63 protein-coding genes, 2 tRNA genes and 1 riboswitch (1 of these 66 cut by a window edge) are annotated in these 53860 nt (G+C 63.4%); of the genes, 29 read left to right on the forward strand and 36 right to left on the reverse strand.

What is annotated here, in order from left to right:
- The coding region (locus tag Q0Y42_RS04230) for a hypothetical protein (protein WP_297800539.1) at positions 1–280 on the forward strand (280 nt) is incomplete at its 5' end.
- Here the strand turns inward: Q0Y42_RS04230 and Q0Y42_RS04235 are convergent.
- Together Q0Y42_RS04235 and Q0Y42_RS04240 are read right to left on the reverse strand one after the other, a co-directional pair.
- Positions 228–722, reverse strand: coding sequence for a DUF4334 domain-containing protein (locus tag Q0Y42_RS04235; protein ID WP_297800541.1), 495 nt, complete (start codon positions 720–722; stop codon positions 228–230). The genes Q0Y42_RS04230 and Q0Y42_RS04235 overlap by 53 nt on opposite strands.
- Positions 719–1828 carry an NAD(P)-dependent alcohol dehydrogenase gene (locus Q0Y42_RS04240; protein WP_297800543.1) on the reverse strand — a complete coding sequence of 370 codons (1110 nt, stop codon included), beginning with the start codon at positions 1826–1828 and terminating at the stop codon, positions 719–721. The genes Q0Y42_RS04235 and Q0Y42_RS04240 overlap by 4 nt, the downstream gene beginning before the upstream one ends.
- A 193-nt stretch (positions 1829–2021) precedes the next feature.
- Here Q0Y42_RS04240 and Q0Y42_RS04245 point away from each other — a divergent pair, with 193 nt between their 5' ends.
- On the forward strand, positions 2022–3329 hold the full coding sequence (locus Q0Y42_RS04245; protein ID WP_297800544.1) for a type VI secretion protein ImpB: 1308 nt from the start codon (positions 2022–2024) through the stop codon (positions 3327–3329).
- An 8-nt stretch (positions 3330–3337) separates the two neighbouring features.
- On the opposite strand, the gene pncA is transcribed toward Q0Y42_RS04245, so the two are convergent.
- Both pncA and Q0Y42_RS04255 read right to left on the reverse strand, forming a co-directional pair.
- Positions 3338–3964, reverse strand: a complete 627-nt coding sequence (pncA, locus tag Q0Y42_RS04250) for a bifunctional nicotinamidase/pyrazinamidase (protein WP_297800546.1) — start codon at positions 3962–3964, stop codon at positions 3338–3340.
- A 4-nt stretch (positions 3965–3968) separates the two neighbouring features.
- Positions 3969–4949, reverse strand: coding sequence for a class 1 fructose-bisphosphatase (locus Q0Y42_RS04255; protein WP_297800547.1), 981 nt, complete (start codon positions 4947–4949; stop codon positions 3969–3971).
- Between the two features lie 119 nt (positions 4950–5068).
- A riboswitch (glycine riboswitch) is annotated at positions 5069–5170 on the forward strand.
- 164 nt (positions 5171–5334) lie between these two features.
- Here Q0Y42_RS04255 and gcvT point away from each other — a divergent pair.
- The 7 genes from gcvT to Q0Y42_RS04290 all read left to right on the forward strand — a co-directional run bounded on the left by gcvT (position 5335) and on the right by Q0Y42_RS04290 (position 11267).
- Entirely contained in the window at positions 5335–6450 is a 1116-nt protein-coding gene (gcvT, locus tag Q0Y42_RS04260; RefSeq protein WP_297800549.1) for a glycine cleavage system aminomethyltransferase GcvT, read from the forward strand.
- 12 nt (positions 6451–6462) lie between these two features.
- Entirely contained in the window at positions 6463–6828 is a 366-nt protein-coding gene (gene gcvH, locus Q0Y42_RS04265) for a glycine cleavage system protein GcvH (protein WP_297800551.1), read from the forward strand.
- 4 nt (positions 6829–6832) lie between these two features.
- On the forward strand, positions 6833–7054 hold the full coding sequence (locus Q0Y42_RS04270; RefSeq protein ID WP_297800553.1) for a hypothetical protein: 222 nt from the start codon (positions 6833–6835) through the stop codon (positions 7052–7054).
- 8 nt (positions 7055–7062) lie between these two features.
- Positions 7063–8406, forward strand: coding sequence for an aminomethyl-transferring glycine dehydrogenase subunit GcvPA (gene gcvPA / locus Q0Y42_RS04275; protein WP_297800554.1), 1344 nt, complete (start codon positions 7063–7065; stop codon positions 8404–8406).
- Between the two features lie 15 nt (positions 8407–8421).
- Positions 8422–9990 carry an aminomethyl-transferring glycine dehydrogenase subunit GcvPB gene (gcvPB, locus tag Q0Y42_RS04280; protein WP_297800557.1) on the forward strand — a complete coding sequence of 523 codons (1569 nt, stop codon included), beginning with the start codon at positions 8422–8424 and terminating at the stop codon, positions 9988–9990.
- Positions 9991–10197: 207 nt separating this feature from the next.
- Positions 10198–10638: a hypothetical protein gene (locus Q0Y42_RS04285; protein WP_297800559.1), complete on the forward strand. Its 441-nt coding sequence runs from the start codon at positions 10198–10200 to the stop codon at positions 10636–10638.
- A gap of 158 nt (positions 10639–10796) precedes the next feature.
- Positions 10797–11267 carry a DUF6789 family protein gene (locus tag Q0Y42_RS04290; protein ID WP_297800561.1) on the forward strand — a complete coding sequence of 157 codons (471 nt, stop codon included), beginning with the start codon at positions 10797–10799 and terminating at the stop codon, positions 11265–11267.
- Between the two features lie 73 nt (positions 11268–11340).
- Here the strand turns inward: Q0Y42_RS04290 and Q0Y42_RS04295 are convergent, their stop codons facing one another.
- From Q0Y42_RS04295 to Q0Y42_RS04340, 10 genes are all read right to left on the reverse strand, one after another.
- Entirely contained in the window at positions 11341–11856 is a 516-nt protein-coding gene (locus Q0Y42_RS04295; RefSeq protein ID WP_297800564.1) for a F0F1 ATP synthase subunit B, read from the reverse strand.
- A 1-nt stretch (position 11857) separates the two neighbouring features.
- Positions 11858–12430 carry a hypothetical protein gene (locus Q0Y42_RS04300; protein ID WP_297800566.1) on the reverse strand — a complete coding sequence of 191 codons (573 nt, stop codon included), beginning with the start codon at positions 12428–12430 and terminating at the stop codon, positions 11858–11860.
- Between the two features lie 84 nt (positions 12431–12514).
- On the reverse strand, positions 12515–12739 hold the full coding sequence (locus Q0Y42_RS04305) for a F0F1 ATP synthase subunit C (protein ID WP_292051528.1): 225 nt from the start codon (positions 12737–12739) through the stop codon (positions 12515–12517).
- A gap of 62 nt (positions 12740–12801) precedes the next feature.
- On the reverse strand, positions 12802–13590 hold the full coding sequence (locus tag Q0Y42_RS04310) for a F0F1 ATP synthase subunit A (RefSeq protein ID WP_297800568.1): 789 nt from the start codon (positions 13588–13590) through the stop codon (positions 12802–12804).
- A gap of 5 nt (positions 13591–13595) precedes the next feature.
- Positions 13596–13964: an AtpZ/AtpI family protein gene (locus Q0Y42_RS04315; RefSeq protein ID WP_297800570.1), complete on the reverse strand. Its 369-nt coding sequence runs from the start codon at positions 13962–13964 to the stop codon at positions 13596–13598.
- 153 nt (positions 13965–14117) lie between these two features.
- Positions 14118–14798, reverse strand: coding sequence for an SMC-Scp complex subunit ScpB (gene scpB, locus Q0Y42_RS04320; protein ID WP_297800572.1), 681 nt, complete (start codon positions 14796–14798; stop codon positions 14118–14120).
- Complete coding sequence (locus Q0Y42_RS04325; protein WP_297800574.1) at positions 14795–15619, reverse strand: ScpA family protein; 825 nt, start codon at positions 15617–15619, stop codon at positions 14795–14797. Before Q0Y42_RS04325 ends, scpB begins: the two co-directional genes overlap by 4 nt.
- A gap of 20 nt (positions 15620–15639) precedes the next feature.
- Entirely contained in the window at positions 15640–16698 is a 1059-nt protein-coding gene (gene nagZ / locus Q0Y42_RS04330) for a beta-N-acetylhexosaminidase (RefSeq protein ID WP_297800576.1), read from the reverse strand.
- Between the two features lie 10 nt (positions 16699–16708).
- On the reverse strand, positions 16709–17533 hold the full coding sequence (locus Q0Y42_RS04335) for an SPOR domain-containing protein (RefSeq protein ID WP_297800577.1): 825 nt from the start codon (positions 17531–17533) through the stop codon (positions 16709–16711).
- An 83-nt stretch (positions 17534–17616) separates the two neighbouring features.
- Positions 17617–18813 carry a deoxyguanosinetriphosphate triphosphohydrolase gene (locus Q0Y42_RS04340; RefSeq protein ID WP_297800579.1) on the reverse strand — a complete coding sequence of 399 codons (1197 nt, stop codon included), beginning with the start codon at positions 18811–18813 and terminating at the stop codon, positions 17617–17619.
- A 93-nt stretch (positions 18814–18906) separates the two neighbouring features.
- On the opposite strand from Q0Y42_RS04340, the gene erpA reads away from it, so the two are divergent.
- A complete protein-coding gene (gene erpA, locus Q0Y42_RS04345) occupies positions 18907–19257 on the forward strand; it encodes an iron-sulfur cluster insertion protein ErpA (protein ID WP_297800581.1) in 351 nt (116 codons plus the stop codon).
- On the opposite strand, the gene Q0Y42_RS04350 is transcribed toward erpA, so the two are convergent.
- Together Q0Y42_RS04350 and Q0Y42_RS04355 are read right to left on the reverse strand one after the other, a co-directional pair.
- Positions 19254–19493: a hypothetical protein gene (locus tag Q0Y42_RS04350; protein WP_297800583.1), complete on the reverse strand. Its 240-nt coding sequence runs from the start codon at positions 19491–19493 to the stop codon at positions 19254–19256. The genes erpA and Q0Y42_RS04350 overlap by 4 nt on opposite strands.
- A gap of 79 nt (positions 19494–19572) precedes the next feature.
- The gene (locus Q0Y42_RS04355) at positions 19573–20331 is read right to left on the reverse strand and encodes a 3-oxoacyl-ACP reductase (protein WP_297800585.1); all 759 of its coding nucleotides are present in this window, start codon (positions 20329–20331) and stop codon (positions 19573–19575) included.
- Positions 20332–20436: 105 nt separating this feature from the next.
- Between Q0Y42_RS04355 and Q0Y42_RS04360 the strand changes: the two genes are divergently transcribed.
- From Q0Y42_RS04360 to Q0Y42_RS04375, 4 genes are all read left to right on the forward strand, one after another.
- Positions 20437–20751 carry an excalibur calcium-binding domain-containing protein gene (locus Q0Y42_RS04360; protein WP_297800587.1) on the forward strand — a complete coding sequence of 105 codons (315 nt, stop codon included), beginning with the start codon at positions 20437–20439 and terminating at the stop codon, positions 20749–20751.
- A gap of 64 nt (positions 20752–20815) precedes the next feature.
- The gene (locus Q0Y42_RS04365; protein WP_297800589.1) at positions 20816–21103 is read left to right on the forward strand and encodes a metalloregulator ArsR/SmtB family transcription factor; all 288 of its coding nucleotides are present in this window, start codon (positions 20816–20818) and stop codon (positions 21101–21103) included.
- Positions 21100–21774, forward strand: coding sequence for an SdpI family protein (locus Q0Y42_RS04370; RefSeq protein ID WP_297800591.1), 675 nt, complete (start codon positions 21100–21102; stop codon positions 21772–21774). The genes Q0Y42_RS04365 and Q0Y42_RS04370 overlap by 4 nt, the downstream gene beginning before the upstream one ends.
- 24 nt (positions 21775–21798) lie before the next feature.
- Positions 21799–22731, forward strand: coding sequence for an alpha/beta fold hydrolase (locus tag Q0Y42_RS04375; protein ID WP_297800593.1), 933 nt, complete (start codon positions 21799–21801; stop codon positions 22729–22731).
- On the opposite strand, the gene Q0Y42_RS04380 is transcribed toward Q0Y42_RS04375, so the two are convergent.
- The 3 genes from Q0Y42_RS04380 to Q0Y42_RS04390 all read right to left on the reverse strand — a co-directional run bounded on the left by Q0Y42_RS04380 (position 22728) and on the right by Q0Y42_RS04390 (position 25508).
- On the reverse strand, positions 22728–23465 hold the full coding sequence (locus Q0Y42_RS04380) for a prephenate dehydrogenase (RefSeq protein WP_297800595.1): 738 nt from the start codon (positions 23463–23465) through the stop codon (positions 22728–22730). The genes Q0Y42_RS04375 and Q0Y42_RS04380 overlap by 4 nt on opposite strands.
- Positions 23462–24808, reverse strand: coding sequence for a dihydroorotase (locus tag Q0Y42_RS04385; RefSeq protein WP_297800597.1), 1347 nt, complete (start codon positions 24806–24808; stop codon positions 23462–23464). Before Q0Y42_RS04385 ends, Q0Y42_RS04380 begins: the two co-directional genes overlap by 4 nt.
- Before the next feature lie 112 nt (positions 24809–24920).
- A complete protein-coding gene (locus Q0Y42_RS04390; RefSeq protein ID WP_297800600.1) occupies positions 24921–25508 on the reverse strand; it encodes a dual specificity protein phosphatase family protein in 588 nt (195 codons plus the stop codon).
- A 157-nt stretch (positions 25509–25665) separates the two neighbouring features.
- On the opposite strand from Q0Y42_RS04390, the gene Q0Y42_RS04395 reads away from it, so the two are divergent.
- Positions 25666–26838: a PDZ domain-containing protein gene (locus Q0Y42_RS04395; protein ID WP_297800602.1), complete on the forward strand. Its 1173-nt coding sequence runs from the start codon at positions 25666–25668 to the stop codon at positions 26836–26838.
- Between the two features lie 24 nt (positions 26839–26862).
- Here the strand turns inward: Q0Y42_RS04395 and Q0Y42_RS04400 are convergent, their stop codons facing one another.
- Positions 26863–27819, reverse strand: a complete 957-nt coding sequence (locus Q0Y42_RS04400; protein WP_297800604.1) for a glycosyltransferase family 9 protein — start codon at positions 27817–27819, stop codon at positions 26863–26865.
- Positions 27820–27987: 168 nt separating this feature from the next.
- Positions 27988–28530, reverse strand: a complete 543-nt coding sequence (locus Q0Y42_RS04405) for a hypothetical protein (RefSeq protein WP_297800605.1) — start codon at positions 28528–28530, stop codon at positions 27988–27990.
- Between the two features lie 45 nt (positions 28531–28575).
- Between Q0Y42_RS04405 and Q0Y42_RS04410 the strand changes: the two genes are divergently transcribed.
- The 3 genes from Q0Y42_RS04410 to Q0Y42_RS04420 all read left to right on the forward strand — a co-directional run bounded on the left by Q0Y42_RS04410 (position 28576) and on the right by Q0Y42_RS04420 (position 30756).
- The gene (locus Q0Y42_RS04410) at positions 28576–29121 is read left to right on the forward strand and encodes a hypothetical protein (protein ID WP_292051773.1); all 546 of its coding nucleotides are present in this window, start codon (positions 28576–28578) and stop codon (positions 29119–29121) included.
- 40 nt (positions 29122–29161) lie between these two features.
- Positions 29162–29956: a folate-binding protein gene (locus Q0Y42_RS04415; RefSeq protein WP_297800608.1), complete on the forward strand. Its 795-nt coding sequence runs from the start codon at positions 29162–29164 to the stop codon at positions 29954–29956.
- A gap of 212 nt (positions 29957–30168) precedes the next feature.
- Positions 30169–30756, forward strand: a complete 588-nt coding sequence (locus Q0Y42_RS04420) for a DNA-3-methyladenine glycosylase I (protein ID WP_297800610.1) — start codon at positions 30169–30171, stop codon at positions 30754–30756.
- Here the strand turns inward: Q0Y42_RS04420 and Q0Y42_RS04425 are convergent, their stop codons facing one another.
- Positions 30757–31542 (reverse strand): hypothetical protein, encoded by a 786-nt coding sequence (locus Q0Y42_RS04425; protein WP_297800612.1) that lies wholly within the window; start codon positions 31540–31542, stop codon positions 30757–30759.
- A 70-nt stretch (positions 31543–31612) separates the two neighbouring features.
- Positions 31613–32266 (reverse strand): YoaK family protein, encoded by a 654-nt coding sequence (locus tag Q0Y42_RS04430; RefSeq protein ID WP_297800614.1) that lies wholly within the window; start codon positions 32264–32266, stop codon positions 31613–31615.
- Positions 32267–32428: 162 nt separating this feature from the next.
- Here Q0Y42_RS04430 and Q0Y42_RS04435 point away from each other — a divergent pair, with 162 nt between their 5' ends.
- A complete protein-coding gene (locus Q0Y42_RS04435; RefSeq protein ID WP_297800681.1) occupies positions 32429–33031 on the forward strand; it encodes a ribonuclease HII in 603 nt (200 codons plus the stop codon).
- Here Q0Y42_RS04435 and Q0Y42_RS04440 read toward each other — a convergent pair.
- The 11 genes from Q0Y42_RS04440 to Q0Y42_RS04490 form a co-directional block, all read right to left on the reverse strand.
- Entirely contained in the window at positions 33028–33321 is a 294-nt protein-coding gene (locus Q0Y42_RS04440) for a hypothetical protein (RefSeq protein ID WP_297800616.1), read from the reverse strand. The two genes, Q0Y42_RS04435 and Q0Y42_RS04440, sit on opposite strands and share 4 nt — an antisense overlap.
- Before the next feature lie 119 nt (positions 33322–33440).
- The gene (locus Q0Y42_RS04445; RefSeq protein WP_297800618.1) at positions 33441–34475 is read right to left on the reverse strand and encodes a DNA adenine methylase; all 1035 of its coding nucleotides are present in this window, start codon (positions 34473–34475) and stop codon (positions 33441–33443) included.
- Between the two features lie 82 nt (positions 34476–34557).
- Complete coding sequence (pyk, locus tag Q0Y42_RS04450; RefSeq protein ID WP_297800621.1) at positions 34558–35976, reverse strand: pyruvate kinase; 1419 nt, start codon at positions 35974–35976, stop codon at positions 34558–34560.
- A gap of 131 nt (positions 35977–36107) precedes the next feature.
- Positions 36108–37724, reverse strand: coding sequence for an alkaline phosphatase family protein (locus Q0Y42_RS04455; protein WP_297800623.1), 1617 nt, complete (start codon positions 37722–37724; stop codon positions 36108–36110).
- Between the two features lie 192 nt (positions 37725–37916).
- Positions 37917–38001: transfer RNA gene (locus Q0Y42_RS04460), tRNA-Leu, on the reverse strand.
- 18 nt (positions 38002–38019) lie between these two features.
- Entirely contained in the window at positions 38020–39450 is a 1431-nt protein-coding gene (locus Q0Y42_RS04465; protein WP_297800625.1) for a M28 family peptidase, read from the reverse strand.
- A gap of 85 nt (positions 39451–39535) precedes the next feature.
- Positions 39536–39775, reverse strand: a complete 240-nt coding sequence (locus Q0Y42_RS04470; RefSeq protein WP_292051791.1) for a DUF3297 family protein — start codon at positions 39773–39775, stop codon at positions 39536–39538.
- A gap of 75 nt (positions 39776–39850) precedes the next feature.
- Positions 39851–40561 (reverse strand): hypothetical protein, encoded by a 711-nt coding sequence (locus tag Q0Y42_RS04475; protein ID WP_297800628.1) that lies wholly within the window; start codon positions 40559–40561, stop codon positions 39851–39853.
- A 121-nt stretch (positions 40562–40682) separates the two neighbouring features.
- The gene (locus Q0Y42_RS04480; protein WP_297800630.1) at positions 40683–41258 is read right to left on the reverse strand and encodes a DUF6468 domain-containing protein; all 576 of its coding nucleotides are present in this window, start codon (positions 41256–41258) and stop codon (positions 40683–40685) included.
- The gene (gene fliM / locus Q0Y42_RS04485; RefSeq protein ID WP_297800683.1) at positions 41255–42292 is read right to left on the reverse strand and encodes a flagellar motor switch protein FliM; all 1038 of its coding nucleotides are present in this window, start codon (positions 42290–42292) and stop codon (positions 41255–41257) included. The genes Q0Y42_RS04480 and fliM overlap by 4 nt, the downstream gene beginning before the upstream one ends.
- Positions 42293–42317: 25 nt before the next feature.
- On the reverse strand, positions 42318–42959 hold the full coding sequence (locus tag Q0Y42_RS04490; protein WP_297800632.1) for a flagellar basal body-associated FliL family protein: 642 nt from the start codon (positions 42957–42959) through the stop codon (positions 42318–42320).
- Positions 42960–43136: 177 nt separating this feature from the next.
- Here Q0Y42_RS04490 and flgF point away from each other — a divergent pair, with 177 nt between their 5' ends.
- From flgF to Q0Y42_RS04520, 6 genes are all read left to right on the forward strand, one after another.
- Positions 43137–43871 carry a flagellar basal-body rod protein FlgF gene (gene flgF / locus Q0Y42_RS04495; RefSeq protein WP_297800633.1) on the forward strand — a complete coding sequence of 245 codons (735 nt, stop codon included), beginning with the start codon at positions 43137–43139 and terminating at the stop codon, positions 43869–43871.
- Positions 43872–43886: 15 nt separating this feature from the next.
- Positions 43887–44675, forward strand: a complete 789-nt coding sequence (flgG, locus tag Q0Y42_RS04500; protein ID WP_297800635.1) for a flagellar basal-body rod protein FlgG — start codon at positions 43887–43889, stop codon at positions 44673–44675.
- 13 nt (positions 44676–44688) lie between these two features.
- Positions 44689–45480, forward strand: a complete 792-nt coding sequence (gene flgA, locus Q0Y42_RS04505; RefSeq protein WP_297800637.1) for a flagellar basal body P-ring formation chaperone FlgA — start codon at positions 44689–44691, stop codon at positions 45478–45480.
- Positions 45481–45497: 17 nt separating this feature from the next.
- Positions 45498–46214 (forward strand): flagellar basal body L-ring protein FlgH, encoded by a 717-nt coding sequence (gene flgH / locus Q0Y42_RS04510; RefSeq protein ID WP_297800639.1) that lies wholly within the window; start codon positions 45498–45500, stop codon positions 46212–46214.
- A 177-nt stretch (positions 46215–46391) separates the two neighbouring features.
- A complete protein-coding gene (locus tag Q0Y42_RS04515) occupies positions 46392–46838 on the forward strand; it encodes a hypothetical protein (protein WP_297800641.1) in 447 nt (148 codons plus the stop codon).
- Positions 46839–46870: 32 nt separating this feature from the next.
- The gene (locus Q0Y42_RS04520; protein ID WP_297800643.1) at positions 46871–47404 is read left to right on the forward strand and encodes a hypothetical protein; all 534 of its coding nucleotides are present in this window, start codon (positions 46871–46873) and stop codon (positions 47402–47404) included.
- A gap of 37 nt (positions 47405–47441) precedes the next feature.
- Here the strand turns inward: Q0Y42_RS04520 and Q0Y42_RS04525 are convergent, their stop codons facing one another.
- Together Q0Y42_RS04525 and msrA are read right to left on the reverse strand one after the other, a co-directional pair.
- Entirely contained in the window at positions 47442–47783 is a 342-nt protein-coding gene (locus Q0Y42_RS04525) for an MmcQ/YjbR family DNA-binding protein (RefSeq protein ID WP_297800645.1), read from the reverse strand.
- Positions 47784–47801: 18 nt separating this feature from the next.
- Positions 47802–48452: a peptide-methionine (S)-S-oxide reductase MsrA gene (gene msrA, locus Q0Y42_RS04530; RefSeq protein WP_297800647.1), complete on the reverse strand. Its 651-nt coding sequence runs from the start codon at positions 48450–48452 to the stop codon at positions 47802–47804.
- Between the two features lie 146 nt (positions 48453–48598).
- Between msrA and Q0Y42_RS04535 the strand changes: the two genes are divergently transcribed.
- The 4 genes from Q0Y42_RS04535 to Q0Y42_RS04550 form a co-directional block, all read left to right on the forward strand.
- A tRNA-Ser gene (locus Q0Y42_RS04535) sits at positions 48599–48688 on the forward strand.
- A 388-nt stretch (positions 48689–49076) separates the two neighbouring features.
- Entirely contained in the window at positions 49077–52667 is a 3591-nt protein-coding gene (locus tag Q0Y42_RS04540) for an AAA domain-containing protein (RefSeq protein WP_297800649.1), read from the forward strand.
- Between the two features lie 282 nt (positions 52668–52949).
- Positions 52950–53648, forward strand: a complete 699-nt coding sequence (locus Q0Y42_RS04545) for a hypothetical protein (RefSeq protein ID WP_297800685.1) — start codon at positions 52950–52952, stop codon at positions 53646–53648.
- Between the two features lie 13 nt (positions 53649–53661).
- Positions 53662–53860: the 5' end (the start) of a DNA polymerase Y family protein gene (locus Q0Y42_RS04550; protein ID WP_366108036.1), read on the forward strand. Its footprint extends 1235 nt past the window's final position; only the first 199 of its 1434 coding nucleotides appear in the window; the start codon lies at positions 53662–53664; the stop codon falls past the right edge of the window.

Raw genomic sequence — 53860 nt, forward strand, 5'->3', positions numbered from 1 at the left:
TATAAGACACAATTTACTCGAATTGCTCTCAATATCTAAATTACATGGATTAAGTCAATACATCAATAAAACATCAGATTTAGAACATTTTGAATCATTATATAACTTTTTGGCAGAAATTAATACAAGTTACTTAAAGCATAATTACAGATACATGACATTGAACAATACACCAGTCATTCAGGATGAAGAAAATTTCAACATCATTTTGCATGCCATAAAACTCATTAACGACGCAGCACAAAAAAGTAGGGCAGCGGCAAACCGCGCATGTCCATGACGCCGAGCACGGTTTTGACATCCACCTTTTTGAACAGGTCGATGATAGGCAGGTCGTCATAGACCATGGCGGTTGTGACGACGCCACGATGCTGGACCATCCGCAAGCGGGCGGCTGGGGCGTCGGTCTCCAGTTCCGCGCGGCGCTCGAACGCCTTGCCCTGTGCAGGTTTGCCCATGAACTTGCCAGGTTGGACGATGAAGGTGCCGCCCTGCCCGTCGTCGAAGATCAGCGGATAGACCTCATCCTCGCTGTCGAACCGCTTGCCCTTCCAGCCTGTGGCCTCCAGCGCGCCATCCAGCGGGTGGTCGGTCGGAAAGGGCGATCCTTCCCAGTATCCGCGCATGAAATCCGGCGTGGTCGGCGCCAGCGCATCAAAGATCGCCAGAGCGTCCTCGGTTGAAACCTTGCCCTTGGCCAAGGCGGCGTGGAAATCGGTCATGGCGTTGTCTCCGGCATCAGAAGGACGGGTTTGACGGTGCGGCCCGCCTCCATATCCGCGACGGCCTCATTGATGGCCTCGAACGGATAGAAGCGCAGCAGGCGCTCGAACGGGAAAAGCCCGCGACGGTGAAGATCGATCAGGCGCGGGATAAAGACCTGCGGATCGGCATCGCCCTCGATGGAGCCGACCAGTCGCCGCCCGCCCAGCAGGCTGCCCATATCCACCGCCACCTTAGCCTCGCGCGGCGGCAGGCCCAGCATCACCGCTGTTCCGCCCGCGCCCAGCACGTCAAAGGCCGACTGCAGCACATCGGACGAACCGACACATTCCACCGCCGCATCCACGCCGCCGCCGCTCGCCTTGCGAATGGCGCGGACCAGATCGGCCTGATCGGCGCGATAGGTGGCGTCGGCCCCCAGTGCGCGGGCCAGTTCCAGCCGCTCATCCGAAAGGTCGATCGCTATGATTTGGCCCGCGCTTGCGGCCTTGGCGGCCATGACGGCGCTCAGCCCCACAGCCCCCGCGCCGAAGACGGCCAGTGATTGCCCCGCCTTCAGGTCCAGCGTGTTCATCACCGCCCCCGCCCCTGTCTGTATCCCGCACCCCAGCGGCGCGAGCGTTGACAGAGGCAGGTCATGCCCAACCCGCACGGCCCCCTTGGCCGCGACGATGGCGTGATGGGCAAAGGACGACTGGCCAAAGAAGGCGCTGGCGATCTCCTTGCCGTCCAGCCTTAGGGTGCGGCTGCCATCGGGGCGGGCTCCGGCAAAGTTTCCGGCAAAGCTCTGGCGGCAATAGGCGGGGCGGTGTTCGCGACAACTGGTACAGGTGCGACAGGCGAAATAGCTGAGCACCACCGCATCCCCAACAGCCAGATCGGACACCGCGTCACCCACCGCCTCGATCACCCCTGCGCCCTCGTGGCCCAGTACGGCGGGCAGGTCGAAATGCGCCGCCCCGTCGCGGTGGGCGATGTCGGTGTGACAGATGCCAACGGCGCGGATACGCACCAGAACCTCGTCCGGCCGCAAGGCATCCAGTTCGACCTCGCGGTGAATGAAATCTTCCCCTAGGGCCGGTGTCACCGCCGCCACTGTCCGCATCGGTCCCTCATTGATTGGCCGTCCCCAAGCTGCCCCGTGCGGCGGGGCTTAGACAGCTATCGAAACTGACAGGGTGGCGGGCCGATTGTCCCCAGATTAACCCACAGACTTATCCTCAGAACTGTCCACATGGCCACCAAAGGTCGGGCGGTTTACGGGACTCCACACCGCAAGATGTTCCTGATATGTTCACATGATGGTGAAGCCGTCAGAACCCGAGTCAGATCCCGCGCAACTGCGCTGGCTGTTCATCGACCTGAACGCCTTTTTCGCCAGCGCCGAACAGCAGATGAACCCTGAATGGCGCGGCAGGCCCGTGATCGTGCGCCCTGCCCCCAGCGAGTTTTCGGGGGCCATCGCCGCCAGTTATGAGAGCCGCCCCTATGGCATCCGCACCGGCACCAGCGTGCGCGAGGCGCGTCGCCTGTGCCCCGATGTGGTGATCGCCGAGGCGCGGCCCGACGTCTATGTGAAGCTGCACAAACAGATCATGGCCGAGATCGAGCGGCACATCCCGATCTACAAGATCGGCTCCATCGACGAATGCTCGTGCGAACTGATGGGGCCTGAGCGGATCGAGGCCAATGCCGTGGCGCTGGCCCGCCGCATCCAGCAGGGGATCAAGGACAATATCGGGGAATGCCTGCGCTCCTCGGTCGGGCTGGCCCCCAGCCGGTTTCTGGCCAAGACCGCGTGCGGCATGAAGAAGCCGGACGGCCTGACCGTGCTGCGCCAGCATGAACTGCCACAGGCCATCGAGCACCTGCCGATCTCGGCCTTTCCTGGGATTGGCAAGCGGATGGAGGGGCGTCTGGCGCAGGCGGGCATCCACACCACCGCCCAGCTATGGACCATGGGGGCCAAGGAGGCGCGGCACCTGTGGGGCAGTGTTGAGGGCGAGCGCGTCTGGCGCGGTCTGCACGGCCTTCATGTGGAACCGCCCGCCGAACAGCCGACCGCCAGCATCGGCCACAGCCACGTCCTGCAAATGGCAATGCGCACGCCGGACAAGTCACGCGCCGTGGCCCGCCGTCTGTTGGTCAAATGCGGCTCGCGCCTGCGCCGGATGGATGTGACGGGTTCTGTTCTGGGCCTCAGCATCGAGCTGGAAACCACCGACCGCAGTGTCAGCAAGCGCGGACAGAAGCTGTCCTATCAATGTCAGGTCCCACCGACACAGGATACCTTTGCCCTGCTGGCGGCGCTGGATGGACTGTGGGCACAGGCCGCCCCTGCCCTGCGTCGCCACCGCCCGCACACGGTGGGTGTCCATATCCAAGAGCTGACCCCGCGCGGTGCCCACGCGCCCGACCTGTTCGGTCAGGCCCCTGATCAGAACGGCAATGCCCGCTCGCTGAAGCTGTCCAAGGCAATGGATGCCCTGAACAAACGTTTCGGCAAGGACACCGTCAGCATCGGCCCCGCAAACGACCTGCCTCAATACATGGGGGCCAAGATCGCCTTCAACCGCATCCCCGAGGAACACGACTTCTGGGAGTGAGGAATGCCTTAAAGCCGCGTTACGCCCAGGGCCGCGAAGCTGTCGCGGGCGGCCTGTGCCGTGTCCTCGGCGATGGCGCGAGTGGCCTGTTCGATCACCACGGCCTCAAAGCCTTCGCGCACGGCATCCTCGGCGGTAAAGCGCACGCAATAGTCATAGGCCAGGCCGCACACGAACACGCGCTCCACCCCCAAGCCGCGCAACAGGCCCGACAGACCCGTCGAGGTCGTGTGGTCGTTCTCGAAGAAGGCCGAATAGCTGTCCACCGCAGGGTTGGCCCCCTTGCGGATGATGGCCGCCGCACGCTGCACGGCAGGGGCCACATCGGGGTGGAAGTCCGCACCCTGCGATCCCTGAACGCAGTGGTCGGGCCACAGCATCTGCGGGCCGTATTCCACCTCGATCTGGGTGAACGGAGCCGCGCCTTCGTGGTTGGAGGCAAAGCTGATCTGGTCCGGCGCATGCCAGTCCTGCGACACCACCACGGTCTTGAACCGCGCCGCGATGTCATTGATCAGCGGCATGATCGACGCCCCGCCATCAACCGCCAAGGCCCCGCCCTCGCAGAAGTCATTCTGCGGATCGACCACGATCAGGGCGTCGCGGTCGGTCACGTCGAAGGCAGGGATGGTCATCGGATTACACTCCGCAGGTGTCGGCGATGATGTCGATTTCGTTGGCGGAACCGAGGATCACCGGCACGCGCTGGTGCAGCTGGGTCGGGGTGACGTCGAGGATGGCGTTGCGGCCGTCGGTGGTGGATTTGCCGCCCGCCTGTTCGACGAGGAAGCTCATCGGATTGCCTTCGTACATCAGGCGCAGCTTGCCCGGCTTGTTCGGCTCGCGCTTGTCCCACGGATAGAGGAAGACGCCGCCGCGCATCATGATGCGGTGAACGTCCGCCACCATGGCGGCGACCCAACGCATGTTGAAATTCTTGCCGCGACCGCCCTCGGCGCCCTGAAGGCAGCCCTCGACGTATTTCTGAACACCCTCGGCCCAGTGGCGCTGGTTCGACATGTTGATGGCGAACTCTTTGGTGTCGGGCGTGATCTTGATCTCGGGATGGGTCAGCAGCCACTGGCCGTCCAGCGACAGGGTAAAGCCCGCAACGCCCTTGCCCGTCGTCAGCACCAGCATGGTCTGGCCGCCGTATAGCACATAGCCTGCGGCCAGCTGTTTGCGGCCATCCTGCATGAAGGCGGCGTCGGTGATCTCGCCTTCCGGCGCGGCCAGAACCGAGAAGATGGTGCCGACAGGGGCGTTGATGTCGATGTTGCTGGAGCCGTCCAGCGGGTCGAACAGCACAAGGAATTTACCGCCCGAATGTTTGGCGGGCTGGCTGTTGTCCATTTCCTCGGACGCCACACCGGCCACCAGCGGCGAGGCCAGCAGGGCATCGGTCAGGATGTCGTTGGAGATGACGTCCAGCTTCTTCTGCTCTTCGTCCTGAACATTGACCGCGCCCGATGCACCCAGCGCGCCGGCCAGAGCGCCGCCCGACACGACCTTGCGGATATCCACGCACGACGCCGCGATCTTGAGCAGCAGCTCGGCCAGCCCCTCGGTCAGGGCACTGTTGCCAAGGAAGGTGGCAAGATCGGTACGGGCGTCAGTCATAGCGGACTCAATCCAAATCTGGTCGCTGTTGGGGATAGGTGCCCTAAATGACGCCCCTTTACCGATACGACAAGTCCGCGAACGCTTGACTTAGAACAGGAGTCGATGGCTTAGGTCCGTTAGCTCATGCGGGAGAGATCGGGAGGGATGGGGCCATCCTAACCGGAGCCGAAGGCGCAACCGCCCCGGAAACGCTCAGGCAAAAGGACCGCGCGGGCCACTAAACGCTGGAAAGTCGCCAAGGGGCATGCCCCGACGCGCGCCGAAGGAGCAAGGTCGTCCTGTCCCCCTCACCGTGGGACGATCGGAATCTCTCAGGCATCAGGGACAGCGGGGGCGCGTACGGCAAGCCTTTGCCGTGAGAACGCGACTCCGGAGTGCGCCCATGAGCGATGAAGTCCTGAAAACCACCCCGCTGAACGCGGCTCACCGTGCGCTCGGTGCGCGCATGGTCGGCTTTGGCGGCTATGACATGCCGGTCCAGTACGAAGGCGTGCTGGCCGAGCACAAATGGACCCGCGAGCACGCCGGTCTATTCGACGTCTCCCACATGGGTCAGGCCAAGATCACCGGCAAGGACGCCATCGAACAGTTCGAGCGCTTCGTCCCCGGCGACTACAAGATCCTCAAGGATCACAAACAGAAATACTCCCTGCTGCTGAACGACGACGGCGGCATCATGGACGACCTGATGGCGGGCAAGCCCGACCACAATGGTCTCTATGTCGTGGTCAACGCCGGCAACAAGGACGCCGACTTCGCCCACCTGCGCGCGAACCTTCAGGGCGATGCCAAGCTGGAAATCCTCGACGACCGCGCCCTTCTGGCCATCCAGGGCCCTGAAGCCATCGACGTTATGGTCCAGCATGAACCGGCTCTGGCCGAGCTGTCCTTCATGGACATCACTTGGCTTAACGTCTTTGGCGTGAACTGCTTCATCTCCCGCTCGGGCTATACGGGCGAGGACGGCTTTGAAATCTCGGTCCCCGCATCGGAAGCCGAGCGCATCTGGAACCTGCTGCTGCAAGACGAGCGCGTGAAGCCGATCGGTCTGGGCGCGCGCGACTCCTTGCGCCTCGAAGCGGGCCTGCCGCTGCACGGCCATGACCTCGATGCCACCGTTTCTCCGGTCGAAGCCGACCTGACCTTCGCGCTTTCCAAGTCGCGCAAGGAAGCCGCCGACTTCCCGGGTGCCGAGCGTATCCTGAAGGAACTTGCCGAAGGTCCCGCCCGCAAACGCGTGAACCTGATCGTCAAGGAAGGCGCACCGGCCCGCGAGGGTGCAGAGATCGCCGACAAGGACGGAAACGTCATCGGCGTGGTCACCTCGGGTGGCCCCTCGCCCTCGACCGGCAACAAGATCGCCATCGGCTTCGTGCCGCCGGCCTACACCGACATCGGTACCGAGCTGAAGGTCATCGTCCGCGGCAAACCCGCCGCGGCCGAGGTCGTCGCCAGCCCGTTCGTACCGACCCGTTACTACCGCAAACCCAAGGCTTGAGAGGGATCAGCCATGAAATTCACCAAGGATCACGAATGGGTCTCGCTGGACGGCGACATCGCCACCGTCGGCATTTCGGCCCACGCGGCTGAAGCCCTCGGCGACGTCGTCTTCGTCGAAACGCCGGAAGTCGGCAAGACCGTGACCAAGGGCGACAGCTTCGCCGTGGTTGAATCGGTCAAGGCCGCGTCCGACGTCTACGCCCCCGTTTCGGGCGAGGTGGTCGAAGCCAACGGTGCACTCGCCGATGCGCCGGAAACCGTGAACGCCTCGCCGGAAGGCGAAGGCTGGTTCGCAAAGATCAAGGTTTCGGACGCCTCGGAACTGGACGGCTTGATGGACAAGGCGGCTTACGACGCCTTCCTCGCGACCCTGTAAAATCATGACCTCGGAACAGCTGGCTTCGGCCTTGAAAGATGCAGTCGAGCGCGCACCCCACGGCAAACGTGTGGTGTTCGTTCACCTCTTTGGCATTGCGTATTCCGAGTTCTTAAAAGGCCGTAACACCAAAGAGATCGCTGCTTTGGCGGGCATCCCTGAATCGTACGGCGTTGAAATTTCGAAGGGAGCCAACTTGGCTCCCTTCGTCACAATTAACGGTTAGATCCAACCATGCGTTACCTCCCTCTGACAGCCGATGATCGCGAGGCCATGCTGGCCGCGATCGGGGCCAAGTCGATCGATGACCTTTTCGTGGACGTGCCGGAAGCCGCACGCCTGAGCGGCCCAGTGGACCTGCCGCGCGTGGCGGGCGAACTGGAAGTCGAGCGCGCCCTGTCGGCCATGGCGGCCAAGAACACGACCGCCGGTTCGGTTCCGTTCTTCTGCGGTGCGGGCGCTTACAAGCACCACGTTCCGGCGACCGTTGACCACATCATCCAGCGTTCGGAGTTCCTGACCTCCTACACGCCCTACCAGCCGGAAATCGCGCAAGGGACCCTGCAATACCTGTACGAGTTCCAGACGCAGGTCGCGAACCTGACGGGTATGCCGGTCGCCAACGCTTCGCTGTATGACGGCTCGACCGCCATGGCCGAGGGCGTGCTGATGGCCACCCGCGTGACCCGCCGCAACAAGGCTGTCATCTCGGGCGGTGTTCACCCGCACTATGTCAAGGCTACCGAGACCGTGGTTCACGCCATGGGCGTCGAAACGCAGGTTCTGGCTCCGGCAGTCGATGCCGAGGCCGACGTCATCGCCCAGATCGGCCCTGACACCGCCTGCGTCGTCGTCCAGACCCCGAACGTGTTCGGCACCGCCACCGACGTCACAAAGATCGCCGAGGCCGCACAGGCCAACGGTGCCCTGCTTATCGTCGTCGTGACCGAAGCTGTGTCGATGGGCCTGCTGAAGTCGCCGGGCGAAATGGGCGCGGACATCGTCGCTGGCGAAGGCCAGTCGATCGGTAACGCCCTGAACTATGGCGGTCCGTACATCGGCCTGTTCGCCACCCGCGAAAAGCTGCTGCGCCAGACCCCGGGCCGCTATTGCGGCGAGACCGTCGATGCCGAGGGCCGTCGTGGCTTCGTGCTGACGCTCTCGACCCGCGAGCAGCACATCCGCCGCGACAAGGCGACGTCGAACATCTGCACCAACTCGGGTCTCTGCACCCTCGCCTTCACCATCCACATGAGCCTGCTGGGCGAGACGGGCCTGCGCCAGCTGGCCCTGCTGAACCACGAGAAGGCACTGGCCACCCGTGACGCTCTGGCCGCCATTGATGGCGTCGAGGTCCTGACCCCGCGCTTCTTCAACGAGTTCGCCGTCAAACTGCCGAAAAACGCCGCCGAGGTCGTCGAGACGTTGGCCGCACAAGGCATCCTCGCTGGCGTGCCCTACAGCCGCCTCGCACCGAAAGCGGGCATGGACGACGTCTTGCTGGTCGCCGCCACCGAGACGACGCTGGACGCGGACATACAGATCCTCGCCACCGCACTCAAAGCCGCAGTCGCGTAAGGAAGGGCACAAGACATGAGCACCATGAACAACGTCGGCCGCCCGACCACTCCTAACGCAGTCGCTGAAAAGCCCGCTACCCTGACCGGTGGCCGTGGCTTGTTGCAAGACGAGCCGCTGATCTTCGAAGGCGAAGGCTGGGGCAAGACGGGTGTGGACCTTGCCACGCCGAAAACCGATGGCACCGACCTCGGTGATCTGGTCCGCCGCGACCCGATTGGCCTGCCGGGCCTGTCGGAGCCGGAAGCCATGCGCCACTATGTGCGCCTGAGCCAGAAGAACCACGCCATCGATCTGGCTATCTATCCGCTGGGTTCGTGCACGATGAAGCACAACCCGCGCCTGAACGAGAAGATGGCCCGTCTGGCTGGCTTCTCGGACATCCACCCGCTGCAACCGCAATCGACGGTGCAGGGCGCGCTAGAGCTGATGGACAGCCTGTCGCACTGGCTGACCACCCTGACCGGCATGCCCGCCGTCGCCCTGTCGCCCAAGGCGGGTGCCCACGGCGAGCTGTGCGGCCTGATGGCCATCCGCGCCGCTCACGAAGCCAAGGGCGAGCATGAGCAGCGTCGCAAGGTTCTGGTTCCCACCTCGGCCCACGGCACCAACCCCGCCACCGCCGCCTTCGTCGGCTATACGGTTGTAGAGGTCGCCCAGACCGAAGACGGCCGCGTGGATGTGGCTGATCTGGCCTCCAAGCTGGGTCCGGACGTGGCGGCCATCATGGTCACCAACCCGAACACCTGCGGCCTGTTCGAGCGCGACATCATGGAAATCAGCCGCCTGACCCACGAGGCAGGGGCCTATTTCTATTGCGACGGTGCGAACTTCAACGCGATCGTTGGTCGCGTGCGTCCGGGCGATCTGGGCGTCGATGCCATGCACATCAACCTGCACAAGACCTTCTCGACGCCGCACGGCGGCGGCGGTCCGGGCGCAGGTCCGGTTGTGCTGTCGGAAGCCTTGGCTCCGTTCGCACCCGCGCCTTGGGTCGTGAACACCGGTGACGGCTTCAAACTGGTTGAGCGTGAAGAGGACGAGGCCGCCCAAGCCTTTGGCCGTCTGTGCGCCTTCCAGGGCCAGATGGGCATGTATGTGCGCGCCCTCTCCTACATGATGTCCCACGGCTCTGACGGCCTGCGTCAGGTCGCCGAGGACGCCGTTCTGAACGCCAACTACATCAAGGCCCGCCTGTCGGACCTGATGAGCGCCGCCTTCCCGGACGGCCCGTGCATGCACGAAGCCCTGTTCGACGATGAATGGCTCAAGGGTACGGACATCACCACGCTCGACTTCGCCAAGGCGATGATCGACGAGGGCTTCCACCCGATGACCATGTATTTCCCGCTGGTCGTCCACGGGGCCATGCTGATCGAGCCGACCGAGACGGAATCGAAAGCCGAGCTGGACCGCTTCATCGAGGCCATGCGCCTGCTGGCCCAAGCGGCCAAGGCCGGTGACGTCGACCGCTTCAAGGGCGCACCGTTCCACGCCCCGATGCGCCGTCTGGATGAAACCAAGGCCGCCCGCCAGCCCAAGCTGCGCTGGGTGGCACCGGAAGGCTCCAATCAGGCCGCCTGAAGGCCCGAAATAAACCGCTGACTAACCAAACGCCGTGTCCTGCCGGACACGGCGTTTTCTTTTCTCCTATTCATACTGATCGTTCACTTACCAGTCATCGTTCGGCCACCAATCTATCGGCTAGTAGTCCGCATACGATTCATTCCTTCAGTAGATTCTCACTCCCTGACCCAGCCTGCCTCCACCCCTCCCGAGACTTCCTCAGCCGTGACTCTCGCCCTTACGCCTCTGCCGACCGTCGCACCGCGTCGCCGCCCCAACCGTCGGCTGCGTCGCCTTGTCATGTTGTCTCTGGGTGTGGTGATCGTGATTGCGGGCGCGCTGATCGGCGCTCTGCCGGGTCCGGGTGGTATTCCGGTGACGACGCTGGGTCTGGTTCTGATCCTGCGGAACTCCTACTGGGCCAAGCGCCAGTTCATCAAAGCCCAGCGTGCCAAGCCGAAGTGGGTCTATCCGTTCCGCCGCCTGATGCGAAAGAATCCGGAAGTCGCCCCTGTGTTCTGGCAACAGGCCCTGCGCGTCGAGAAGTTGGTCGTGCGTTCGCGCCGCCACCGCCCGCTGCCGCGCCTTCGCCGCCGCATCCGCTGCATGGTCCGACAGGCCCGTCGCCGCTCCTCCGCCCGCCGCGCCCAGCGCCGCGCCGCCTGACCCTCTTTCCGCCTGTCGGATAACGGCTCCCCTGTGTTCATAGGGGTTTTGCCGCCGCGCACGTTAATGTGAACAACGTTCTTCGACATTAACGCAAAAAGGGCATAACCTCTCCCAGGCGTAGTCTTGCAGTTTTAGCGTTGGGAGGCGCTATTCCGATGACGTCACGCGTAAAAAACGGCCTGTTGGCCGGACTGTCTGCAACAGTAGTCGTCGCGGCCGTCGAGGCCGTAAATATGTTCGTCCTTAAAATGTTTCCGGCGTTTCCATTGATGGTCGCCAAGATGTTCGGAATGCCCGGCAATGTCGCGGCAGGCTGGGCTATCCACATCTTTATGGGCGTTGTGGTCCTCGGGCTGGCCTTTGCCTTCCTGTACGACCGCCTGCCAACCAAGGTCCCGACCGCTAAGGGCATTGCCTTTGCCGTGGGCACCTGGGTGCTGCTGATGGGTTACGCCATTATGGTCGTGCCGGATCAAAAGCTGCTGCCCTCGGGCGGGCTTGAAATCATCGGCTGGATGCTGGCCACCCACGCCATCTTCGGCGCGGTGCTGGGCTCCACCTACGGACGCCTCCTGCGTCAGGATAAGATGCATGTCCATCCGGTAGGTGCGGCTCCGGCTCACTGATCCGGACAGTCCATCGAAACGAAAAAAGGCCCCGCGATGCGGGGCCTTTTGACGTTCAGGGGTTCCTGAAATCTTAGTTCAGCTTGCCAGCCAGTTGGCTGATGGCTGCGTCCAGAGCCGGATCCGACTTGGCACCGGCGATGCGGGCCGCGAGGATTTCGTTGGCGGCCTTGGCGGCGAGATCGGCAGCGGCCGACTTCACTTCGCGGGTGGCTTCGGCTTCGGCCTGGGCGATGCGGCGCTCGGCCAGTTCCTGACGGCGAGCGGTCGATTCCTCGATACGGGCCTTAGCTTCGGCTTCGAGGCGCTTGGCTTCGGCTTCGGCGGTCGAGAGCAGCTCGGCGGCTTGGGCTTCGGCTTCGGCCTTTTCCTTGCGGATCTGGGCCAGCATGGCTTCGGCTTCGGCGCGCAGACGGGCGGCTTCGTCCAGATCAGCCTGGATCTTGGCAGCCTTGGCGTCGAGGCCAGCAGCGACCAGCTTCGGCACGCCAGCGAGGATCACGATGGCGAAGAAGATGACCAGGCCGACGCCGACCCAGAATTCCGGGTTCGAGATGTCCCAGAAGTGGGCGGTCAGAAAAGCGGGCATATTAGGCAGCTCCCTTGATGGCAGCTTCCAGCTCGGCCGCGGTCGGGGCCTTGCCGGTCAGGCGCTCCAGCATGGCGCTGGTGGCGTCCGAAGCGATGGCAGTGACGTTACCCATGGCAGCGTCGCGGGTCGCGGCGATCTTGGCCTCGGCCTCGGCGATGCGGGCGCTGACGACAGCTTCGTCGGCAGCCAGACGGGCGTTGAATTCTTCGGTGACGCGGGCCTTCGCAGCGGCTGCGGTGGCGCGGGCGTCGGCGCGGGCCTTTTCGACCTCGGCGCGGGCAGCTTCGGCTTGGGCTTCAGCTTCGGCCTGAACCGAACGGGCGGTGGCGATGGCACCGTCGATGGTTTCGGCACGTTCGTCGATGACGCGACGCATGCGCGGCGCGAACACCTTGGCGATCAGCACATAGGTGATGGCGAACAGGATCAGCAGATAGCCGATCTGACCGACCCAGTGCTGGAATTCGAACTGGGGCAGCCCGCCCGAGGCGTGCTCGGTGGAGGCGTGGGTATCGGCGTGAACGTCGCCGGTTACCGTGTTCGGAGTTTCAAGAGTGGGTTCTGCGGCCATGGTCCGTCTATCTTTAGATCAGGACAACGGCGCGTAGGCGGACCTACGCGCCGTCGGGTACTGTTTGGTCTTAAGGCTAAAGAATTAGCCGAAGATCATCAGGACGCCCAGCACGAAGGCCAGGATGCCCAGGGCTTCTGCCAGAGCGGCGCCCACGAACAGGTTGCCGACTTGAGCAGCAGCAGCAGCCGGGTTGCGCAGAGCGCCAGCCAGGAAGTTGCCGAAGATGTTGCCGACGGCCAGGGCCGAACCGATCATGCCGAGGGTGGCCAGACCAGCACCGATGTACTTAGCGGCTTCTGCTTCCATGATGATGTTTCCTAAATCGAGAGAGCGTTGGAAGGTAGGGTTTAGCGGACTGGGATATAGCCTTAGTGGCCGTGGCCCAGGTTGACCACATCATTGAGGTAGATGCAGGTCAGAACGGTGAAAACGAAGGCCTGGAGGAAAGCCACCAGGAACTCCAGAGCGGTCATGGCCACGACCATGCCCATCGACAGGGCGGCGACACCGAAGAAGGCGTATGCAACGCCGCCGGTGACGATCGCCAGAGCGCCAAGTTGTACCACGAACTGGGCGAAGATCTTCAGGGCGACGTGGCCGCCCAGCATGTTACCGAACAGACGCAGGGCCAGGGTGGCCGGACGCAGCAGGAACGAAACGAACTCGATCAGACCCACAACCGGACGCAGCGCCAGCGGAGCGCCCGACGGCCAGAACAGCTTGAAGAAGCCGAAGCCGTTCTTGACGAAGCCGACGACGACGACGGTCAGGAACGAGATCAGGCCCAGCGTCAGGGTGACGGCCAGCTGCGAGGTTGCGGTGAAGGTCAGCAGCATGCCCAGCAGGTTCATCGCCAGAACCAGCATGAACATGGTGAAGGCAAACGGGAAATACTTCTTGCCGTCGTGGCCGATGATCGACGAGGTCAGGTTATCGACCATGCCGAACAGGGTTTCACCGGCGGCCTGCATACGGCCCGGAACCACAGCATTCTTGCTGGTGGCCAGCGACAGGAAGCCAACGACCAGCACAAAGGCGATGGTCATGGCGACGTGCGAGTTGGTGATCGCGATCAGTTGCTCACCGAGAACGGGAACTTTGACCGTGCCGAACTCTACGAGCGGCTTGACCTCAAATTGTTCAATCGGACCGGCCATGAAGCCTATCGTTCCTCGTCTTCGTTAACCTCGACAATCGGCTCGCCCGCAGGGGTTTCACCGAGTGCCTTGGCCTCCGCCATCAGCCGTTTGGCTGTATTGCGGGCCATAAAAAATGACAAAGCGAAGCCCACCAGGACCCCGCCGATTACGCCTACGGGACGGATGTCGAACAGGAAGTCCGCAGCCACCCCAAGTCCCAGACCGATGAAGACGCCACCGACCAGTTCGGCGACAATGCGCCAAGCCTGAGCGACGACCTTCTGAGCTTCGGCGGTTGCTACCACCTCACTTCTGGTCCGCGCCTCCAGGCGGGATGCGCTGTCGGCGAGGCGTTTCATCGCCTCTTCGCGCGATTCCTTCGTAGAGGACATGGGCCAATTCGCTCATCGCCGACGGGGTGTCGGCAGGGGTCTGAATTTCGCGCGGAACCTATAGGCGCAAGGCCTTCAGGTCAAGGCGAGAGCTTTAAGACCTAAGTGTATGGATTTCCGCGATTTATTTTCGCACTCGGCGAGCCGCGACAATCAGCCGTTCGACTCGCCGTCCTCATTGATGAAATCTTGTGCAAACTCAGGGGCCTCTGCATCCATGCCGGGAAGCATCTCGTCGGCATCCTCCTCACGCACAAGCGAGGGGTCGGGCACCTCAAAGCCCACAGGCATGGACAGATCCAGCAATCCGGCGGCCTTCATCTCCTGAACACCGGGCAGATCATAAAGACCCGCAAGGCCGAAATGCTCAAGGAAACGGTCGGTCGTGCCATAGGTGACGGGACGACCCGGCGTCCGGCGACGCCCGCGCAGGCGCACGAATCCCATTTCCAGCAGCACATCCAGCGTGCCCTTGGACAGGGACACACCGCGCACGCTTTCGATCTCGGCGCGGGTGCAGGGCTGGTGGTAGGCGATGATGGCAAGGGTTTCCAGCGCGGCCTTGGACAGACGGCGCGGCTCTTCGCGTTCCTCGGTCATCAGGAAGCCGAGGTCGTCGGCCGTGCGGAATCGATAGCGCCCTGCGACAATATCAAGCACCACGCCCCTGCCCTGATAGCGTTCCTGAAGCGCGGTCAGGGCACCGGACACATCGGCCCCGTCGGGCAGGCGGCGGGCCAGTTCCTCATGCGACAGCGGCGCGGCGGCGGCGAACAGCAGGGCCTCGACGCGGCGCTCGATTTCCAGATGGTCGGGGGCGAAATTCAGGCTCACGGTTCCAACTCCAGCGCGGGGGCCGGTCCACGGCGGCGCAGCCATATCTCGTCAAACGGCTTTTCCTGACGGATGTCCATGCCGCCTTCCTTCACCAGTTCCAGCGAGGCCGACAATGTAGAGGCGGTATAGCTGGCCTGTGACGGGCCGTCGTGGTCGTCGGGGCGTTGCGGGGCGACGCGCTCCAGCGGGGTCCATTCCGACAGGCGCGGCATAATCTCGCGCAGCCAGTCGCGGGCAGCTTCGAGCTGGAAGGCCTCGACGCGGGCAGTCGGGGCGTAGTTGCGGCGCTCCTGCTTCACCCGCTGGGTGACATAGGCGGTCATCAGCTCATAGAGGCTGGCGTCGATCTGGTCGGACGGGACGATGACGGTCTGTTCGGGGTCGCCCCGCATAAAGACATCGCGGTTCAGTTGCGGGCGCTTGGTCAGATTGGCCACGGCGGTCCGCATGGCTTCCAGCTTTTGGATGCGAAAGGCCAGGGCGGCGGCCATCTGCTCGGCGGGCGGCTCCTCGCCCTTGTCTTTTTCGTTGCGCGGGATCAGCAGGCGCGACTTCAGATAGGCCAGCCACGACGCCATCACCAGATAGTCAGCAGCCAGCGAGAAGTTGCGGCGCCGCGCCTCGTGAACGAAGGCCAGATATTGCTCGGCCAGACGGGTGATGGACAGTTTGAGCAGGTCCACCTTCTGGCCACGGGCCAGTTCCAGCAGGACGTGCAGGGGACCTTCATAGCCTTCCAGATCGACGACGAAAGTCTCCTTCTCCTCGGCCTGCTGGACCGCGGTGAAGTCGAGGTTCGGCTGGAAGGCGTCTGTCATGTCCCCTGCCCCCTATGGTGTCAGGCCGGAGCCTGTGCCTCGCCGACGTCGGGGCCGCGTGCGGCCTCAAACCGTCCCTCAAGGGCGGCGGTGAAGCGGGCGCGGGCCGCGTCGATATCCAGCGGCTCGGGCGAGCGAACCAGACGCTGCAGCGCAACCTCGGCGCGGCGGGCAGCGATGCCCCCCAGCGTCTTGGTGGCCGAGGCGACCTCGATCATCTCGTCCATCTTGCCGTTGCAGTGCAGGACCACATCATTGCCCGCCTTGAACGAGGCTTCGGCGCGGTCTTTCAGCGTGCCGGACAGGGCCTGCATCGACAGGTCGTCGGTCATGATCAGGCCGTTGAAGCCCAGACGCTCGCGCATCAGGCGGATACCGGCCTTGGATGTGGTGGCAGGCGCATCGCCATCCACGGCGGTAAAGACAACGTGGGCCGTCATCGCCAGCGGCATGTCGGAGTTGGCGCGGAAGGGCACAAAGTCCCATGCGTCCAGCTCGGCCAGCGGCGTTTCCACGACGGGCAGGTCGTGGTGGCTGTCGGCAAAGGCGCGGCCATGACCGGGGATGTGTTTGATGATCGGCAGGACACCGCCCGCCAGCAGGCCCTCGCAGGCGGCACGGCCCAGCTGGGCCACCGTCTGCGGATCGCGGGCATAGGCGCGGTCGCCGATGATGTCGTGGGCACCGGGGACCGGAACGTCCAGAACCGGAACGCAGTCCACATTGATCCCCAGATCATAAAGGTCTTGGGCGATCAGACGCGCCCCGAGGCGCACCAGTTCGCGGGCCTTGAACACATCGCCCTGCGCGGCCTGAAGATAGGCGGCACCGGGCGGATATTTCGGCCAGAAGGGCGGGCCGAGACGCTGGACGCGGCCACCTTCCTGATCGATCAGGACAGGGGCATCATCGCGACCCACGGCGCCGCGCAGGTCTTGCACCAGAGCGCGCACCTGATCGGGGCTTTCGACGTTACGGCGGAAAAGAATGAAGCCCCACGGGTCGGCGTCGGCAAAGAAGGCGCGCTCCTCTGCCGACAACCGGTAACCCGCACAGCCAAAAATGGCAGCTGTGGTCAAACGCCTAACCTCAGCCGACGAAGCAGGAGCCGCCCGACGCCTTGATGGCGTTGCACAGCGAGGTCGCGCGTTCGCGGCTCAGACCGCCGAACGAGGTGCGGTACAGGGTCTTGCCGTCACGCTCGATGGCTTCGATCTGGCGACGGGCACCGGACGTCAGGCCACCGTGGCGCGAGGCCGCAGCCGAATACTGGGCCTCGGCCTGTTCACGCGAGGAGAAGGCACCGATCTGGACGCGCGAGTTACCGGTCGCCGCCGCAGGGGCCGGAGCCGGTTGCGGGGCCGGCGTGGCCTTCGGAGCCGGAGCGGGCGCAGGCGTCGGGGCCGGCGTCGTCGCCTTGGGCGCAGCAGCGGGTGCCGGAGCCGGTGCGGGCGTCGGGTTCGGCGTGGCCAGCGGTTCCGACGACGGGGTCGGACGCGGCAGAACTTCTTCCGGACCTTCGGTTAGGGTCGGGGTGGCGGTGTCCGTCTCTGCGGTGTCGCGATAAACGCGGATGCCGTCTTCCGGATTGACCGGCTGGGCGTCGAGCGGCGCTTCCACCTTCATCATGTCGGCGCTGGTGCCGACGGCAGGCGGCATCTGGCCGTCCTTGCGCGAACCACCCATGGTGTAGGCCACGATAATGCCGATGATGATGGCCAGCAGAACGACAACGCTGATGATCAGGGTCAGCGGCGGCGACTTGGATGCCGGAGCGCGGCGCGGGTCGTAACCGCTGCGGCTGAACGGCAGGTCGTCGTCGGTGGGCGGGGTATAGGCACCGCGTTCCGGACCAGGACCACGCGGATCACGGCCTTGCTGGGGGTAGCCTCGGTTATCGTCGTCGTAGGACATGTTCGCGCCTTTAGATCGGGTGTGATGCCGCGAATCGATGCGACACCACAGTCACTTTACCGTCCCGCCCCCACCCTTTCGAATCATAGATCGAGGGCAAGGTCGAGGCTGAACAGCTTTCTATGCACTTCAATGGCATAGCGGTCGGTCATACCGGCGATGTAATCGCACACCGCCCGCGCCCGCTGGGTGCGGTCGTCGGTCAGGGCCACGCGCTGCCATTCCGGTGGCAGAACCTCCGGCTCGGCCATGGCCAGATTGAACAGCTGGGCCAGTACGCGGCGCGCCTGACTGCGGGTGCGGTTGACGCGATAGTGGCGGTACATGCGCTCGAACAGGAAGCGGCGCAGAACGGCCAGTTCCTCCATCATGCCTTGCGAGAACTGCACAAGGGTTTCGGGCGCGTTGCGGACATCCTCGACCGTTTCGATGCGGTGCGACTTCAGACGATGCTCGGTCTCGGCCAGCACATCGTCCACCATCACCCCGATCATCCGGCGCACCGCCTCGAGGCGCAGCATCCGGTCATCGATATTCGGCCACTGGGTGCGAGCCGCCGCGATGGCCGGACCGATCAGCGGGATTTCCGCCAGATCATCAAGCGTGAACAGGCCCGCCTGCACGCCGTCGTCAACGTCGTGGTTGTTATAGGCAATATCGTCGGCAATCGCCGCGCACTGGGCCTCCAGCGAGGCAAAGGTCCCCAGACGCAGGTCCCAGTTCATGGCCCCGTGCTCGTGGTACTCGGCCACCTTGGCCCAAGCCGGATCGCCCAGATGGTGCAGGACCGGACCATTGTGCTTGACCACGCCCTCGACCGTTTCCCACGTCAGGTTCAGACCCGGAAACGCCGGATAGCGCATCTCCAGCTCGGTCACGACGCGGAAGCTTTGGACGTTGTGGTCAAAGCCGCCATAGTCCTTCATCAGCGCGGCCAACTCGTCCTCGCCCGCATGGGAGAACGGCGGGTGGCCCAGATCGTGGGCCAACGCGATGGTCTCGGCCAGATCGTCGTCCAGTCTCAGGGCGTGCGCCAGCGAGCGCGCGATCTGCGCCACCTCCAGCGAATGGGTCAGACGCGTGCGATAGGTGTCGCCTTCGTGCGCGACAAAGACCTGCGTCTTTTCCTTCAGGCGACGGAAATAGGTCGAATGGATGATCCGGTCGCGGTCACGCGCAAAGGGCGTGCGGGTACGGCTGGGCGGCTCGGGAATACGGCGGCCACGGCTGTTTTCATGCTTTTCGGCGTACGGGGCGCGTTCGTTCTGGATCACGTTCATCAACTTTGATCGGGCCGGACCTTTTTAAATGTCCTTCAGCGCCTCATATAGAAGCGTGAAGGCACCGTCCAATCCACAGAAATATCCACAGCCGTGTTCTCTATCGCCAGCCGATCCCCCGAAGGCATCACCCTTTCCCCCCAAGCCGCCCGCCGTCTTGAGGCCCTGTCCCAAGCCGAGGGCAAGCCGCTGATGCTGCGCGTCGCGGTCGAGGGCGGTGGCTGTTCTGGCTTCCAGTACCAACTGGATCTGGTCGAAGAGGCGCAGGCCGACGACATCCGCATCGAATGCGATGGTCAGGCCGCGCTGGTGGATGCGGTGTCGGTCCCCTTCCTGAAGGGGTCGGAGATCACCTTCGTCGACGAACTGGCCGGCGCGCAGTTCGTGATCAAGAACCCCAACGCCGCCTCCAGCTGTGGCTGCGGCGTCAGCTTCTCGATTTAAGCTTTATCTGCGTCTTGGGCGGCGGCTTTGGCCGCGCTTCTGCGTTTGTCGCGCAGCATCATGATCAGGCCCAGCACCATGCCGCCCATGCCGACAAAGACGGCCCAGCCGATCTGTGCCCATCGGGACAGGCTTTCGACATGCGCGATCAAGGCCCTGCCAGGGGCGCTGAAACCGAACGCGATCGCCCCGATAAACAGGGCACCATAGATGATGCTGCCGACAATCGACTTCACAGCGGGCCTCGAAGGTTAGAACCGGCCCTCAGTATCGAATGTTAGCTTGGCCGTATATGGCCTTGGGCGACAGAGCGATTTAGTCGCGGACCAGGCCGCCATCGACCACCAGGTTCTGGCCCGTCACCGCCCGCGCCCATGGCGAGGCAAAGAACAGCATGGCGTCGGCAAACTCCTGCGGGGTGGTGACGCTGCGCAGCGGCGTCATGCCCGCGATCAGGTCGAATACCGCATCGGGCGTTGCGGCGCTGGCATCGGTCGTCCGCAGCAGGCCGCCGGACACCATATTCACCGTAATGCCGTGCGGCCCCAGATCACCTGCCGCCGTGCGGGTCAGGCTCATCAGCGCTGCCTTGGCTGCCGTATAGTCGTGATAGGGAACGACAGGATTTTGCACCAGATTGGTGCCGACATTGATGATCCGGCCAAAGCCCTTGGACTTCATCCCCGGCGTGACGGCCTGAATGACGTTCAGCGCGCCCTGCACCACGGTAGAGAACTGGGCCGCGAACTCGTCCCAGCCGATGGTTTCCATCTGGGATCGGGCATCGCCGTTGAAGCTGTAATCCAGCGCATTGTTGACCACGGTCGTCACCGGCGCACCGAAATGCTGCTCGATGCGGGCGACCATGGCGGCCACGGCGTCACGGTCGGTCACATCGGCCTGAACATCGATGGCGCGCTCGCCGATCTCTTGGGCCAGAGCGCGGGCGGCTTCGGCACTGCCGCGCCAGTTGATCGCCACGCGAGCGCCCTCACGCGCAAAGGCCCGCACAGCCTCGGCCCCGACACCGCGCGCGCCGCCGGTAACCAGCACCACCTGACCCGAAAAATCCATGATATGCCCTCTCCTGCTGGCCAGGCTCTTAGGCCTCAACCCACCCGCTCGCAATGGCGAAGAACGGCGAGTTGTCACAAACCAAGGTTGTGTTAGCTTGGCTGTATGCACTGGCGCAGTCGACCATACCGCCGCAGATCGAAGCCCCAGCCGTTCTGGTTGCTGGTGCTGCTGGTCGCGGGCGGCTGTTTCCTGATTGCCCTCGCATGGCCTGCCAAGGGGACCGCGCCGCTGTCGCAACTGCCCCGCGCCCTTATGGGCCAACCCGCGAGCGAGCCCCTGCCCGACCGCTATTACACCAACTGTCGCCACGCCCATTCCAATGGCCGCTACAACATCCGTCGCGGCGAGCCGGGGTATCGCCCCGAGCTGGATCGGGATGGCGATGGGTTGGCCTGCGAACCCTATAGAGGCCGCTAGGGCCACACGGCCAACCGCCGATATTTCGCTTTACTTAGGATTTTTCCTAATTAGGGTGTTGGCTATGAACACGCTGTTCAAAGCCCTGTCGCATCCCGTGCGCCGCCAGATCATTGCCATGCTGCGGAACGGTCCCTTGGCATCGGGTGACATTGCAGCGGCCTTTGACATGAGCTGGCCGACGGTGACGGGGCATCTGAATGCCCTGCGCGATGCCGAACTGGTCAGCACGGAAAAGCACGGCCAGTCGGTGCGCTATCGGCTGGAAATCTCCGCCGTCGAGGAAGGCCTAGCCTTTCTGATGGACCTCGCGGGGACCGGAAAACAGGCGCAGAGGGAGGATGACACATGAAATCGATGAGCCTGTATGACCGGCTGGCCTTTGCGGTATCGCTGATGATCCTTGCCGGTGCCGCATGGGTCGCGCTCAAGGGGCCGACCACGCCCATCCCCATGCATTTCGATTTCTCGGGCAATGTCGACCGCTATGGATCGCGCACCGAACTGGCTACGGTTCTGGGCGGGCTGGGTGTGCTGAATATCTTTGTCGCCCTGCTGACGGGCCATCAGGCCCGCTCGGCCACCGATCCCATCCGCAAGAAGGCGCTGGCCAACGGCCAGTTGATGTCGGTGCTGATCATGGCCGCTGTGGCCGTGATGGTCAGTTGGTCCAGCCTTGGCCCCACGGCGGCGGGCGGCACGATCAACCCGTCGATCACCTCGGCCTTCATCTCGGGCGTCAGCCTGTTGTGCGGAGCCATGATGGGCAAGGTCGGCCCCAACCCGTTCATCGGGGTAAAGACGCCGTGGGCCTATCGCTCGCGTCTGGCCTGGGACAAGGCCAATCGGCTGGCAGCACGCCTGCTGTTCTGGTTCGGTCTGGCCGGACTGATCGCCACGCCCTTTGCCCCCCAGCCGCAGCTGCTGTCGATTGTGGTGGGTGCCATGCTGATTTCCGCAGCGTGGGCCACGTTCGAGAGTTGGCGCGTGTGGCGCAACGATCCCGAAGCCCAGCCCTTCTAACTCCGACACCCAAGGACACAGACCATGATCAGCCTCGCCCTTGCCGCCGCGTTGATGGCCGGACCGTCCGAAACCGCCGTGAGCCTGCCTGCCGAGCCTGCGCCGCTGCACGGCACCCTGTTGCGGCCCGAAGGTGTGATCGCGGCCACCGCCGTCATCATCCCCGGCAGCGGCCCGACGGACCGTGACGGCAACAATCCGCTGGGCGTCCGCAATGCCTCGCTGAAACAGCTGGCCGAGGGACTGGCCGAACAGGGCATCGCCACCGTTCGTATCGACAAGCGCGGCATCGCCCAAAGCCGCGCCGCGGGACCCGATGAGGCCAGCCTGTCCTTCACCAATATGGCCGAGGATGCCCGCAACTGGGCCAAGCTGGCCATCGAACAAACGGGGGCCCGCTGTGCATGGCTGATCGGCCATTCCGAAGGCGCGCTGGTCGCACAATCCGCCGCCAGCCAAGCCGATACGCCGGTATGCGGCCTGATCCTGCTGTCCGGTTCGGGGCGTCCCGCCGGTGTAGTGCTGCGCGAGCAACTGGCCCCCCAACTGCCCCCCGCCCTGATGGCCGAGGCCGACGCCGCTCTGACGGAACTGGAAGCGGGCCGGACCTTGGATAATCCGCCGCCTGCGCTGGCCGCCCTGTTCCGCCCCTCGGTCCAGCCCTACATGATTTCATGGCTGGCGCTGGATCCGGCGGCGCTGGCATCGAACTATGATGGGCCGATCTTCATCGGTCAGGGCACCACTGACATCCAGACGTCGGTCACCGACGCCCGCGCCCTGTCGGCAGCCCAGCCGCGCGCGATGCTGAAACTGTGGGACGGCATCAACCACGTCCTGACCGAAGCGCCAGAGGATCGCGCCGCAAACATCGCCACCTATGGCAATCCCGAAGCCAAGATCGCCCCGCAGGTGGTCGAGGACGTTGCCAGCTTTATCAAGGCCAATACGCGCTAGGCCTTGTGGTCCAACTCGCTGCGGGCTTCGTCGAACAGGCTGAAAAAGCGTTCGCGAACGCCCGCCGCGAAAGGATTGTCGCGCTCGATAGCCTGATAGACGGCGGGGCTGTCGTGGCGAACCATGTCCACGCCCTGCATGACGCGCTCGAAGCTGGCGGTCGTCATGCGGGTGGGCAGCGGCTCCATGTTCAGCAGCACCTTGGCGATCAGGTGGGTCAGGCCCTGAACCGTCGCGGCCTCGCGGTCGTGATCCTCAGGGCTGACGTTGAACACCTTGAGGCCCAGTTCCTTGCGGCACCATGCAGCAAGGCGGTGGGCGTCCTTGGCTCCCCTCACCTCGCACACGGCGATGCGCAGGCCGCTCAAACCTTCCTTGGCCGATTGCGGGCCGAACAACGGGTGGGTGCCGACGATGCGGACGTGTTCGGGCAGCAGGCGCTGCATCGCCTCGGCGGGTTTCACCTTCACCGAGCCGACATCGATCACCAGTGCGCCATCTGTCAGCAGGGGTGCGATCTCGACAAGCGTTTGCTCCAGCACACCGACAGGAACGGCGAGGATCACCACCGGACAGCCTGCCGCCTCGGCCAGATCGACCTTGGCGGCATGGTCGTCGCCCTGCGCCATGGCGGGATCAAACGCCCGCACATCGAAATGCGCCGACAGATGCTGCGCGGTGAGTTTGCCGAACGCGCCGTAACCGATCAGACCTAAACGCGGACGCTCTCTCACTTGGCGTCGTTGCCCAGCGTTTCCTGGAAGCGGACCGGCTGGCCGTGGGCGGTGCCGATCAGTTCGCCGTCCTTCATGACCACGCGGCCACGGATGATGGTAGCAACGGGCCAGCCCTGAACCTCGCGGCCTTCGAACGGGGTCCAGCCGCAACGGGTGGCCTGTTGGTCGGCGGTGATGGTCTTCTTGGCCTTCATGTCCACGATGGTCAGGTCGGCGTCATAGCTGACGGCCATACGGCCCTTGTTAGCGGTACCGAAAACGCGCTGTGCCCCACCCGAGGTCAGGTCGATGAAGCGTTCCAGCGTCAGGCGGCCCTTGTTCACGTGGTCCAGCATCAGCGGCACCAGCGTCTGCACGCCCGGCATCCCCGACGGCGAGGCCGGATAGGGCTTGGACTTTTCTTCCTTGGTATGCGGCGCGTGGTCCGAACCCAGCACATCGGCCACGCCCTGCTGGATGCCCCACAACCACAGGGCATCGACGTGCTCCTGCGAGCGGATCGGCGGGTTCATCTGAGCATAGGCCCCCAGACGCTCATAGGCTTCGGGGCCGACCAGCGTCAGATGCTGCGGGGTGATTTCAACCGTGGCGCAATCCTTGTGGAAGCGCAGGAACTCCATCTCTTCCTTGGTGGTGACGTGCAGCACGTGGATGCGCGCGCCGGTTTCCTTGGCAAGGTTCACCAGACGGCGGGTCGAGCGGATGGCGCTCTCAGAGTCGCGCACCTCGGGGTGGCTGGTCCAGTCGCCGGTGCGGGCAAGGCCGCGACGCTCGACCAGACGGTATTCGTCTTCAGAGTGGAAGGTCGCGCGGCGCTTGGTGTTGGTCAGAACCTTGCGAACGCCCTCGTCGTCGGCGATCAGCAGGTCGCCGGTCGAGGCACCCATGAACACCTTGATACCGCACACACCCGGCAGGCGTTCCAGCTCGCCCAGATAGTCGGCATTCTCGTGAGTGCCGCCGACGTAAAAGGCGTGGTCGGTCCACATACGGTTATTGGCGCGGGCCAGTTTGTCTTCCAGCGTCGGCTGGTTGATGGTGTTGGGGTTGGTGTTCGGCATTTCGAACACGGCCACCACACCGCCCAGAGCCGCAGCGCGGCTGCCGGTCTCAAGGTCTTCCTTCCATTCCAGACCCGGCTCGCGGAAGTGGACCTGGGTGTCGATCACGCCCGGCAGGACCGTCAGCCCCGTGGCGTCGAACACTTCACCCGCGGAGGCTTGGGACAGGTCACCGATAAAGGCGATCTTGCCGTCGATCACACCGACATCCGCCTTGCCGCGCCCCGCATGGTTCGCCACCTCACCCCCGCGAACGATCAGGTCATAAGTCTGGGTCATGGAAGGCGCTCCGACGGGAAGGATTACAGTCGGACGGTCTTCTACGCTTTATGGGTGGTGAGTGAAAGCTGCAGTCCGGATTACGTGGCGTGCGACTATCTTGAGCTGTTCATCAAGAGTCGTGATAGCCCAGCCACGGCTCCAGAAACTCGAAGGTGCGGTCCATGGCGAAGGTCGAGCTGAGCGGCAGGGATATGTGACCGTATTTAATGGATATCTGGCGCTCGGCGGCCTCTTCACCGCCGCGTTCGACAGCGGCGACATAGAGGGCGGAGGCCAGTCCGCTACGGTCCGATCCGGCCTTGCAATGGATAAGAACCGGCTGTTCCGCGCCCTCCAGCACTTTGACCAGAGCCTTGGCTTCTTCCGAAGATAACTCGCGGTTCGCAGACATGCGGAAATCGATATGGGTCAGGCCCAGACGTTCCGATGTTTTGATCTCTTCGTCATACCACTTCGCGCCTTCGTTCGGGCCGCGCAAATTGATGACCGTCTTGATGCCATAGGCCTTTTGATAGCGGTCCAGATCATCGCCCATAGGCTGTGCCGACCGATAGGCCTTGCCCTCCACAACCGGATGGAAGTTTCCGCTGATCTGCAGACCTTGCAGATATCCCAAGGTAAACACCACTCCGGCCACGGCCACACCGACAATCGATCGGACGGCAACCTTGCGTCCAGAGGCCTTGGGCATTGTCATGGCGGGGGTCCATCATCTCGATCGCACAGCGCGCCCAAGAACAGTTAGACCTCGCAACGGCCACGTCAATCGCGTTGGGCGCACGCCGACCTCGCCGCCGCCCCGAGGTGGACGAATATTCATTTGCCCTCGCCGCCACTGTGAAAGACGATCCGCTATGGCCCGTTTTCTGGTTTGCACCGCGTTTGCGGCATCGCTCGTCTTCATCCCTGCGGCAGTCCTTGCCCAAAGCGTGGAACAGTTTCGGGACGACGCCCTGTCGATCGACCGACTGATCGACGAGAACTATGCCTATCTGGACCGCTTTACGGGTGGCAAAGCCCCGAGCAGCGAGCGACTGAGTTCCGAAGCGGCGCGCGTGACGGATGGCGGCACCCTGCTTCGGTATGCAGAACGTCGGCTGGCCTCGCTGGCGGACCACCACGCCATTACGGGCAGTTCCTTCAGCAACAGTTGGGCGCTGGTGCCCAGCTATTCGGACCTGTGGATCGAACATGACGGCGAACGCTTCGTCGTCACCGCCGTGCGGGACGACAGCCCCGCCTCACAGGCCGGTATCAAGGTGGGTGATGCCGTGCTGGAAATCGGTGGCCGGTCCACAACCCTCGCGGTTCAGGACTTCTGGAACGATCTGGGGATGGACATTCCACCGGACGGCCTCGGCTTCGCGGCGCGCGTACTTGCGGCGGGCCGACGGGACAGCGCCAGAACCTTGACCCTTACCAGTGGTCATGACAATCCGCGCACGGTGACGCTGGCGTCGCTCTATGCCGAAAACCGTCCCGCCCGCGATGCGCTTTCCGTATCGCGCGGAGCAGACGGACTGACTATCCGCATCAACGACTCCCTTGGCGATCAGGCGACGATTGCGGCCTTTGACGCAGCGATGGCGCAGGCGGATCAAGGCGAAACCGTCATCCTTGACCTGCGCGACACGCCCAGCGGCGGCAATACGGTTATCGCCCGAGCCCTGATGGGATGGTTCGTCACCGAAGCCCGCCCCTACCAGATGCACCGAAACGTAGCCGAGGAGCGCCGCACCTCCATCCCGCGCCAATGGATCGAACAGGTTCTGCCCCGCGAGGGAAAACACCATGACGGCCCCGTCAAAGTCCTCGTTGGCCGTTGGACCGGAAGCATGGGCGAAGGTCTGGCCGTCGGCTTCGATGCGCTGGGCGCGCAGGTGCGGGGGTGCCCGATGGCAGGCCTTCTAGGCGCAATCTATGACTATCGGCTGGAACATTCCGGCCTCGTCATCAAACTGCCCGCCGAACGCCTTTCGTCCGTATCAGGCACACCGCGCGAACACTTCACCTGCGCTCCGCTGTGAGACGTTCAGGCACAGCCCGAAGTCCTACTCCGCCATTTCCGCCAGCATCTTCAGCGTCTTTTTCAGGACGCGGTCGGCGGGGAGGTCCATCATGTGCTGGATATGCTGGTTCAGGCGGGGGTCCAGCTCTTTGTATTCTTCAAGGGTGCGCGGGCCGCGGACGGCGATGCCGGTCCACGGACGGCGGCGCTTGTCGTCGGACGGGCCGAACACGCCCACCGTCGGGACGCCTGCGGCCACGGCCAGCTGGGTCCAGACCGAGTCCGCACCGATGAACAGATTGGCATGGCGAAGAGCCGCCGCCGTCTGCAGGCGGGTCAGCTTGCCCTGAAGCTCGATCACGCGGTCACGGCTGACGGCGAAACGGATGGTGTGGGCGGCGTCACGGTCGGCTTCCTCGCCCACGATCATCAGACGGCCACCGGCCAGCGGACCATCGGGGGCCAGCAGCGGCGCGGCCACCTTGGCATAGCGTTCGGCCGGCCAGCGCTTGCCGATCCAGTCCACGCCCGGACCGATGGCCAGAATGGGCTCGTCCCCACGCGGGATAAAGCTGTCGGCGATGGCTTGGGTCGCCTCGCTGATGAACAATTTGGGTGCGGGGATTTCGTCCAACTGCAGCAGACGTGCGGCCTCTTCGACCGCGTGGACACCGGGGATGGTACCCTGTTTCACCGCGCGGCGCTGGCGGCGCAGCTTGCCCGAGATGGTCGAGCCACGCTGGTCCACCACAAGGCCCCAGTTGGTGTCGCGCACCTGGTTCCACAGCGAGATCCAGTCCCAGCGCCCGTCCTTGTCCAGAACCAGCAGGCGGCGCAGGCGTGGCATGTCCGCAAACAGCGGCGCAGACGCGGCAGATCCCACCACGGTAAAGTCCGCATGGGGCACCATTTCCACCAGATGCGCCAGCACGCCCGAAGAGAGGATGGCCTCTTCAGGATCGGCTTCGGCGATATACAGGATCGGAAAACGCCCGCTCATAATGCCTGTCTAACGGGATTCTCTCGGCGTTTCAGCGTTCAGGCGCTGAAATGTGCGTTATTCCGCGACTATTCACGCAAATAGCAGGGCCGATTATCGCAGGTGGCTGTCGCGGGCTGGGTTGCTCGGGCATCATCGCGATGATGGCTATGGAAAGGTGAAGATGGTCTAGGGCGCTTGCTTGTAAGCGCTCACCGCAGTTGTCCAAGCTTCTAAAACTGGAACAAGAGCGTACAAACTCAACTCTTCCCCCTTGAGGATTACGCTCAAGAGGTTAGCGCACGTATAGTCGTCACAATCCGTATAGAGTTCAAGTTTGTCTCTTGTGGCCTCCGCGTTCCTTTTCAAGTCGCGACCGCGGGAGACGTCGTGATACCACTCGTCCTCATGTTTCCAGTAATTGGCTCCTTGCCAAATCGCATGCACATGAGTGCCGCAATCAGTGACATTTTCTCCTAACTTCAGAGCAACATCTCGTTCCAACCCTTCGGCCAAATAAACCGTCTGGATATATCTCTGGGCGGCAACGAAGCCGATGCCAATGAGATATTCTCCTCGTTCTAAGAGGCCGGCACTTTCAGGATCTGCGCTAAGCTTGATTGCCGCATTAATGGGCAGGAGTGCGGAATCCAGAAACTTCAAATGGGTAGCTAAGCTAGACAGTTCGCCAATCACCAAAATATTCACTTCAGCCCCCACCTTGCCAAGCATCTGTGCTTAGTGACGTAGACACTGAACCATCCCTGAAAAATCACAATGTCCCTGCCCCTACTTCCTGACCGCGATTGCGGTGGCTGCGTCGAGTGCTGCCGTTATATCCCGCTGGACCTGCCCGAGCTGGCCAAGCCGACGGGGCAGCTGTGCCACTATTGCGTCGACGGGTCGGGGTGTTCGGTGCATGCCATCCGTCCGCAGACCTGCCGCATCTGGTTCTGTCTGTGGCGGGCGGTGGAGCTGTCGGATGACTGGCGGCCGGACCGCAGCGGCGTGATCGTGCGCCCCGATGGCGTGCAGGAAGGGGTCATCACCCTCTATGTTATCCGCCCAAGCGAGTTTCTGGCGACCGAAGACTTCTTTGCCACCGTCGCCCATTGGGTGGCCGAGGGCATCCAGATCGCCCTGTCGGTACCGGGACCTGAAGGCACCTATCCGGTGCGGGCGGTGGTGACCGACTATCTGCGCCCGTCCATCGAGGACGGCGATATGGAAGCCTTTGTCACCCACCTGTTCGCAGCGCTGGACAGCTTGTCGGCATCGGATTTCCAGCCCGACGGCATCACCGCCCGTTACGAAGTCGCCTGACGGCCTTCATTTCGGGCGGAACGCGGCCTATCTGAAGCCCATGCCTATCGCCCGACTGAACAGCCGCGCCGTCATCACCGTCATCGGCCCCGACGCCCGCCACTTCCTCAACAACCTGCTGACGCAGAATGTCGAGACGCTGGAGGCGGGTGCCTTGCGGTTCGGTGCGCTGCTGACGCCGCAGGGGCGGCTGATGCTGGACCTGTTCCTTTGGGGCAAGGACGACGGCGTGTGGCTGGACGTTCCCGCCGACGCCCGCGACGCATTGGTGCAGCGCCTGTCCATGTACAAGCTGCGGGCCGATGTTCAGATCGCCGCATCCGATGCGGGCGTGTTCGTGGCATGGGACGAAGCGCCCGAAGGCTTTAGCCCTGATCCGCGCCTTGAGGGGCTGGGCCATCGCGCCATCGGCTTTGACGGGGCCACCACCGCATCCGAAGAGGACTGGCACGCGCACCGCGCCGCGCTGTGCGTGGTCGAGGCCGCGTTCGACGCGCCCAAGGACAAGATCTATCCGATCGAAGCGAACTTCGACCTGATGAACGGCATCGACTTCCACAAGGGCTGTTTCGTCGGTCAGGAAACGACCTCGCGCATGAAGCGTCGCGGCACGATCAAGAACCGCATCCTGCCCTTCACCTATGACGGCGATGCTCCTGCCGTGGGCGCCGAGGTGCTGAACGGCGAACTGCGCGCAGGCGAGGTGACCAGCGCCGCAAACGGGCACGGCATGGCGATGATGCGTCTGGACCGGATGGACGGCGTGCTGACGGTCGATGGCAAGCCGGTTGTCGTGAACCGACCCGATTGGGTCCCCGCCCTTCCCTCAGAATAAACCCAGCCCGCGTCGGGTCGGGAGATCCCGAAGGGTCGACGACCGCGGGCAACTCAAAATGCCCCGCGTCGGGTCGGGAGGTCCCGAAGGGCCGACGATCGCGGGCGAACTTAAAACGCCCCGCGTCGGGTCGGGAGATCCCGAAGGGTCGACGATCGCGGGCGACATAAACACCCTCTTGCCAAACCGGAACATTCTGGCAACATTGTTCCATGACCGATGCCACACTGTCCCGCTGCAAATGGTGCGGCACCGACCCGCTCTATGTCGAATACCATGACACAGAATGGGGCGTGCCCGAGTACGACAGCCGCGCCCTGTGGGAAAAGCTGGTGCTGGACGGGATGCAGGCGGGGCTGGCGTGGATCACCATCCTGAGAAAGCGCGAGGGCATTCGCGACGCCTTCGCCAATTTCGATCCGGACAAGGTCGCCGCCTTTGACGAGGCCGACATCGAACGGCTGCTGAACGATGCCCGCATCATCCGCAGCCGATCAAAGATTATAGCCGCCATCGAGAGCGCCCGCCTGTTCGTGCAGATGCGCGATAATGGCGAGGACTTCAGCCAATATCTGTGGTCGTTCGTCGGCGGCAAACCGATCCAGAACGTCCTGATCGAAGGCGAGCCCTATCCGACGCAGAGCCTTGAGAGCGTCGCCATGTCCAAGGCCCTGAAGAAGCGCGGCTTCAAATTCGTCGGCCCCGTGATCGTCTATGCCTTCATGCAAGCCGTCGGCATGGTCAACGACCACATGATCACCTGCTTCCGGCATAGCGAGGTCAGCGAGGCCGACGCCTGATCAACAGGTCGGGATATTGGGCATGTCCACAGCGTCATAGACCTCGCCCACCTTGGCGTATGTGACGGTGGCGTTCATGTCGCCTGAATAGCGGACGCGCAGGGTGCGGCCCTTTTCGCCCGCCAGAATACGGCCCTCGACGTCGGTGGCTTCATGCTCATCACGCGCGCCGCCGTCGCTGTAGGATAACGGGAGCTGGTTGATGCGTTTGACCGGCTTTTCCGGCGTCAGTTCGATCACATCCGCCCAGCCACAGGTGTAGCCCTGCCACGTCCCACCCGCCGTCGCGACCAGCGTCGGGGCGTTCATCAGGTCATGGCGGATATCCCACTTCGGCGGATTGCCCCAGCTTCCCGAATAGATGAAGGCCGGCCATGCACCGACGCGCTCGAACCCCTCGACGGTGCGCTTCAGATAGTGGATGGCCAGCGAGCCCGCACTGACGTGGGCCTCGCCGCCCTGACCGTCGGTGATCAGGGCATAGAGGTTGGTGCCGATGGGGATCAGCTTGGAGGCGCTATAGGTCTGGGCCTCTTCATCGGCCTTTTTCGGACGGTAGTGCACAGGCGATCCCTGCCCCCATGCCGCGCGGAAGGCCGCAGCCTTGGTCTGCGCATCATCAACATTTACCGGTGTCAGGGCCGCTTCGGGTGGGGCAGCAGCAGCATTGGCGGTCGCTTCCGCAACGGCAGCAGGCGGCGCAGCGGGTGGCGTTGCCGGTTGATTGTCACACGCCCCTGCCAGCGCGATCACCAACGCGCCCAAACCTGCTGTACCGTAACGCATGATCCGATCCCTCCTAACCTCGAAAGGGATATGACCCGCTTGGCGCGTTCGCTTCAAGAGCGAACAACGGTCAACGACACACGCGGCGGGCAGACAGGTCTGTGGTCAGGCTTACCACCGTAAACACCGCCATGACCCCGATGGCGAACAACAGCGCCTCGATCCCCAGCCGCTCAAAGCAAAAGGCCCCGAGGACCGCCCCACAGGTCAGGCCCGCCCACAGTAGAAAGAACGGCACCCAGCCCCAGCGGTCACCACCGCACAGGGCCACGGTGATCCGCTTGCCCATCTTGACCAGCGTGCCCGTCATATAGGTCAGGCCCACACGCACATCGCCGTCCTCGGCAAAGATGGTGTTCTCGGCCCCCATGGCCATGGCCAGCGGCACAGCCAGCCACAGCCCTGCCCCTGCACCATGCAGCGCATAGGCCAAGGCGAGCAGGCAGGTGACCAGAGCCAGAATGGCTGTCCGTCGCCAGCCCCCTGCCAGCCTTCCGGCCAGACCACCGATCACCACGCCGAATACGAATGACGCCAGCAGCACCCCCGCCAGCCCCACCGTCGGATGTCCATGCGCCAGCCCGATGCCCAGCCGCGTGGAGTTGCCACTCATGAACGAGACGAAAAATCCGCCCGTCGTCAGAAAGCCCAGCGAGTCCACAAAACCCGCCACGGCCGCAAAACAGATCGCCAGCGCCCGTGATTTGCCATCCAGTCGAACCATGGCCTTATTCAACCCCCTCAGGGCCAAGCTTGTCCACGGGCGTAAATGTCCACATCCGCTAAAGCCCAACGGCTTTGAAAATCGGACGGCTCAGATCATACAGGGCAGATGGACACCCTTGTGAAACCGCGCCGCCCGCGCACGGAAAAGCCCGCACTGACGATGGATCTGGAGAACCATCTGGCGTCGGTGTGCAAGGGTTTGGTCTGCGGTGTGGACGAGGCAGGGCGTGGTCCGTGGGCCGGTCCGGTCACGGCGGCGGCCGTCATCCTCAATCCGGACGACATCCCCGAGGGCTTGAACGACTCCAAAGCCCTGACGGAAAAGCGCCGTGAAGCCCTGATGCCGGTCATCAAGGAAAAGGCTCTGGCCTGGGGCATCGGCCATGCGTCGGTCGAGGAAATCGACGAGCTGAATATTCTGAAGGCGACCCAGCTGGCCATGCAGCGGGCGGTGGCAGCGATGGCGATCGCGCCTGTGGGCGCACTGATCGACGGGAACTACAAGTTTGATTTGCCGTGCAAGGTCGATACGGCCGTCGGCGGCGACGGGCTTTCGCTCTCGATCGCTGCGGCGTCCATTCTGGCCAAGACGACCCGCGACCACCTGATGGTCGAACTGGACGGCCAGTTTCCCGGTTACGGGCTGGCAAGCCACAAGGGCTATGGTTCGGCCAAACATCGCGAAGCCTTGGCGCGGCTTGGCCCCTGCGACATCCATCGCAGGTCTTATGCCCCGATCAGGGCCTTGCTCGAAGCGGCTTAAATCAGCAGCAGACTGCCTGCGATCAGGCTGAAGGTGCCCACGGCCACTGCGCTTAGAAGGTAAAGCGCCCGCGTCATATAGGCGTTGTCGTTATCCGGCCTGATCTGCTCCACAACGGCATCTTCGATGTCGTCTTCCGTGCGCAGGAACTCCGGAAAGGCGTGGAAGGAACGGCGGGTGTAATCAGCGCTACAAATGCGACGCCACTCGGACTCCATCATCCCCGAGCGGCCCAGCCGTTCGGCGATGCGGTACGCTTCGGTGGCCCGACGGGCTTTCGCCTCGGACACTGAAGGTAATCTTGGAACAGGTACTGACATGTCAGCATAACGACCATACCCGAACCCTGTTCCAAATGGTCACGCTAAGCAATTAGTCGATAGTATTACATTGAATTTTGTAAATAGCGTCAGAGATCGAATTTCACCGGCTTGGCCGTAGATATGAACAATCTCTCAACGTTATTTAAACGCCCCACAGCACCCACCTTCTCGCCCTTGAGATTGTGAATACCGATGCGTGCGCCGACATAACGCGGGCGCGGTATTTCCAATACAGTAACGTTACCGCGCGACCTCAGCAGATCTTCCATATCTTCCTTGGAAAGATAGCCCTCATCATTGAAGCTGATGACAAGGTTCGGTGCCTTCAGATTGTCGATGACCGAGCCCAGAGCGGCCTTGATGCGAGGCTTTGAGTTAAAGTCGCTTTTGCGGCTGCGAACATCGATGCGCTTGCGGGCAACGCCATAGGTTTCCGGCTTGTCCCACAGCACCAGGCTTTCCCAGCAGTGATAGTTGGCCAGATAGGAATGCTGGTTATAGGGCGGGTCCAGATAGACTAGATCGGCCTCGATCTCGGGCGCGATCTCGATGGCGTCGGCGCGCGTCGCCACACAGGGTCCACCGGGTACCGCAGGCAACAGGTCGGGCAGTCGCAGTTGCAGCGGCTTTAGCGCGCGCGGGGCCCACTTCTTCATATAGGCCATCTGCAGACCCGCCGTGGAATCCACGCGGTCCGCCGCCTCCATCAGCGAGACAAGGATCACGGCCTTGAGTTCAGGCTCCAGCCCCATCTGCTCGATGCGCTCGCGCATGGCGTCGATACGCGCGCCATTGTCGGGATGGAAGAAGCGGGCCTCCTCGCAGAAGTTGCGGGTGAACCAGCCGGGCGCGGGCGCAAGCTGGCCCAGCTCGGCCAGAATGGCCCCGGCCTTCTCGGCCCAGACCTCGCGGTCCGCCTGAACATAGCCGGTGGCAAGCGTATGGGCATAGGCGTTGTGGTCATTCGACCAGACCTGATAGCCCAGCTTCTTAAGCGAATGCCCGACACGGGCCGAGCCGGAAAACAGGTCACAAACCCGACCGCCGTCCGGCAGGATGGTCTGGATCACAGACCCGACCTGCCCAAGCAATGCGCGCTTGGATCCGATGTATTTGATCATGCGCGGCCCCGACTCATGGGGGCAATCTAGCCTGTCCGCCCCCATGCCGGTCAATTGAGTTTAGTCGCCCCTACCCCGAACCTCAGGAAGGTGTGCGGGCAAGCCGCAGCAGGTTGGCGGCCCCCGGCGCGCCGAAGGGGGTGCCCGCAAGGATCAGGATACGCTGTCCGGGTTCTGCCAGCCTGTAGTGCATGGCGGCCTGAACGGCGTCCTCGGTCAGGCTTTCCAGAGATTCCGGCTGTCGGCCCAGACGCGGCTCCAGCCCCCAGACCAGTGCCAGACGACGCGCCGTGTTCGGATCGGGGGTCAGGGCCATGATGGGTTGCAGCGGGCGCTCGCGGGACATGCGGCGGGCCGTGCCGCCCGTGGTGGTGAACACCACCATACAGGCCGTGGCGGTGGCCTCGGACGCCTTGCGGGCGGCGGCGACAAGGGCGTCCACGTCCTCGATCTCCATCCCTGCGTGCTCGGCGTCCATCAGGCCCGGCCACAGGGGGTCGCGCTCTACCCGCTCGGCGATGCGGTTCATGATGCCGACGGCCTCCAGCGGATAGAGGCCCGCCGCCGTCTCTGCCGACAGCATCAGGGCATCGGCCCCTTCATAGACCGCATTGGCGACATCGGACGCCTCGGCCCGCGTCGGGGCGGGCGCGGTGGTCATACTTTCCAACATCTGGGTGGCGACAATGGCGGGAACGCCGCGTTGGCGAGCGGCGCGAAGAATGGTCTTTTGCGCGACGGGCACATCCTCGGGATGCATTTCGACGCCCAGATCACCACGCGCCACCATCACCCCGTCACAGTAATCAAGGATGGCGTCCAGCGACTGCAGGGCCTGCGGCTTTTCGATCTTGGCCAGACAGGCGGCACGACCGGCCACGATGCGGCGCAGCTCGGCCATGTCCTCGGCCTTTTGCACGAAGCTGAGGGCCACCCAGTCCACGCCGATCCGCAGGGCGAAATTCAGATCATCGCGATCCTTGGGCGTCAGAGCCGAGACCGGAACGATGGCATCGGGAACCGCGACGCCTTTCCTGTTCGACAGGCCCGTTCCGCTTTCGACCTCGACATCGGCCCATTGGTCGGTCGCGGCCAGAACCCGCAGCCGCACCCGCCCGTCATCGATCAACAGCGCCATCCCTGCACGCAGAGCCTTGAAGATTTCCGGATGGGGCATTTGTACGCGCGTCGCGTCACCGGGCGTCGGGTCCAGATCGAACCGCATACGGTGGCCGCGCTCGACGGCGATCGAACCCTCTTCAAACGTGCCGAGCCGCAGCTTGGGCCCCTGCAGGTCCGCCAGCACCCCCAGCGGGCGCTGTACCGCCATCTCGGCCCCGCGCACCGCTTTCACAGCTGCAGCATGGTCTTCATGGCTGCCGTGGCTGAAGTTCAGGCGGAAGACGTCCACGCCCGCCTCGGCCAGCGCCCGCACCATGGAGGGCGTGTTACTGGCAGGTCCAAGGGTGGCGACAATGCGGGTGCGACGGGCGCGGTTCATAAATGCTGTTTCCTCATCCGGCCTTGGGGCCATGGCCGATCTGACGCGGCCTTGAACCGTTTGTGCCAATGAAAAGCCGGAGACGTAAGACGCCTCCGGCTTCAAGAAACACGAGTTTATGTCGATTTCGCTTATTCGACCGGACAGGCCTGCGTCTCGCCGAGGTTCAGGTCGATGCAGCGGCCATCAACCGCCGGTGCCTTGACCTCGATGATGTTGGCCAGAGTCGGGGCGATGTCGATGGTGCGGATCGGCATGAAACGCTCCTGACCGGCAGCGCCCGGCGTCCAGAAGATGATCGGCACCTTGCGATCATAGTTCCACGGCTGGCCGTGGGCCGACATATTGCCGCCCAGACGACCGCCCGTAGCGACACCCGGCTTCAGCGCCGTCATCAGGTCCGCCGAAACGCCCGCCACAGCCGACAGACGCATACGCTCGCGCACCGTCAGTTCTTCGGGCTGGATGGTATCCACGATCGGATCCTGCAGCAGCTCGTCACGGAAGACGACCATGGCGAAGTCACCCTTGCCGTCCAGCATGGGGACGGCCGCGCGGGCGATCTGGCTGCGCAGCGGCTCCGGCAGGACGCGCTTTTCGGTGTCGACGATGCGCAGACCCGAGGAGCCGCGTTGCAGCGGATCGAAGTCGAGGTTGAACTGCTGGCGCAGGGCCGCATTGGCCTGATCCACGACTTCAAAGCTGGCGCGGTGCGCATAGGGGAAACCGCGGGCGTGGGTGCGCTCGATCACGTCGGCACCGCCGTGGTCCGCCGTCAGGGCCAGAACCACACCGCCATCGACCTTGTCCAGCTCGCTCAGGAAGTCGCCCAGCGCGGCGTCCAGACGCATCAGCTGTTCGCACATTTCCGGACCCTGGGTGCCGTAGGTGTGGCCAATCTTGTCGGTGCCCGACAGCGACACGCCCAGCATGTCGACGGCCTCGCCCTGCCCCAGACGCTGGGTTTGCAGCAGATAGGTGGCGGCCTTCAGGGTTTCCTCGTCCAGCGACGGCGAGCCGGAGAAGCCGGTGTTGCTGGGCGGAACGACAGACTTGAAGGTGCCGTCGACGACTTCAATGTCCTCGGCCAGAGACTGGCAATACGGAATATTGCCCTTCCAGTTCTGGCCGCGCTCGGCAGCGGGGAAGCGGGTGTTGAAATCCGCCACCGGAGCCAGACGCTCTGCCGCCGTCTCGCCCGGACGCAGATAGGTGGTCAGGCCGAAACCTTCAGTGAACCAGAAGGCGCGGCCATTGTGGCCAGCCAGGTTCATCGCGCCGCGATCCTTGCCCGAAACGGCATAGACGCGGCTTTCCGGACGCTGGACCTGCAGCCAGTCACCGAGGGTATCGACCTTCAGCAGCTCGGTGCCGACATTGCCGTTATCGGTGACCTTGCCATGCGCCAGAGTGTTGACCTCCGAGGCGAGGCAGTAACGGCCCTCGCCCGTCGCGTCATTGACGCTGAAGTTCACGCCGATGCCGGTGTGGGTCGGGTGCATGCCCGTCAGCACCGTCGAGTGGCCCGGGCAGGTTTCCGTCACGCCATGGGTCTGGAAGCCGTTGGCGTGGACCAGGCCTTCATCGATCAGGCGCTTGAAGCCGCCGGTGAAACGGCTGCGGTACTGGTTGAACAGGTTGGCGCTGAACTGGTCGACCACGACCGTCACCACCAGATGCGGACCGCCATAGGCCTCGGCTTCGCTCTGCGACACAGATGCCGCCGCCGGAGCGGCGCTTGCAACCATAGGGGCCAGCGCCACAGTGGCGGAGAGGGCGGACAGAAGAAGACGTTTAAACAGCATCACTCACCTTGCCGGAGACGGCAAATCCATAGGTGCCAAGGGGCATACCCCCTGGGCGTGAAGGATGCACGACAAAGCGACAGGGCATGCCCCGCGCAAAGCCATTTTAACCGGGAGTGGTGTCAGGATGCACCATGGTGCGAGCGGCGGGACTCGAACCCGCAAGACCGAAGCCAACAGATTTTAAGTCTGTCGCGTCTACCAATTTCGCCACGCTCGCAGCCACTGCGCCCGCGATTCACTCTTCGCGGGCAGACTCCGTCTGTGCCTTAGCAATGGCCCGGAAGTCCACATCCGAATCCGCAATTAGTTTCACCAATGCGGTCCATGCGGCCACATTCTGCGCCATCTGGGCCGGATCGATCTTGTCGAAGGTGTCGTTTGCGGTGTGGTGCAGGGCAAAATAGCGGGTCGCGTTCTGGGACAGACCGAAGACCGGCACGCCCCCGCGGGCCAGCGGGCCGACATCGGCACCGCCGAACTGTTCCTCGCCACCCGGCTCGATCCCCAGAGGGGCCAGCACGCGATAGGCGATTTTGGCGAAGTCGCTGTTCAGCGAGCCGACCGGCAGGTCGACCGCATAGACGTTGTCCGCACCTAGATCGCTCTCGGCGGCGATGATGTGGGTTTCGATGGCATTGCCGATGCCGCGCACATAGGCCCCGCCGCCATTGCCGTGATTGATCGGCTGGTTCACCTCTTCGGAACCATACAGGATCACGCGGATGGTGCGGGCCGGACGACCGGCCTCGGCGATCAGCTTGGCTGCGCCGATGGTGATGCCGCCGCCAGCGGCGTCATCGAACGCGCCCGTGCCCAGATCCCAGCTGTCGAAGTGCGAGCCGAGTACGATGACTTCTTCCGGACGGGTCGCGCCGGTGATGTCGCCGATGATGTTCTGGCTGTGGGTCTGATAGGTGCGCGCGCTGGAGAAGAGCTTCAGCTTCACCGGCTCGCCAAGGGCCAGCAGGCGGTTCAGCTGATCGGCATCCGGAGCCGCCAGCGAGAAGCCCGGCAGCGGCACGGCACCGTCGTGATAACCGGTGGTGCCAGTGTGCGGCATGCGGTCATAGTCCGAACCGACCGAGCGGATCACAAAGGCGACGGCACCCTTTTCAGCGGCGAATTTCGGCCCTTGGGTGCGCACGCGCGAACGCGGGCCATAGCCTGAACCGCTGCGCTCGGCCTGCATTTGGCCGAAGTCGATGAAGACGATCTTGCCGCGCACGGTATCGGCGGATGCGGCTTGCAGGGCTTCAAGGCTGTCAAAGAAAACAACCTCCGCCTCGATGCCCTCTGCGGGGGTGGCGATGGAGTGGCCCAGGGCGGCACCGACCAGCTTTTGAGCGTGGCTGCCGACGATCTCGACGCTTTCCTCGCCGCGTTCCCAGCCCACCAGCGGGAACTCCTCGATGCGGACATTCTCGAAACCGTTGGCGCGCATCCAGTCGGCGGCCCATGCGGCGGCTTCCTGCTCGGACTTCGAGCCCGCCGGACGGGCACCGAAACGCGTCGTCACCTCACGCGTGAAATCCAGTGCGATGGTACTGGTCAGCGCCTTGTCGCGCAGCGCCTCGGCAGCGGCAACAGTAGCCGCATCCTGCGCCACGGCAGGAAGCGCGAGGCCCAGTGCAAAAACACCTGCCAGCAGTCCGGATTTCAACGACATGGATACCCCCTTCAAATGATACGGGGGCAGGTTAGCGGGCGCAGGACATGACCGAAAGTCACAAATCCTGCACCCGCCAGCAGAATTACTCGCCCTTGAAGAAGGGTTCGACTTCGCCCTGAAGCTTGATGGTCAGGGCCTTGCCGCGGCGGTCGACGCGGTTGCCGACGGCCAGGCGGACCCAGCCTTCCGAGACGCAGTATTCTTCGACGTTGGTCTTTTCTTCGCCCTTGAAGCGAATGCCGATGCCTTTCATCAGCAGTTCGGCGTTGTGGTACGGGCTGTCAGGGTCAACCGACAGGCGGTCGGGCAGAGCGTCAGACATGACGGGCATCCTTGGAAAAATCGATGGCGCTGAATAGCCGCTGTCGCGGCCATTGCCAACCAAGTCGATTTGCGATCAGGCCGCCGGTGCCGTCGGGGCTGCTGCTGCCGGAGCCGCAGGGGCGACCGGTTCGCCAGCCGCCGCCGAGGCGCGGTCGGCGATCGGCTTGGTCTCGTACTTCTTGGCCATCTTCTCGGTCAGTTCGCGGGCCTGTGCGGGCGTCATCTGGGCCATGATGGCGGCCAGTGTGCGCGGGCGCATGGCCTGTGCGACCGGAAGGCGGACCTCGTCCTTCAGGGTGGCGAAGACCGCCGCCGCCTCACGAGGACGCATGGCGGAATAGACGGCGACCAGACGGTCGTTCTCGGCCTTCTCGCGCTCGTCCATCTGGCCCAGCAGGCCGCTGATCTCGCCCTTGATGTCCTCCAGCGCCTTGAGCTTGGCGTCCAGCTTCTGCTCGGCGGCGACCATCAGCGGCAGGGTCGTCGCAAAGTCGGCATCGCGGGCGTCCAGCTGTTCGCGGCGCTTGGACAGGGACTGGATGATGCGCAGCTCGGCAGGCGAAATCCCTGCCTGTTGCGCCAGCTGTTCCGGCGTCAGGGCGCAGACGGCGGGCGGGGCCGCCTTGGTTTCGGTCGCGGCCTTTTCGCCGTCAGCCGCCGCGCCTTCCTGAGCCCAAGCCACTGCGCCCGAGAACAGGTCCGGTGCCACACCCGCCGCACGCACAGCCACAACGCCACCAATGGCGACGGCGATCAGGGGCAACAGACGGGGCAGCTTGCTCATCGAAGAACACTCGGGCGGCGGACTTTCGGATAATCCCTAGCCGACCCGCCAGTCCGGCCAGAGATGCAGATCATTTACGCCAAAGCTTGAAAAGATACAGCACTTGCATCGCCCTAGCCGATCAGGCGGCGAATAGATCCTCGTCCAGACTACGGCGAGCACGGTTGAGGCTTTGTTGAGCAGCTTGGTTAGCGGCAATGGCTTGCAGCATGCCCGACAGACGGTCCTGAGCCGGTTTTTGCGGGGCGGGCTTGGGCTCCAGCGGCGGCACGGCGGCGTTGGCCTGTTCGATGCGTTGCATCAGGCTGGCCATGCGACGGGCGCGCTCGGTCTCGTCGTTGATCAGGGCCATGGTGGACACCAGTTCCAGCGGCTCTTCCTCGGTCGGCTGGGCCAGAGGCTTGGCCGCGACGGGGGTCTGCTTGGCGGCGCGGGCCATCAGAGTTTCCAGCTCCTGCTTGACCTGTCGGGCCTTGATGATGCGGTCGTGCAGCAGATCGGTTTCCGCCCCCGATGCGCGCAGGGTCGCCAGCGCCTGCTCGGCACGGCCTGCGGCATTGTTCAGTTCCTTGACCGCACCGGCAAAGGCCAGCTGGCCCTCACGCAGCGCCTTGAGCTTGCGCTCCAGCTTGATGCCATAGCCGATGGCTGCGACCAGCAGCATCATCAGCAGGGAGTCCAGAATGATCCCCGTCATATCCCCTGCCTCCCGGCCACGCGCATGGCCGCCTCTGTTGTAATCGGTGCTTCGACGCGAACGGCCACGTGCTGGCCACGACGCCCCATCTTGCCCACGGTCAGGTTGACCGATCCGGCCTTGACGGTGACGTCGCTGTCGGGTGTGGCATTCAGCATCAGGGTATCGCCGACCTTCAGGTCCAGCACCTTGGACAGCGGCATCTGCTGTTCATCCAGAACGCAGCGCACCTCGGTGTCCGTGGTCCAAAGCTCGGTGGCCAAGTGGCCTTCCCAGATGTTGTCGCGGCCGAACTTCTCGCCCATGAACTGCTGCAGCAGCATTTTGCGGATCGGCTCCAGCGTCGAATAGGGCAGCAGCAGCTCGACGCGGCCACCGCGGTCTTCCATGTCGATACGCAGCTTCACCAGAATGGCGGCGTTGGCCGGACGGGCGATGGCGGCAAAGCGCGGATTGGTTTCCAGACGGTCCAGATTGAAATGCACCGGCGTCAGCGGCTCGAAGGCGGCGCGGGCATCGTTCAGGATCACCTCGACCATCCGCTGCACAAGGGCGCGTTCGATAGTGGTGTAGGGACGGCCCTCGATCCGCAGGGCCGCCGTGCCGCGACGGCCACCCAGCAGCACGTCCACGATCGAATAGATCAGGTTGGAATCGACCGTCAGCAGGCCGTAGTTGTCCAGCTCCTCGGCGCGGAACACCGCCAGAATGGCCGGAAGCGGGATGGAGTTCAGATAGTCCCCGAAACGGATCGAGGAGATGGTGTCCAGCGACACTTCGACGTTGTCGGAGGTGAAGTTGCGCAGGCTGGTCGTCATCAGACGCACAAGGCGGTCGAAGACGATTTCGAGCATCGGCAGACGCTCGTACGACACCAGGGCCGAGTTGATGATCGCACGGATGCCGCTGCGGTCCCCGTCGGAACCGTCATCCATGTCAAAGCCCAGCAGGCTGTCGATCTCGTCCTGATTGAGGACGCGCTCGGACACACCGCCTTCGCCGTTCGGTGCGCCGAACGGGTTTTGATCATCCATGCCGCCCAAGGTGTCGGTCATTGCCTTATTGCACCAGCATTTCTTCGATCAGCACGGCGTCCACCTTGCCCGGTGCCGCCACAAGATTCACGCGACGCAACAGTTCGGCCCGCAGCTGGTAGGAACCCGCCGAGCCAGCCAGATCATCCGGACGCAATTCACGCAGGAAGCTCTGCAGCATATCATTCAAACGCGGGGCCTGCTCCTGAAGACGCGAGGCGACCGCAGCGTCCTTCATCTCCAGCGTCAGCTTGAGCTTGAGATAGGTCGTGCGGCCTTCCGCCGACTGGATGTTCACGATCAGGTCCGGCAGGGTGTAGAAGGTCACGCCATCGGGACCGGCGGCAATCGTACCTGCGCCGCCCTCGCCCGCCGCGGCTTCACCGCCGCCGCCATGGCCGTCGTCCTTCTTCTTTTCTTCCTTCGGAGCCTCATGGGCGGCCTCGGCACCTTCGGCTGCCGGTTCCTTGGGCTTCATCAGGAAGAAGGCCGCACCACCACCGATAGCCGCCACCAGAACGGCGGCTGCAATGATGATGATCAGCATCGGGGGCTTCTTCTTGCCCTCACCGGCCTCGGCACCCGTCACATCCTGTGCGGTTTCGCCTTCGACCACGGCCGGAACGGCGTTTTCGCCCTTCTTCTTGCCCAGCTTCAATTTCAGCATACGAATGACCCCGACCGTACAGCACAGCTAAGTGGGGCCAGTTTGGTTAACAGGGCGTTAACCATGAGGCAAAACCTGCCGGGCGCAAACTCCCGATTTTCGCTAAGTGCTTGAAAAATATAAGCACGAAAACTTGGCATGACAGTTGCGAAAAGATCGGGTGAAGGAGCCCGTGCTTTGGAAAATGCAGCCTATATCGGACTGTCCCGCCAGATGACCCTGCGCCGCGAACTGGATATCGTGGCCAACAACATCGCCAATGCGGACACGACCGGATTCAAAGTCGAGCAAATGCTGGTCGGGACCGAGATCGGTCCGCGCGCCCGCAACCATGCCATCCGCCCCTCGGCCAGCTTCGTGCTGGACAAGGGTGTGGGCCGCGACTTCGGTCAGGCCGCACTGAAGCAAACCGGACGCGATCTGGATTTCGGCATTGAGGGCGAAGGCGCCTTCTTCACCGTCCAAACCCCGACCGGCCCCGCCTATACCCGCGACGGCTCGTTCACCATGGACGCGACCGGTCGCCTGACCACGCAGGACGGCCATCCGGTCCAAACCGATGCGGGCGAGCTGATCGTCAATCCGGAACTGGGTCCGATCTCGGTCGGACAGGACGGCACCATCACGCAGGACGGCGAGATTATCGGCCGTCTGTCCGTCTCGCGTTTCGACAATCTGGCGGTGTTGGAAAAGGGCGGTGACAATCTGTACCGCAACACCTCCAACGCCCAGCCCATCGAGGCTGCCGATGCCCGTATCCGTCAGGGCATGCTGGAAGGCTCCAACGTCAACACCCTGATCGAGATCACCAATCTGGTCGAGATCAACCGCGCCTATGAGCGCGTCACCCGAATGATCGAAAACACCAATGACCTCAGCCGCCGCGCCGTCGAGCGCCTCGGCAAGGTCTAAGGAAAGGACTGAGGAATGCGCGCACTCCGCACCGCCGCCTCGGGCATGGCTGCCCAGCAGCTGAACGTCGAGGTCATCTCGAACAACATCGCCAACATGAACACCGTTGGCTACAAACGCCAACGCGCCGAGTTCCAGGACCTGCTGTACCAGAACGTCGAGCGTATGGGGGCCCAGTCCTCGACGCAGGGTACGGTTGTGCCGACCGGTATACAGATCGGTATGGGTGTGAAAGCCGGTGCCGTTTATCGCATCACCGCACAGGGCACGCCCAGCCAGACCGGCAACACCTATGACATTGCCATCAACGGCAAGGGCTATTTCCAGATCACCATGCCCTCGGGCGAGACGGCCTATACCCGCGCTGGCAATTTCGCCCTGAACGCCGAAGGCCAGCTGGTGACCAAGGACGGCTATCTGATCGAGCCGGCCATCACCATTCCGCAAAATGCCGTGGACGTCTCGGTCTCGCGCGCCGGTCAGGTGCAGGTGGTTCTGGACGGCGAAACCGAGCCGCAGGTCGTGGGCCAACTGGAAATCGCCACCTTCATCAACGAGGCCGGTCTGGAAGCTGTCGGCGACAACCTGCTGCTGGAAACCGCGGCGTCGGGCGCACCGAATGTGGGCGTTCCGGACGAGGTCGGCTTTGGCCACCTGCTGCAAGGCTATACCGAGGCCTCCAACGTGGATTCCGTCTCTGAAATCACCGCCCTGATCGTGGCCCAGCGCGCCTATGAGATGAACTCCAAGGTCATCACCACCGCCGACGAAATGCTGTCGGTCACGGCCCAGCTGAAGAACTAAGGGGCGCATGACCATGAAGCGCATCCTGACCACCGCCACCGCCCTGATGGGACTGGCTGCACTGGCTGCCTCGGCGATGGCGGGCGAGGCCCACGCCAGCAGCGTCACTCTGCGCGCCCAACCGATGGACGACGATGGCCGCATCACCCTGGGCGAGTTGTTCGAGGGCGCAGGTGCCGCCGCCAATGTCGTGGTGGCCCAGCGCGCCGGTGCCAGCGTGGTTCTGGATGCCGGACAGGTTCAGGTCGCCGCCCGCCGCGCCGGTTTGAACTGGGCCAATGCCGAGGGCCTGCGCCGCATTATCGTGCGCGAGGGCGGCTCCGCTCCGGTCACCTCTGCCAACGCCGCCACCGCTACCCGCGCAGGCGCGACGGTCGAGGCCTTGACCCTGACCCGCAGCCTGTCCGCTGGCGATATCATCCAGCCCGAGGACCTGATGTGGACCGCCGTTCAGGCCCACCTCGCCCCCGCGGGTGCCCCACAGGACGCCGCCGAAATCATCGGTCTGGCCGCGCGTCGCCCGCTGCGGGCCGGACAGACCATCATGGCCCGCGATGTCGCCGCCCCGCAGGTCATCGCCCGCAACGACATGGTCGAGGTCCTTTATCAGGATCAGGGCATCGAGCTGACCATCACCGGCCGCGCCCAGCGTCAGGCCGCCCTCGGTGAGCCGGTTTCCATCCTCAATCTTCAATCTAACCGCACGATCGAGGCCATCGCTATTGGCCCGGGCCGTGCCCTCGCCGGTCCCGCTGCCCAAAGCCAGCGGACCAACACCCGTTCACTCCAGTTCGCCGCTCGCTGAGCCAGAAAGACCGTCCCATGCGCAAGCTTCTGATCATCGCCGCCGCCTGCATTCCCCTCGCCGCCTGCACGACCGCTACCGAGGCCCTGAAGGGGCCGGAGCTGGCTCCGGTCATGTATCCGGCCCAGCTGCATCCGGTTGAACAGGCCTATCTGCCGGAACCGACGCCCGCCAGCGCCAACAGCCTGTGGCGCACCGGTGCCCGCAGCTTCTTTGGCGACCAGCGCGCCCGCCGCGTCGGCGACATCCTGACGGTCAACATCGACATCAACGACCGCGCCCAGACCCAGAACAGCACCAACCGCCAGCGCACCAACAGCGCCCAAGGCGGCGTGAACAACTTCTTCGGGCTGGAATCCAGCATCGGCAAGCTGTTCCCCGGCGGCTTCGATCCGGCCAATATGGTCAATACCGAAGGCTCGGTGAACGCCAACGGCTCGGGCAGCGTCAACCGCTCGGAGCGTGTGAACCTGACGGTTGCGGCCATCATCACCGCCGTCATGCCCAACGGCAATCTGGTTATCCAAGGTCGGCAGGAAGTGCGCACCAACCGCGAGGTCCGCGAACTGACCGTGGCCGGTATCGTCCGTCCGGAAGATATTTCCAGCGCCAACACCATCAACCACACCCAGATCGCCGAGGCGCGCATCTCCTATGGCGGTCGCGGCGATATCAGCCGCATGCAATCGACGCCGGCGGCCCAGTCGCTGGTGGAGCGTTTCAGCCCCTTCTAAGCGGCTGATTTCAACGGCTTTACGCCCCAAATCCGAGCGATATCCCATTCGCGCAAAGCGTGTCGGGATATCGCAGGAACGGGTTTGGGGTTGCGCCCGTGCGCCACGGCGGTCAGATTCGCCTACCAAGCAGACGAAGGACCCGCCATGCGAGACCTGAGCCGATTATTTCGCGGGATGCCCCGCCACGCCGCCCTTGTCGGCATGGTTTGGCTGGCTGCATCCCCCACCCTTTCCCACGCCCAATCCACGCAATGGACGTGGACGCTATATCGGGACAGCGGCCCGATGGTTCTGGCCCGCGAGATCCCCGACACCCCCCGCCTCGATGCCACGCTGGAATGCGATGCGGGCTCCGGTCAGGTCGAGCTTAAGCTCTATAAGGCCCCCAATCTCAGCAGCGGTCCGGGATCGGTGCGCGCCCTGCGCCAGAGCGCCAATACGATCGTGACCAAGCGGCGCGATCACACTTCCGCCACTGTGTCTTCGGACCATCCGGTATTTCAGGCCTTTATGGCTAGCGGCCAGCTGGAAATCACCCAGCCTACTGGCTCGGCCACGCTTACGGTCGAGGCCCCGCACCTGAACAAGCTGCGCCAATTTGGCGAAGCGTGCAGCCGCTAGGTCGCGGCCTTCCCCCTTACGGAGAGATGACGATGGCCCCCAACATCCTCAGCCCCCTGCGTACAGTTTCGGCGCTTGTCGCCACATCGGCCCTGCTGGCGGCCTGCGCCACGGGTGGCACGCCGCTGGTTGCACCGGACGTGGCGCCGCCTTCGGCTGAACCTGCGCCCTTGAACGGCGATTACAGTTGGTTCTTCGGGCAGGAAGGCGATCAGCTTCAACTGCTGTACGGCGTGGCCAATTCGGACGATGTGCCGCTGTCCATGGCGTGCCGCAGCCGCTCGGGCCAGATCGAGGTGAGCATGGCCTCGGCCACAGCCGCCCCCGCCATCATCCATCTGGCCAGCGCAACCCAGTCCCGCGCTTATGCCGCCAAGGCCGAAGAGGCGGGCGTGTTCGACGGCTATATCCTGAGCGCCAAGACCACGCCGGATGATCCAGTGCTTCAGGACCTTGTCGCCCATGGCTGGCTGGCCATGCTGGACGGGAACCGCTGGGTCGGCCTGCGCGGCGACAGCGAGTTGCGGGACCACACCACCCGCTTCCTCGCGGGCTGTAAACGATAAGGAAAAAGGGCGGCCCAATGGACCGCCCTTTTGACGTTTAAAGCCCCAGTTCCTGCCGCTGTTTTCGGGTCAGGCCCTTGGCCACAAGGTGGTGGGAGTTTTGCAGCAAGTCGCTCAACTCCTCCTCTTCCCAATCCTCGGGCGAGGCGATCTTCAGCCAGCCCCCGCGCGGCAGATAGGGTGCCCGCTGGGCCCTGCCCTGCTCGCGCAACAGCTCATAGGCAATCTCGGACGCCTTGAAACACAGGCCGCCGTCATCACCCAGCATGGCGAAGATCTTTCCACCAACCTTGAAGGTCTGGAGGTTAGGCCCAAAGGGGCGCTCGACCGTGGCCGCCGTGCGCGACAGACAAAAGGCTTCGACCGCGCTGACCTTCATCGCCGCCCCCCCTGAAAATCAGGCGTTCACGCCAAGGCCGATCGGGCAAACCACGCCCGTACCGCCAATGCCGCAATAGCCTTCAGGGTTCTTGGCCAGATAGCCCTGATGATAGCCCTCGGCGTAATAGAACTCGCCCGCAGGCAGGATTTCGGTGGTGATCTCACCACGACCCGCTGCGCTCAGGGCCTGCTGATAGGCCGCCTTGGACACCAGCGCCGCATCGCGTTGCGCCTCATCATTATAATAGATGGCCGAGCGGTACTGGGTGCCGATGTCATTGCCCTGACGCATGCCCTGCGTCGGGTCATGGTTTTCCCAGAACACCTTCAACAGGTCTTCGTACGACAGCTTGTTCGGATCAAACACGACCTGAACCACCTCGGTGTGGCCGGTACGGCCCGAGCAGACCTCTTCATAGGTCGGGTTCGGCGTCAAACCGCCCGCATAACCCGCCGCAGAGGAATAGACGCCTTCCTGTTGCCAGAAGACGCGCTCCACACCCCAGAAACAGCCCATACCGAACACCGCGACCTCCAGACCTTGCGGCCAAGGCCCCTTCAGCGGGGTTCCCAGAACGAAATGCGTCTCGTCCGTCGCCAGAGGCTGTTCACGGCCCGGCAGGGCTTCGTTCGCCGTCGGCAAGGTATCGGCTTTTTTCAACAACATGGCGGAACTCCAGATTCTTTGTGAGAATATCATATGGGGGCTTCAACGGCGCTTGCCCATCCGTCACGTTTGATTTAATCAGCGCCCTCTCGCCGGACCGCTCCCGGCGAATCCTCTCCGGACGCATCCGGACACACAGTGGATTAGGACAGGTGGCCGAGTGGTTGAAGGCGCACGCCTGGAACGCGTGTATAGGGGCAACTCTATCGAGGGTTCGAATCCCTCTCTGTCCGCCACACTGCTCCAAGCTCTCGATCTCTAAAGGTTTACGGCTTAGCCAATAACTTACAGGCTCTGCGGGCATAATGTCTGCTGCACTCGATACGTAGAATGTTGGCTTGATGACCTGCATGGTCGGGCGCGAAGGCGGATGGCATTCGAGGCATCGCGTTGTCCCTCTCGATTGCGAGGCAAGTGACGGCGACTAGGAGAAATCGTCATAGCGTTGGGCATTGCCGGCCTTCATGCCCAAACGCCGTCGTGCCTGGAAAGGGATTAATTTTAAACAATATGCCCGCCGTTTCCTGATCCCTCGCTTGATCAAGGCAATAACCGCTCGCTAAGACGAACGACGATAGGAAGTGTACTTCACGATCCACGGGATAGATTTCTGCGAGTTGGGTCTTGTCGTCTTCCAACCGTCCCTACATCAATCTCGGTATTGTCGAACTTGAGAAACTCTTCGAGGGCAATCGGGACAACACTGGGGTACTCCAGAAACTTGAAGTCGAGCTGGCGCACCGCAAAACCCAGCGCGCCCTTAAGCTACGTCAGCGCGTTCAGTCCCAGCTCCGCGCATCGGCGGCTTCGACTTCGACGCGAACGAAGCCGCCCGTAAAGACGGCGGCGCGACGGGCGGCAACAGCTGCCCGATCAGCACCCGCGTCGCAGCCCAACCAAACGCCGGCAAAAACCGTCCAAAGCGCGCCGAAGCAACAGGTTGCCGAGCCGCCCGAGCCAGTGACCAATCCTGTTCGCCCGACCGAACCCAACACGCCGCAGGGCATATTGGGGGCATGGATTGCGCTGGAAGCCCTGTCGCCGCAGACCTACCGCGCCCCACGGGATTTAGCGGTGGGGCAATATGGCAATGTAGCGGAACTGGGTGACGGCCCACTGCCTTGGGAGCGTGCAGAAAAATCCCGCCCCGGCCACCAGCTCTACTATCAGATCATATTGGGCTCTGTGCCGATGGAACGGGCAACAGATGACCTGATAACGGCCTTCGGGACCACGGAGGAGCAACCGAGCCGATCGCGTGAGAAGGCCGCACTCGCGGCCGTCATGATAGATCGTAACGGGTGCCTACTGGAAAACGAGGCAATTGCCGTATCCAGCTTCGGCTGGGCCTTACCGCTCGCCTTGCAGCTTAAACTGGAGGCTCTGTCCGCATGGCCGACTGTTGAGCGCGAAGTCGTCGAAAAGCTCCGCAATATTTTGGGCCGCAAGGATGATGACGACAACGCCCTCCCCGTCACTCAGACAGATCTGACGGAGGCGTTTGAATATCTTGTTGGGCGCTTTAGCCTTCCGGCCCATCTGGCAGATGCCCCGCATTTCGCACTGCGGGTCTTCCATAATTTCAAGGCCAAGAATCCGCCCGAGCCAGCCCTGCTGAACTCCTTCTTCATGCATGATCTGGCGCAGGCTCGTACGCTCGACAGCACGCAGTCCCTGCCAAAAACGATGCGGCAATATCTTGGACTGGAGCCGCCCGCGCAGTCCTTTGATCTGCTTCACAACAAGAGCGCCGTCGAGCGAGCGGTTGCCCCGGTTCGCATTCCCGCCTCGCGTTGGCCCAGTCCCGGTGGGCACCCCCTCGTTTTGTTGCAACAGACCGCAGTCAATCTGGCCCGCGACGAATTGCTCAAGGATGGCGGTGTCATCGCCGTGAACGGTCCGCCAGGTACCGGCAAGACCACCTTGTTGCGCGACATCGTGGCCGCGACTGTTCTGGACCGAGCCCTCGCCATGGCCGAGTTCGATACGCCAGCAGACGCCTTTAAGCCTTCCGGCCAAAAGTGGAGCGTAGGCGGTCAAGCCTTCTTCACGATGTACAAACTCGATCCCACCTTGCGTGGGCACGAAATCGTGGTGGCCAGTAGCAACAACAAGGCCGTCGAGAACATCAGCCGCGAGCTACCGGACGTCCATGCCGTCGGGCGGGCTGACAGCCTTTGCTACTTCCGCTCGATCAGCGACAATATCTCACAGGCCTCCCAAAAGTCGCAGGACGATAATCAGGCCAAGGAGAACCTCGCGCCTCTGCAAACCTGGGGGATGATCGCGGCGGTTCTGGGCAACGCAAAGAACCGTGGGCTCTTCTCGGAAGCCTTCTGGTGGGACGACGACAACGGCTTCAGAACCTATCTGAAGGCAGCCAAAGGTGATGACGTCACCAAAGAAGTTGTCGATCCAGATACAAAAAAGGTCATCAAACGGACCACGCCTTCGGTGATCGCAAAAGAGTCTCCACCGGTGCCCAAGCAAGCCGCCCAACAATGGTCGGCGGCCCGAGGAAAGCTTGTCCGCCTGCATAGAGAGATACTGGACGACCTGTCCGCCTTAGAAGGCGTCAGGCAGAAGTGTCTTGAACTTGCAAAAGCCAAGGATGCGGTGGCGCAGCGGCTGCAAGACCGTGACGTATCAGCGCGAGACCTTGCTCGCGCTCAAAGTCAGCAGCACATCCTTGAAGCGAACACAGGTTTGGCCCAGATGGCCAGCGAACGGGCGGAACAGGATCTACGTCAGCATCGCAAAGCCCGACCGAACCTGTGGCGCTGGCTGTTCAACGCCGAGGCTCGAAAGAGCTGGCGAACCCAGAATAAAGCAAAGCTAGATGCCAAGGCGCAGACTGATGCGGCGCTCCATCAGGCTAGACAGGCCGAACATGCCAATACGCGCACCATTGACCAGCTGCGTCTGGAACTCACGCGCCTAGACCGCGACGTTCTTATTTTGAACAACCAGGTCGCAGAACTCGACAAGGCGCTTGATCCGTACCGCGCCCAGTTGGGTCATCACTTGGTCGACGGGCATTTCTTCGAGCGAAGCCATGAGGCGATAAACCTGCAATCGCCTTGGTTGCCCGCCGCTTTGCAACGCAAACGCGAGGACCTGTTCATCGCGGCGATGGAAACCCACAAGGCCTTCATCGACGCGGCGGCGCAGAAGGTCCTTCATAATCTTTCCGTGCTGATGAACCTCTTCGGCAAGGCTGCGCCAGAGGATCCCGAGAAGCGGGCCCTGCTGCCAGACCTATGGGCGACCCTTTTTATGGTCGTGCCTGTTGTTTCGACCACGTTTGCCTCGATGGAGAGAATGTTCGGAGCCCTGCCGGCCGAGAGCCTTGGATGGCTACTGGTCGATGAGGCTGGACAGGCCCTGCCGCAGGCTGCGGTCGGTGGGCTACTGAGGGCCAAACGCGCTCTGATCGTCGGCGACCCGTTGCAGATTCCCCCTGTCGTCAGCCTGCCCGAACGGCTGAACGACCAGATTGCCGACTACTTTAAAATTGATAGCCGGCTCTGGACAGCACCCGAAGCCTCCGCCCAGACATTGGCCGACCGAGTGTCGCCGTATCAGGCCGCCTTCCGCACAGACACCGGCCCGCGCCGCGTCGGAATACCGCTATTGGTACATCGTCGTTGTCAGGAGCCGATGTTCGGGATCTCCAACCGCATCGCCTACGACGGTCAAATGGTTCATGCGGCGAGCGGCAAACAAGGTCTTGTCAGCGCAGCGTTAGGGCCGTCGGCTTGGTTCGATGTGGATGGCGACGCGGATACGAAATGGTGCCCGGCTGAGGGCGAGTATGTCATCGGCCTTCTGCACCGGATCGCAGCCGCAGGCATCCGCAATCCCGATATCTTTATCATTACGCCTTTCCGCATTGTCGCCCAGCAGCTGCGCGCGCGCCTGCAAAAGGAGAGCGACCTGTTCGCGCGACTGGGAGAGCAGCCCAAGAGCTGGCTTGAGGACCGCGTCGGGACCATTCACACCGTTCAGGGCCGCGAAGCCGAAGCCGTGATCATGGTGCTCGGCGCTCCGAAGTCCTCGCAGAACGGCGCGCGCGTCTGGGCTTCCAGCACACCCAACATCCTCAATGTCGCCGTGTCGCGAGCCAAGCAGAACTTCTACGTGGTCGGCTCACACGGCGCTTGGTCCGGCATAGGCCACAGCAAAGCCCTAGCCGACGCGTTGCCCATTCGTTGACCTCGGGGCGTTTGGCAGGGTGGCCAGACAGTAGGCAATCGCGTCATCTTCAAAAAAAGACATATATTACAAATGTATAAGCCTATAACTTGGCTATGATTTCCCTTCCTTGACTCTTTCGCCTGACGGGTGCGTATATGAGAACAAATGCGGAACATGCAATCACAATCCGGCACCCTTGCGGCGCTGCGGCTTCGGCTTGCGGCGTTGGAGAGGGCTGCGCCTGAGAGGGAGGCCGGACGGGTTCAGAAGGAATCCGAACATCCCTATCCTTGGCCAAGGATGGAGGTGGGGACCCTGCACGACCTCTATGCCGAGACCGCAGAGGACGGTGCGGCGGTGTGCGGATTTGGCTTGGGGCTGGCGATAACGGCGGCCAAGGGGCGTCCGGTCCTGTGGTGTCTTCAGGACATGGTTCGCTTTGAGGCCGGACAGCCGCATGGCGCGGGTCTGTTCGAGATGGGCCTTGCGCCACGCGATCTGATTTTTGTGCGCGTGCGCGATGCCCAAGCCATGCTGGCGGTCGGGGAGGAGGCTTTGCGCAGCCCCGCGATCGGTGCGGTCTTGCTGAGCGCATGGGGGGAGGCCCGCGCCTTTACCCTGACGGCCAGCCGCCGTCTGTTGATGGCGGCGAACCAAGGTGGTCGCACGGTTTTCCTGACCCGCACCTCGGCGCTGCCCTCGCCCAGCGCCGCCCAGACCCGATGGTCCGTCGCGGCCTGTCCGTCGGTTCCACTGGAAGGAGGCGCACCGGGGCGGCCTTCTTTTACGGCAACCCTGCTGCGGCATCGCGGCAGTGGGGTGACCGGACAATGGACCATGGAGTGGGATCGTGAGCAGCGCCTCTATCGCCCGCCCGCGCCGGTATCTGGCGCTCTGGTTCCCGTGGCTGCCCAGCGACCGGCTGCGACGCCAGCACGCGGCATCGTCAAACCCTTGCGAGAAGGAAACACGCAAGGACGCGGGCGCACCGCCGCCTGAACCCACCGTCTTTGTGGAGAAGGCCGGCGGGGCTTTGCGGCTGGCCGCTGTTGATCCAGCCGCAGCCGCACTGGGATTGGCACCGGGGATGACGCTGGCCGATGCACAGGCCCGCTGCCCTTCCCTGCGCTCGGTGCCGAGCCAGCCGCATCTGGATGCCGAATGGCTGGACGCTGTGCTGGAGGATTTCACGCGCTTCACCCCCATGATCG

This window comes from uncultured Brevundimonas sp. (genome assembly GCF_947305955.1).
In the GTDB taxonomy this organism is placed as follows: Bacteria; Pseudomonadota; Alphaproteobacteria; order Caulobacterales; family Caulobacteraceae; genus Brevundimonas.

Coding starts and splice junctions, on each gene's coding strand:
- Q0Y42_RS04255 (WP_297800547.1), bottom strand. CDS start 4,949: ATGACTGACGCCCGTACCGATCTTGCCACCTTCCTTGGCAACAGTGCC.
- Q0Y42_RS04480 (WP_297800630.1), bottom strand. CDS start 41,258: ATGACGGGGATCATTCTGGACTCCCTGCTGATGATGCTGCTGGTCGCA.
- Q0Y42_RS04475 (WP_297800628.1), bottom strand. CDS start 40,561: ATGAGCAAGCTGCCCCGTCTGTTGCCCCTGATCGCCGTCGCCATTGGT.
- flgA (WP_297800637.1), top strand. CDS start 44,689: ATGAAGCGCATCCTGACCACCGCCACCGCCCTGATGGGACTGGCTGCA.
- Q0Y42_RS04525 (WP_297800645.1), bottom strand. CDS start 47,783: ATGAAGGTCAGCGCGGTCGAAGCCTTTTGTCTGTCGCGCACGGCGGCC.
- Q0Y42_RS04490 (WP_297800632.1), bottom strand. CDS start 42,959: ATGCTGAAATTGAAGCTGGGCAAGAAGAAGGGCGAAAACGCCGTTCCG.
- Q0Y42_RS04300 (WP_297800566.1), bottom strand. CDS start 12,430: ATGGCCGCAGAACCCACTCTTGAAACTCCGAACACGGTAACCGGCGAC.
- msrA (WP_297800647.1), bottom strand. CDS start 48,452: ATGTTGTTGAAAAAAGCCGATACCTTGCCGACGGCGAACGAAGCCCTG.
- Q0Y42_RS04445 (WP_297800618.1), bottom strand. CDS start 34,475: ATGATCAAATACATCGGATCCAAGCGCGCATTGCTTGGGCAGGTCGGG.
- Q0Y42_RS04340 (WP_297800579.1), bottom strand. CDS start 18,813: ATGAACGTGATCCAGAACGAACGCGCCCCGTACGCCGAAAAGCATGAA.
- pyk (WP_297800621.1), bottom strand. CDS start 35,976: ATGAACCGCGCCCGTCGCACCCGCATTGTCGCCACCCTTGGACCTGCC.
- gcvPA (WP_297800554.1), top strand. CDS start 7,063: ATGCGTTACCTCCCTCTGACAGCCGATGATCGCGAGGCCATGCTGGCC.
- Q0Y42_RS04470 (WP_292051791.1), bottom strand. CDS start 39,775: ATGTCTGACGCTCTGCCCGACCGCCTGTCGGTTGACCCTGACAGCCCG.
- Q0Y42_RS04405 (WP_297800605.1), bottom strand. CDS start 28,530: ATGCTTGGCAAGGTGGGGGCTGAAGTGAATATTTTGGTGATTGGCGAA.
- Q0Y42_RS04360 (WP_297800587.1), top strand. CDS start 20,437: ATGCACTGGCGCAGTCGACCATACCGCCGCAGATCGAAGCCCCAGCCG.
- flgG (WP_297800635.1), top strand. CDS start 43,887: ATGCGCGCACTCCGCACCGCCGCCTCGGGCATGGCTGCCCAGCAGCTG.
- Q0Y42_RS04315 (WP_297800570.1), bottom strand. CDS start 13,964: ATGTCCTCTACGAAGGAATCGCGCGAAGAGGCGATGAAACGCCTCGCC.
- Q0Y42_RS04305 (WP_292051528.1), bottom strand. CDS start 12,739: ATGGAAGCAGAAGCCGCTAAGTACATCGGTGCTGGTCTGGCCACCCTC.
- Q0Y42_RS04420 (WP_297800610.1), top strand. CDS start 30,169: ATGACCGATGCCACACTGTCCCGCTGCAAATGGTGCGGCACCGACCCG.
- Q0Y42_RS04430 (WP_297800614.1), bottom strand. CDS start 32,266: ATGGTTCGACTGGATGGCAAATCACGGGCGCTGGCGATCTGTTTTGCG.
- Q0Y42_RS04335 (WP_297800577.1), bottom strand. CDS start 17,533: ATGTCCTACGACGACGATAACCGAGGCTACCCCCAGCAAGGCCGTGAT.
- Q0Y42_RS04385 (WP_297800597.1), bottom strand. CDS start 24,808: ATGACCCAGACTTATGACCTGATCGTTCGCGGGGGTGAGGTGGCGAAC.
- Q0Y42_RS04465 (WP_297800625.1), bottom strand. CDS start 39,450: ATGTCGTTGAAATCCGGACTGCTGGCAGGTGTTTTTGCACTGGGCCTC.
- Q0Y42_RS04375 (WP_297800593.1), top strand. CDS start 21,799: ATGATCAGCCTCGCCCTTGCCGCCGCGTTGATGGCCGGACCGTCCGAA.
- Q0Y42_RS04400 (WP_297800604.1), bottom strand. CDS start 27,819: ATGAGCGGGCGTTTTCCGATCCTGTATATCGCCGAAGCCGATCCTGAA.
- Q0Y42_RS04390 (WP_297800600.1), bottom strand. CDS start 25,508: ATGACAATGCCCAAGGCCTCTGGACGCAAGGTTGCCGTCCGATCGATT.
- gcvPB (WP_297800557.1), top strand. CDS start 8,422: ATGAGCACCATGAACAACGTCGGCCGCCCGACCACTCCTAACGCAGTC.
- Q0Y42_RS04365 (WP_297800589.1), top strand. CDS start 20,816: ATGAACACGCTGTTCAAAGCCCTGTCGCATCCCGTGCGCCGCCAGATC.
- Q0Y42_RS04235 (WP_297800541.1), bottom strand. CDS start 722: ATGACCGATTTCCACGCCGCCTTGGCCAAGGGCAAGGTTTCAACCGAG.
- fliM (WP_297800683.1), bottom strand. CDS start 42,292: ATGGATGATCAAAACCCGTTCGGCGCACCGAACGGCGAAGGCGGTGTG.
- Q0Y42_RS04545 (WP_297800685.1), top strand. CDS start 52,950: ATGGAGGTGGGGACCCTGCACGACCTCTATGCCGAGACCGCAGAGGAC.
- pncA (WP_297800546.1), bottom strand. CDS start 3,964: ATGACCATCCCTGCCTTCGACGTGACCGACCGCGACGCCCTGATCGTG.
- Q0Y42_RS04355 (WP_297800585.1), bottom strand. CDS start 20,331: ATGGATTTTTCGGGTCAGGTGGTGCTGGTTACCGGCGGCGCGCGCGGT.
- Q0Y42_RS04395 (WP_297800602.1), top strand. CDS start 25,666: ATGGCCCGTTTTCTGGTTTGCACCGCGTTTGCGGCATCGCTCGTCTTC.
- Q0Y42_RS04295 (WP_297800564.1), bottom strand. CDS start 11,856: ATGCCCGCTTTTCTGACCGCCCACTTCTGGGACATCTCGAACCCGGAA.
- Q0Y42_RS04410 (WP_292051773.1), top strand. CDS start 28,576: ATGTCCCTGCCCCTACTTCCTGACCGCGATTGCGGTGGCTGCGTCGAG.
- Q0Y42_RS04245 (WP_297800544.1), top strand. CDS start 2,022: ATGATGGTGAAGCCGTCAGAACCCGAGTCAGATCCCGCGCAACTGCGC.
- Q0Y42_RS04455 (WP_297800623.1), bottom strand. CDS start 37,724: ATGGTTGCAAGCGCCGCTCCGGCGGCGGCATCTGTGTCGCAGAGCGAA.
- gcvH (WP_297800551.1), top strand. CDS start 6,463: ATGAAATTCACCAAGGATCACGAATGGGTCTCGCTGGACGGCGACATC.
- Q0Y42_RS04435 (WP_297800681.1), top strand. CDS start 32,429: ATGGATCTGGAGAACCATCTGGCGTCGGTGTGCAAGGGTTTGGTCTGC.
- Q0Y42_RS04425 (WP_297800612.1), bottom strand. CDS start 31,542: ATGCGTTACGGTACAGCAGGTTTGGGCGCGTTGGTGATCGCGCTGGCA.
- Q0Y42_RS04310 (WP_297800568.1), bottom strand. CDS start 13,590: ATGGCCGGTCCGATTGAACAATTTGAGGTCAAGCCGCTCGTAGAGTTC.
- flgH (WP_297800639.1), top strand. CDS start 45,498: ATGCGCAAGCTTCTGATCATCGCCGCCGCCTGCATTCCCCTCGCCGCC.
- Q0Y42_RS04240 (WP_297800543.1), bottom strand. CDS start 1,828: ATGCGGACAGTGGCGGCGGTGACACCGGCCCTAGGGGAAGATTTCATT.
- Q0Y42_RS04270 (WP_297800553.1), top strand. CDS start 6,833: ATGACCTCGGAACAGCTGGCTTCGGCCTTGAAAGATGCAGTCGAGCGC.
- gcvT (WP_297800549.1), top strand. CDS start 5,335: ATGAGCGATGAAGTCCTGAAAACCACCCCGCTGAACGCGGCTCACCGT.
- Q0Y42_RS04415 (WP_297800608.1), top strand. CDS start 29,162: ATGCCTATCGCCCGACTGAACAGCCGCGCCGTCATCACCGTCATCGGC.
- Q0Y42_RS04370 (WP_297800591.1), top strand. CDS start 21,100: ATGAAATCGATGAGCCTGTATGACCGGCTGGCCTTTGCGGTATCGCTG.
- Q0Y42_RS04515 (WP_297800641.1), top strand. CDS start 46,392: ATGCCCCGCCACGCCGCCCTTGTCGGCATGGTTTGGCTGGCTGCATCC.
- Q0Y42_RS04290 (WP_297800561.1), top strand. CDS start 10,797: ATGACGTCACGCGTAAAAAACGGCCTGTTGGCCGGACTGTCTGCAACA.
- Q0Y42_RS04520 (WP_297800643.1), top strand. CDS start 46,871: ATGGCCCCCAACATCCTCAGCCCCCTGCGTACAGTTTCGGCGCTTGTC.
- Q0Y42_RS04325 (WP_297800574.1), bottom strand. CDS start 15,619: ATGACAGACGCCTTCCAGCCGAACCTCGACTTCACCGCGGTCCAGCAG.